General features: G+C 69.2%; 60 protein-coding genes (2 of these 60 running past the window's edge). 34 read left to right on the top strand and 26 right to left on the bottom strand.

From position 1 onward, the window contains the following. The 3 genes from AC3IF1_RS22175 to AC3IF1_RS22165 form a co-directional block, all read right to left on the bottom strand. A protein-coding gene (locus tag AC3IF1_RS22175) for a GGDEF domain-containing protein (protein ID WP_489219373.1) crosses the window boundary here: on the bottom strand, positions 1 to 999 show its 5' portion. 60 nt of this gene lie to the left of the window's left edge; 999 of the gene's 1,059 nt are visible here — the first part of the coding sequence; the start codon lies at positions 997 to 999; its stop codon lies beyond the left edge, outside the window. A 105-nt stretch (positions 1,000 to 1,104) separates the two neighbouring features. Beyond that, positions 1,105 to 2,628, bottom strand: coding sequence for a DEAD/DEAH box helicase (locus AC3IF1_RS22170; RefSeq protein ID WP_489219372.1), 1,524 nt, complete (start codon positions 2,626 to 2,628; stop codon positions 1,105 to 1,107). Positions 2,629 to 2,825: 197 nt separating this feature from the next. After that, on the bottom strand, positions 2,826 to 3,365 hold the full coding sequence (locus tag AC3IF1_RS22165) for a hypothetical protein (protein WP_489219371.1): 540 nt from the start codon (positions 3,363 to 3,365) through the stop codon (positions 2,826 to 2,828). Positions 3,366 to 3,574: 209 nt separating this feature from the next. On the opposite strand from AC3IF1_RS22165, the gene AC3IF1_RS22160 reads away from it, so the two are divergent. Both AC3IF1_RS22160 and AC3IF1_RS22155 read left to right on the top strand, forming a co-directional pair. Next, positions 3,575 to 4,441: an outer membrane protein gene (locus AC3IF1_RS22160; RefSeq protein ID WP_489219369.1), complete on the top strand. Its 867-nt coding sequence runs from the start codon at positions 3,575 to 3,577 to the stop codon at positions 4,439 to 4,441. Between the two features lie 186 nt (positions 4,442 to 4,627). Beyond that, entirely contained in the window at positions 4,628 to 5,119 is a 492-nt protein-coding gene (locus AC3IF1_RS22155) for a PRC-barrel domain-containing protein (RefSeq protein ID WP_243968085.1), read from the top strand. Between the two features lie 149 nt (positions 5,120 to 5,268). Here the strand turns inward: AC3IF1_RS22155 and parE are convergent, their stop codons facing one another. After that, positions 5,269 to 7,335 (bottom strand): DNA topoisomerase IV subunit B, encoded by a 2,067-nt coding sequence (gene parE / locus AC3IF1_RS22150; protein ID WP_243968086.1) that lies wholly within the window; start codon positions 7,333 to 7,335, stop codon positions 5,269 to 5,271. Positions 7,336 to 7,673: 338 nt separating this feature from the next. Here parE and AC3IF1_RS22145 point away from each other — a divergent pair, with 338 nt between their 5' ends. After that, positions 7,674 to 7,883, top strand: a complete 210-nt coding sequence (locus AC3IF1_RS22145) for a hypothetical protein (RefSeq protein WP_489220439.1) — start codon at positions 7,674 to 7,676, stop codon at positions 7,881 to 7,883. A gap of 20 nt (positions 7,884 to 7,903) precedes the next feature. On the opposite strand, the gene topA is transcribed toward AC3IF1_RS22145, so the two are convergent. Further along, a complete protein-coding gene (gene topA, locus AC3IF1_RS22140) occupies positions 7,904 to 10,633 on the bottom strand; it encodes a type I DNA topoisomerase (protein ID WP_489219368.1) in 2,730 nt (909 codons plus the stop codon). 206 nt (positions 10,634 to 10,839) lie between these two features. Between topA and AC3IF1_RS22135 the strand changes: the two genes are divergently transcribed. Further along, positions 10,840 to 11,112, top strand: coding sequence for a BrnT family toxin (locus AC3IF1_RS22135; RefSeq protein ID WP_489219367.1), 273 nt, complete (start codon positions 10,840 to 10,842; stop codon positions 11,110 to 11,112). Between the two features lie 7 nt (positions 11,113 to 11,119). Then, positions 11,120 to 11,413, top strand: coding sequence for a BrnA antitoxin family protein (locus AC3IF1_RS22130; RefSeq protein WP_489219366.1), 294 nt, complete (start codon positions 11,120 to 11,122; stop codon positions 11,411 to 11,413). A 4-nt stretch (positions 11,414 to 11,417) separates the two neighbouring features. Here the strand turns inward: AC3IF1_RS22130 and AC3IF1_RS22125 are convergent, their stop codons facing one another. Both AC3IF1_RS22125 and AC3IF1_RS22120 read right to left on the bottom strand, forming a co-directional pair. Next, positions 11,418 to 12,392, bottom strand: a complete 975-nt coding sequence (locus AC3IF1_RS22125) for a molybdopterin-dependent oxidoreductase (RefSeq protein ID WP_489219365.1) — start codon at positions 12,390 to 12,392, stop codon at positions 11,418 to 11,420. After that, complete coding sequence (locus AC3IF1_RS22120) at positions 12,389 to 13,249, bottom strand: cytochrome b/b6 domain-containing protein (RefSeq protein WP_489219364.1); 861 nt, start codon at positions 13,247 to 13,249, stop codon at positions 12,389 to 12,391. Before AC3IF1_RS22120 ends, AC3IF1_RS22125 begins: the two co-directional genes overlap by 4 nt. Positions 13,250 to 13,767: 518 nt before the next feature. Here AC3IF1_RS22120 and AC3IF1_RS22115 point away from each other — a divergent pair. Then, on the top strand, positions 13,768 to 14,715 hold the full coding sequence (locus AC3IF1_RS22115) for an aspartate carbamoyltransferase catalytic subunit (RefSeq protein WP_489219363.1): 948 nt from the start codon (positions 13,768 to 13,770) through the stop codon (positions 14,713 to 14,715). Positions 14,716 to 14,768: 53 nt separating this feature from the next. Here AC3IF1_RS22115 and AC3IF1_RS22110 read toward each other — a convergent pair whose 3' ends face one another. Next, a complete protein-coding gene (locus AC3IF1_RS22110) occupies positions 14,769 to 15,470 on the bottom strand; it encodes a class I SAM-dependent methyltransferase (protein WP_489219362.1) in 702 nt (233 codons plus the stop codon). A gap of 1,377 nt (positions 15,471 to 16,847) precedes the next feature. Here AC3IF1_RS22110 and AC3IF1_RS22105 point away from each other — a divergent pair. Further along, a complete protein-coding gene (locus AC3IF1_RS22105) occupies positions 16,848 to 17,171 on the top strand; it encodes a phosphoribosyl-ATP diphosphatase (protein ID WP_489219361.1) in 324 nt (107 codons plus the stop codon). Further along, the gene (gene coaA / locus AC3IF1_RS22100; RefSeq protein ID WP_243968097.1) at positions 17,168 to 18,157 is read left to right on the top strand and encodes a type I pantothenate kinase; all 990 of its coding nucleotides are present in this window, start codon (positions 17,168 to 17,170) and stop codon (positions 18,155 to 18,157) included. Before AC3IF1_RS22105 ends, coaA begins: the two co-directional genes overlap by 4 nt. A 92-nt stretch (positions 18,158 to 18,249) precedes the next feature. On the opposite strand, the gene thpR is transcribed toward coaA, so the two are convergent. Together thpR and AC3IF1_RS22090 are read right to left on the bottom strand one after the other, a co-directional pair. Further along, positions 18,250 to 18,789 carry an RNA 2',3'-cyclic phosphodiesterase gene (gene thpR / locus AC3IF1_RS22095; protein ID WP_489219360.1) on the bottom strand — a complete coding sequence of 180 codons (540 nt, stop codon included), beginning with the start codon at positions 18,787 to 18,789 and terminating at the stop codon, positions 18,250 to 18,252. Further along, on the bottom strand, positions 18,789 to 19,388 hold the full coding sequence (locus tag AC3IF1_RS22090; protein WP_489219359.1) for an arylesterase: 600 nt from the start codon (positions 19,386 to 19,388) through the stop codon (positions 18,789 to 18,791). The genes thpR and AC3IF1_RS22090 overlap by 1 nt, the downstream gene beginning before the upstream one ends. Before the next feature lie 189 nt (positions 19,389 to 19,577). On the opposite strand from AC3IF1_RS22090, the gene AC3IF1_RS22085 reads away from it, so the two are divergent. The 4 genes from AC3IF1_RS22085 (at position 19,578) to AC3IF1_RS22070 (ending at position 25,417) form a co-directional block, all read left to right on the top strand. Next, a complete protein-coding gene (locus AC3IF1_RS22085; protein WP_489219358.1) occupies positions 19,578 to 20,279 on the top strand; it encodes an ABC transporter ATP-binding protein in 702 nt (233 codons plus the stop codon). 255 nt (positions 20,280 to 20,534) lie between these two features. Beyond that, complete coding sequence (locus AC3IF1_RS22080) at positions 20,535 to 23,111, top strand: ABC transporter permease (protein ID WP_489219357.1); 2,577 nt, start codon at positions 20,535 to 20,537, stop codon at positions 23,109 to 23,111. A 539-nt stretch (positions 23,112 to 23,650) separates the two neighbouring features. After that, positions 23,651 to 24,424, top strand: coding sequence for a Bax inhibitor-1/YccA family protein (locus AC3IF1_RS22075; protein ID WP_489219356.1), 774 nt, complete (start codon positions 23,651 to 23,653; stop codon positions 24,422 to 24,424). Positions 24,425 to 24,520: 96 nt separating this feature from the next. Further along, positions 24,521 to 25,417, top strand: a complete 897-nt coding sequence (locus tag AC3IF1_RS22070; RefSeq protein WP_489220438.1) for a dihydrodipicolinate synthase family protein — start codon at positions 24,521 to 24,523, stop codon at positions 25,415 to 25,417. 10 nt (positions 25,418 to 25,427) lie between these two features. On the opposite strand, the gene AC3IF1_RS22065 is transcribed toward AC3IF1_RS22070, so the two are convergent. Next, the gene (locus AC3IF1_RS22065; protein ID WP_489219355.1) at positions 25,428 to 25,802 is read right to left on the bottom strand and encodes a DUF2794 domain-containing protein; all 375 of its coding nucleotides are present in this window, start codon (positions 25,800 to 25,802) and stop codon (positions 25,428 to 25,430) included. 350 nt (positions 25,803 to 26,152) lie between these two features. Here AC3IF1_RS22065 and bluB point away from each other — a divergent pair, with 350 nt between their 5' ends. Together bluB and AC3IF1_RS22055 are read left to right on the top strand one after the other, a co-directional pair. Then, the gene (gene bluB / locus AC3IF1_RS22060; RefSeq protein ID WP_489219354.1) at positions 26,153 to 26,791 is read left to right on the top strand and encodes a 5,6-dimethylbenzimidazole synthase; all 639 of its coding nucleotides are present in this window, start codon (positions 26,153 to 26,155) and stop codon (positions 26,789 to 26,791) included. 183 nt (positions 26,792 to 26,974) lie between these two features. Then, positions 26,975 to 27,484: a L,D-transpeptidase gene (locus tag AC3IF1_RS22055; protein ID WP_489219352.1), complete on the top strand. Its 510-nt coding sequence runs from the start codon at positions 26,975 to 26,977 to the stop codon at positions 27,482 to 27,484. 13 nt (positions 27,485 to 27,497) lie between these two features. Here AC3IF1_RS22055 and AC3IF1_RS22050 read toward each other — a convergent pair whose 3' ends face one another. Both AC3IF1_RS22050 and AC3IF1_RS22045 read right to left on the bottom strand, forming a co-directional pair. Continuing rightward, complete coding sequence (locus AC3IF1_RS22050; protein WP_243968109.1) at positions 27,498 to 27,806, bottom strand: cupin domain-containing protein; 309 nt, start codon at positions 27,804 to 27,806, stop codon at positions 27,498 to 27,500. A 166-nt stretch (positions 27,807 to 27,972) separates the two neighbouring features. Beyond that, complete coding sequence (locus AC3IF1_RS22045; RefSeq protein ID WP_489219351.1) at positions 27,973 to 28,209, bottom strand: DUF1674 domain-containing protein; 237 nt, start codon at positions 28,207 to 28,209, stop codon at positions 27,973 to 27,975. Positions 28,210 to 28,292: 83 nt separating this feature from the next. Here AC3IF1_RS22045 and AC3IF1_RS22040 point away from each other — a divergent pair, with 83 nt between their 5' ends. From AC3IF1_RS22040 to AC3IF1_RS22025, 4 genes are all read left to right on the top strand, one after another. Further along, a complete protein-coding gene (locus AC3IF1_RS22040) occupies positions 28,293 to 29,657 on the top strand; it encodes an RsmB/NOP family class I SAM-dependent RNA methyltransferase (RefSeq protein ID WP_489220437.1) in 1,365 nt (454 codons plus the stop codon). Positions 29,658 to 30,696: 1,039 nt separating this feature from the next. Next, on the top strand, positions 30,697 to 32,724 hold the full coding sequence (thrS, locus tag AC3IF1_RS22035) for a threonine--tRNA ligase (RefSeq protein ID WP_243968111.1): 2,028 nt from the start codon (positions 30,697 to 30,699) through the stop codon (positions 32,722 to 32,724). Positions 32,725 to 33,060: 336 nt separating this feature from the next. After that, positions 33,061 to 34,083 carry a diguanylate cyclase gene (locus AC3IF1_RS22030; RefSeq protein WP_489219349.1) on the top strand — a complete coding sequence of 341 codons (1,023 nt, stop codon included), beginning with the start codon at positions 33,061 to 33,063 and terminating at the stop codon, positions 34,081 to 34,083. Positions 34,084 to 34,330: 247 nt separating this feature from the next. Further along, positions 34,331 to 34,624, top strand: coding sequence for a hypothetical protein (locus tag AC3IF1_RS22025; RefSeq protein WP_489219348.1), 294 nt, complete (start codon positions 34,331 to 34,333; stop codon positions 34,622 to 34,624). A 45-nt stretch (positions 34,625 to 34,669) separates the two neighbouring features. Here the strand turns inward: AC3IF1_RS22025 and AC3IF1_RS22020 are convergent, their stop codons facing one another. The 5 genes from AC3IF1_RS22020 to AC3IF1_RS22000 all read right to left on the bottom strand — a co-directional run bounded on the left by AC3IF1_RS22020 (position 34,670) and on the right by AC3IF1_RS22000 (position 36,348). Beyond that, positions 34,670 to 35,056: a hypothetical protein gene (locus AC3IF1_RS22020; protein ID WP_489219347.1), complete on the bottom strand. Its 387-nt coding sequence runs from the start codon at positions 35,054 to 35,056 to the stop codon at positions 34,670 to 34,672. Between the two features lie 182 nt (positions 35,057 to 35,238). Continuing rightward, positions 35,239 to 35,472, bottom strand: coding sequence for a DUF6894 family protein (locus AC3IF1_RS22015; RefSeq protein ID WP_243968117.1), 234 nt, complete (start codon positions 35,470 to 35,472; stop codon positions 35,239 to 35,241). A 127-nt stretch (positions 35,473 to 35,599) separates the two neighbouring features. After that, positions 35,600 to 35,854, bottom strand: a complete 255-nt coding sequence (locus AC3IF1_RS22010; RefSeq protein WP_243968119.1) for a hypothetical protein — start codon at positions 35,852 to 35,854, stop codon at positions 35,600 to 35,602. 52 nt (positions 35,855 to 35,906) lie between these two features. Then, entirely contained in the window at positions 35,907 to 36,092 is a 186-nt protein-coding gene (locus tag AC3IF1_RS22005) for a hypothetical protein (protein WP_243968121.1), read from the bottom strand. 34 nt (positions 36,093 to 36,126) lie between these two features. Beyond that, a complete protein-coding gene (locus AC3IF1_RS22000; RefSeq protein WP_489219346.1) occupies positions 36,127 to 36,348 on the bottom strand; it encodes a hypothetical protein in 222 nt (73 codons plus the stop codon). A gap of 323 nt (positions 36,349 to 36,671) precedes the next feature. On the opposite strand from AC3IF1_RS22000, the gene AC3IF1_RS21995 reads away from it, so the two are divergent. From AC3IF1_RS21995 to AC3IF1_RS21965, 7 genes are all read left to right on the top strand, one after another. After that, positions 36,672 to 37,142: a Ros/MucR family transcriptional regulator gene (locus tag AC3IF1_RS21995; RefSeq protein WP_489219345.1), complete on the top strand. Its 471-nt coding sequence runs from the start codon at positions 36,672 to 36,674 to the stop codon at positions 37,140 to 37,142. 251 nt (positions 37,143 to 37,393) lie between these two features. After that, on the top strand, positions 37,394 to 37,669 hold the full coding sequence (locus AC3IF1_RS21990) for a hypothetical protein (RefSeq protein ID WP_489219344.1): 276 nt from the start codon (positions 37,394 to 37,396) through the stop codon (positions 37,667 to 37,669). A gap of 79 nt (positions 37,670 to 37,748) precedes the next feature. Then, positions 37,749 to 38,123, top strand: a complete 375-nt coding sequence (locus tag AC3IF1_RS21985; protein ID WP_489219343.1) for a hypothetical protein — start codon at positions 37,749 to 37,751, stop codon at positions 38,121 to 38,123. Positions 38,124 to 38,354: 231 nt separating this feature from the next. After that, a complete protein-coding gene (locus AC3IF1_RS21980) occupies positions 38,355 to 38,537 on the top strand; it encodes a hypothetical protein (protein ID WP_243970352.1) in 183 nt (60 codons plus the stop codon). A 198-nt stretch (positions 38,538 to 38,735) separates the two neighbouring features. Next, positions 38,736 to 39,056, top strand: a complete 321-nt coding sequence (locus AC3IF1_RS21975) for a PilZ domain-containing protein (protein ID WP_489219342.1) — start codon at positions 38,736 to 38,738, stop codon at positions 39,054 to 39,056. A 117-nt stretch (positions 39,057 to 39,173) separates the two neighbouring features. Further along, complete coding sequence (locus AC3IF1_RS21970; protein WP_489219341.1) at positions 39,174 to 39,356, top strand: hypothetical protein; 183 nt, start codon at positions 39,174 to 39,176, stop codon at positions 39,354 to 39,356. A 140-nt stretch (positions 39,357 to 39,496) separates the two neighbouring features. Beyond that, positions 39,497 to 39,709 (top strand): hypothetical protein, encoded by a 213-nt coding sequence (locus AC3IF1_RS21965; RefSeq protein WP_489219340.1) that lies wholly within the window; start codon positions 39,497 to 39,499, stop codon positions 39,707 to 39,709. A gap of 22 nt (positions 39,710 to 39,731) precedes the next feature. On the opposite strand, the gene AC3IF1_RS21960 is transcribed toward AC3IF1_RS21965, so the two are convergent. Beyond that, on the bottom strand, positions 39,732 to 39,923 hold the full coding sequence (locus AC3IF1_RS21960) for a hypothetical protein (RefSeq protein ID WP_243970358.1): 192 nt from the start codon (positions 39,921 to 39,923) through the stop codon (positions 39,732 to 39,734). A 121-nt stretch (positions 39,924 to 40,044) separates the two neighbouring features. Between AC3IF1_RS21960 and AC3IF1_RS21955 the strand changes: the two genes are divergently transcribed. Further along, positions 40,045 to 40,239, top strand: coding sequence for a hypothetical protein (locus AC3IF1_RS21955; protein WP_243970360.1), 195 nt, complete (start codon positions 40,045 to 40,047; stop codon positions 40,237 to 40,239). A 335-nt stretch (positions 40,240 to 40,574) separates the two neighbouring features. On the opposite strand, the gene AC3IF1_RS21950 is transcribed toward AC3IF1_RS21955, so the two are convergent. Next, complete coding sequence (locus AC3IF1_RS21950; protein WP_243970362.1) at positions 40,575 to 40,829, bottom strand: hypothetical protein; 255 nt, start codon at positions 40,827 to 40,829, stop codon at positions 40,575 to 40,577. Positions 40,830 to 41,228: 399 nt separating this feature from the next. Here AC3IF1_RS21950 and AC3IF1_RS21945 point away from each other — a divergent pair, with 399 nt between their 5' ends. Beyond that, positions 41,229 to 41,456 carry a hypothetical protein gene (locus AC3IF1_RS21945; protein ID WP_243970364.1) on the top strand — a complete coding sequence of 76 codons (228 nt, stop codon included), beginning with the start codon at positions 41,229 to 41,231 and terminating at the stop codon, positions 41,454 to 41,456. 15 nt (positions 41,457 to 41,471) lie between these two features. On the opposite strand, the gene AC3IF1_RS21940 is transcribed toward AC3IF1_RS21945, so the two are convergent. Then, positions 41,472 to 41,795: a hypothetical protein gene (locus AC3IF1_RS21940; RefSeq protein WP_489219339.1), complete on the bottom strand. Its 324-nt coding sequence runs from the start codon at positions 41,793 to 41,795 to the stop codon at positions 41,472 to 41,474. A 397-nt stretch (positions 41,796 to 42,192) separates the two neighbouring features. Continuing rightward, positions 42,193 to 43,188: a hypothetical protein gene (locus AC3IF1_RS21935; RefSeq protein ID WP_489219338.1), complete on the bottom strand. Its 996-nt coding sequence runs from the start codon at positions 43,186 to 43,188 to the stop codon at positions 42,193 to 42,195. Positions 43,189 to 43,200: 12 nt separating this feature from the next. Between AC3IF1_RS21935 and AC3IF1_RS21930 the strand changes: the two genes are divergently transcribed. From AC3IF1_RS21930 to AC3IF1_RS21910, 5 genes are all read left to right on the top strand, one after another. Then, a complete protein-coding gene (locus AC3IF1_RS21930) occupies positions 43,201 to 45,309 on the top strand; it encodes a hypothetical protein (RefSeq protein ID WP_489219336.1) in 2,109 nt (702 codons plus the stop codon). Positions 45,310 to 45,397: 88 nt separating this feature from the next. Then, complete coding sequence (locus AC3IF1_RS21925; RefSeq protein WP_489219334.1) at positions 45,398 to 45,664, top strand: hypothetical protein; 267 nt, start codon at positions 45,398 to 45,400, stop codon at positions 45,662 to 45,664. A 91-nt stretch (positions 45,665 to 45,755) separates the two neighbouring features. Beyond that, positions 45,756 to 46,466: a YidB family protein gene (locus AC3IF1_RS21920; RefSeq protein ID WP_489219332.1), complete on the top strand. Its 711-nt coding sequence runs from the start codon at positions 45,756 to 45,758 to the stop codon at positions 46,464 to 46,466. Positions 46,467 to 46,622: 156 nt separating this feature from the next. After that, positions 46,623 to 47,294 carry a DUF5343 domain-containing protein gene (locus AC3IF1_RS21915; RefSeq protein WP_489219331.1) on the top strand — a complete coding sequence of 224 codons (672 nt, stop codon included), beginning with the start codon at positions 46,623 to 46,625 and terminating at the stop codon, positions 47,292 to 47,294. Positions 47,295 to 47,299: 5 nt separating this feature from the next. Further along, a complete protein-coding gene (locus AC3IF1_RS21910) occupies positions 47,300 to 47,866 on the top strand; it encodes a TIGR02391 family protein (RefSeq protein ID WP_489219329.1) in 567 nt (188 codons plus the stop codon). Here the strand turns inward: AC3IF1_RS21910 and fabF are convergent. The 4 genes from fabF to fabD form a co-directional block, all read right to left on the bottom strand. Beyond that, positions 47,863 to 49,125, bottom strand: coding sequence for a beta-ketoacyl-ACP synthase II (fabF, locus tag AC3IF1_RS21905; RefSeq protein WP_489220436.1), 1,263 nt, complete (start codon positions 49,123 to 49,125; stop codon positions 47,863 to 47,865). The genes AC3IF1_RS21910 and fabF overlap by 4 nt on opposite strands. Positions 49,126 to 49,306: 181 nt before the next feature. Further along, the gene (locus AC3IF1_RS21900) at positions 49,307 to 49,546 is read right to left on the bottom strand and encodes an acyl carrier protein (protein WP_007559070.1); all 240 of its coding nucleotides are present in this window, start codon (positions 49,544 to 49,546) and stop codon (positions 49,307 to 49,309) included. 318 nt (positions 49,547 to 49,864) lie between these two features. Beyond that, positions 49,865 to 50,602, bottom strand: coding sequence for a 3-oxoacyl-[acyl-carrier-protein] reductase (gene fabG, locus AC3IF1_RS21895; protein ID WP_489219328.1), 738 nt, complete (start codon positions 50,600 to 50,602; stop codon positions 49,865 to 49,867). Between the two features lie 17 nt (positions 50,603 to 50,619). Next, positions 50,620 to 51,564 (bottom strand): ACP S-malonyltransferase, encoded by a 945-nt coding sequence (fabD, locus tag AC3IF1_RS21890; RefSeq protein WP_489219327.1) that lies wholly within the window; start codon positions 51,562 to 51,564, stop codon positions 50,620 to 50,622. A gap of 264 nt (positions 51,565 to 51,828) precedes the next feature. On the opposite strand from fabD, the gene rpoZ reads away from it, so the two are divergent. Beyond that, entirely contained in the window at positions 51,829 to 52,239 is a 411-nt protein-coding gene (rpoZ, locus tag AC3IF1_RS21885) for a DNA-directed RNA polymerase subunit omega (protein ID WP_243970383.1), read from the top strand. Between the two features lie 202 nt (positions 52,240 to 52,441). Further along, positions 52,442 to 53,967 carry the 5' portion of a RelA/SpoT family protein gene (locus AC3IF1_RS21880; protein WP_243970519.1) on the top strand. 733 nt of this gene lie beyond the right edge of the window, so only the first 1,526 of its 2,259 coding nucleotides appear in the window; it begins with the start codon at positions 52,442 to 52,444; the stop codon falls past the right edge of the window.

Raw genomic sequence — 53,967 nt, 5'->3', positions numbered from 1 at the left:
CTTGGCGACGAACATGCACAGGTCGGCCCGCTCCAGCAGCGCGGCCGGCGTGTCGCCCTGGCGCAGAACCGCGACGCCCAGCGAGACCGTGATCTTGCCCAGCGACTCGCCCGTGGAGCGCTTGACCAGCTCGCGCCCCATCACGCTGGCCCGGACCGTCTCGGCCACCTGCCGGGCCAGGACGCGGTCCGCCTCGGGCAGGATGATCCCGAACTCCTCGCCGCCAAACCGGGCGAGCTGCGCCTGCCGGCCGGCATTCTCGCGCATCACGATCGCCACGAGCCGCAGCACCTGATCGCCCGTCAGGTGGCCGTACAGGTCGTTGAAGCGCTTGAAGAAGTCGATGTCGAGGATGATCAGGCTCATCGTGCCGGCGCGCAGCCGGGCGGCCTCGACGGCCGCCTTCAGGCTCTCCTCGAAATGCTTGCGGTTCGAGAGGCCGGTCAGCGTGTCGGTGAGGCTCTCGAGCCGGGTCGCCTCGAGCTTCTCGCGGAGGGTCTCGATCTCGCTGCGGGTCTCGCGCAGACGCGCCTCGAGGACCCGGTTGTTGACCGCGACCTCGCGGGTGGTGGAGACCAGCGTCGCGACGATCTCGCCGAGCCCCGCGCCATTGGGCAAGCCGTCCGCGAGATCCTGGGCGAGTCCGCGCAGGGATTCGCCGTACTGCGTCGTGGAGCCGAGCGACAGGTCGAGGATCTCGGTGACCGCCGCGATCTCGCCCAGGACCACGCGGCTGATGTCGCCGGTGGCGTTCTCCAGGCCGTGCCGGTTCAGGTAGGTCTCGTGGAGGTCATCGATATCGGCCTCGGTGAGCGCCCCCTTTTCGGTGGTGAGGCGCTTCACCGCGTCGCCGAGCAGCGGCAGTTCCGCCGACACATAGGCGTACCAGACGGCATAGGCGCGCGGGGTCGCCGAGGGGCCGTAATCGCGAATCAGGTCGTGGGTCCGCTTCGCCAGCGCGAAGCTGCGATCCCGATCCGAATGGCTCTCATGGCTCATGCCCGTCCCGCCGCCCTCGGCCTACCGACGCTTCGTCGCATAGTGGCCCGAAGACCAGACTACGACTGCCTGGTAGACAGAGAGTTAAAGCCGTATTCGCGGGCCTTATTTATCTTTCTTCGCCGAGACTGGACGAAGCAGGAAGGCCGGAACATGGGCGCCGAGGCCGATGGGCGTCTCGCCGTCCGCCTCGTTCCGGCGCCCGCGCTCGTCGCGCACCCGCTCCGCGCGGCCGGATTCGCGCCGCGGCTCCGGCACGGGACGGGTTTCGGCCCGCGGCGCGGACACGGCGCCACGAGTCTCGGCCCGGGGTGCGGCCGCACCGCCACGGGTCTCGGCACGCTGCGGCGACGCGCCACCGCGGGCGCCACGCGCCTTCGGGCGGTCTGCGGCGGGGACGGAGCTGCCTCCGGCGGCCTTGGCCGAGCGCGCCCCGCGGCGGGTATCGCCCGAGCGACCGCGATGGCGGGTGCCGGTATCGGCGGAGGGATCGGCCACCGACGACAGGTCGCCGTCGAACCACGGGATCGGCTGGCCGATCAGCACCTCGATGGCGCCGAGGGAGCGGGAATCCTCCGGGGAGGCCAGCGTATAGGCGGTGCCGGACCGGCCGGCGCGGCCCGTCCGGCCGATCCGGTGGACGTAGTCTTCGGGGTGATGCGGCACGTCGAAGTTGAAGACGTGACTGACCGCCGGGATGTCGAGCCCGCGGGCCGCCACGTCGCTGGCCACCAGCAGGGCGGTCTCGCCGTTCCGGAACGCGTCGAGGGCGGTGGTCCGCGCCCGCTGGTCCATGTCGCCGTGCAGGGCCGCCGCGTCGAAGCCGTGGCTGACCAGCGACTTCTGGAGCAGGGCGACATCGCGCTTGCGGTTGCAGAAGATGATCCCGTTCTTGAGCTCGGCCTCGCCGCGGATCAGGTCGCGCAGGCGCTCACGCTTGGCATGGCCCTCGGAGCCGGTGGCGACCAAACGCTGCGTGATCGTGGTGGCGGTGGAGGCGGGCCGGGCCACCTCGACCCGCTGGGGATTGTGCAGGAACATGTCCGCCAGCCGCTCGATCTCCGGCGGCATGGTCGCGGAGAAGAACAGGGTCTGCCGGGTGAACGGCACCATCTTCACGATCCGCTCGATATCCGGGATGAACCCCATGTCGAGCATGCGGTCCGCCTCGTCGATGACCAGAAGCTCCACACCGGTCAGCAGCAGCTTGCCGCGCTCGAAATGGTCGAGCAGGCGGCCCGGCGTGGCGATCAGCACGTCGGTGCCGCGCATCAGCTTGGCATCCTGATCGGCGAACGAGACCCCGCCGATGATCAGCGCCACGTTGAGCTTGTGGTTGGTGCCGTAGCGGTCGAAGTTCTCGACCACCTGGGCGGCCAGTTCGCGGGTCGGTTCCAGGATCAGCGTGCGGGGCATCCGGGCGCGGGCGCGACCGTTCTCCAGCAGGGTCAGCATCGGCAGCGTGAAGGCCGCAGTCTTGCCGGTCCCGGTCTGGGCGATACCCAGGACATCGCGGCGGGCGAGAACGTGCGGGATGGCCTCGGCCTGGATCGGCGTCGGCTCGGTGTAGCCCGCCGTCGCGACGGCGTTCAGGACTTTCTCGCTCAGTCCCAGGTCGGAAAAAGGCATCTGCGTTCAGGAACCGTTGCGCGCCCGGCCAGCGCGATGGACACCGTCGCGGCAACGGCTGGGAAGGATCGCGCGGAGCGCTGGTACGCTCCCGGGGCCGCGGGGCGCATGCTGACCGTCAGTTAGGGGCTTGGCGCGGCTTGTCAATCTCGCAATGCGCGGCGACGCGCCGCGACGCACAGGCGAGCAGGGCCCGATCAGGGCCTGAGCCGGTCGGAGACGGGCCGGCGGCGGGGATCGCGCCGCGCGGCCCGTGCGGCCCCCGCGCCATCCGGGATGGCGCCGGTCGTCTCCGGGTCGGGCGGGACCGGGGCCGCCGTGGCGAAGATCCGGCCGGGAGGATCGGCCAGCTTGTTCCACCGGGCCAGCTGAGAGGCGCCGGCGACCGCCAGGAGACCGACGACAGCCGATACGCGCAGCGACCAGCCGAAGAGCGTTCCCCGGCGAACCGGATTCCTCCGGTCCAGGTCGACGGCCGCACCGGCGGGCCGCCGCCTGCCGAAGGCTTTCGAAGCCCGGTCAGGGGCGGATGTGCATGGGCGGCTCGCTCCGCCGAACGCGCGCCAGGCCTTCGGCCGCGCATCGTCGGGCACCATGGTTAACCACAGCTTTACGACGGGCGACGGTGAACGAGCAGACGGGGCGGACCTCATCCGCGCGGCGCGGCGCGAGATCGCCGTCACTTGACCAATATCGAGCGTGAATCCTCTGATTTTATCGCCATAAACAATCTCCATAAAGACTATTCACACCGATTTATAATAAATATAAGCTCCCGATTGGCGGTAACTTGATGACAGCTCACCGGATGTCGGCCACTAGGCTTCATGTTTTGTTGACGCTCTGCGGCTAGTCTGAGAACGCTTGTTGCGGGAAAGCGACAGATCTTGGGACCGGGAACGCCTAGAAGGCTGTCGGCTCCAGCTAACCCAGGACCTTTGGAATCATGAAGAAGCTTCTCCTTGCGTCGACTGTGCTGGTCGGCGTCTCCGCCGCGGCCTCGGCGGCCGATCTGCCGCGCCGCGCAGCGCCGCCGCCGGCTTTCACGCCGGTGCCGGTCTTCACCTGGACGGGGTTCTACTTCGGTGTGAACGCCGGCTACGGCTTCGATGCCAACAGCCGCAAGACCACCAATTACTTCCTGCCCTACGGTTCGGTGGTGAACTCGGCCGACACCAACGCGGTGGTCAGCGTCAACAACCGCAACAACAACGACGGCTTCACCGGCGGCGGGCAGATCGGCTACAACTATCAGTTCACGCCGGGCTCGGGCATCGTGGTCGGCTTCGAGGCTGACGCGCAGTACGTCGACTTCGCCCGCCGCGCCAACGGCACGCTGAACTACACCGGCTTCGGCGATCCGGGCGTCGCCTTCTCGCGGCCGCGCGCCTACGTCGCCACCAGCGGCAACGGCCTCGACTACTTCGGCACCGCCCGCGGCCGTCTCGGCTACGCCTTCGACCGCACCCTGATCTACGGCACCGGCGGCTTCGCCTATGCCTCGGGCCAGGACGATCAGAACTTCGCGGGCAACCGGTTCCGCGACAGCTTCCGCACCGGCTACGCGGTCGGCGGCGGCGTCGAGTACGCCCTGCCCACCGATTCGTTCCTGAACTTCTTCAAGTCCTCGGCCGTGACGCTGAAGGTCGAAGGTCTGTACGTGAGCCTCGATCGTCAGAAGAACGCCGCCTCGGGCATCTTCTACAATTACCTGCTGCCCCCGAACGGCACCGCTTACCTCAACGGTGCCGCGGCCAAGACCGAGTTCGCGGTCGTTCGCGCCGGTGTGAACTACAAGTTCGGCTCGTACTGAGATCGAATGTCGGAGACGGGCATCCCGGCTCCCTGAACGGGGTCCGGCCGAAAGGCCGGGCCCCGTTTCGCGTTCCGAGCCCGATGCCGCTCGGGCGGGTGCGACATGCCGGGCCGGAACCGGGCCGGCATCGGGCGATTGAGCCCCCGGCGCCCCAGCCGGATAGGGCGCGCGGAACGATCGTCGATGCGAAGCCGAATCCTTGTCCTGTCGCTGACAGCCCTCTGCCTTGCGGTGCCGCAGGCCCGCGCTCAGGACGCCTCCGTGATCGGCCGGGGTACGGTGCTACCCGGGACGGGGCCGGGCACTGCGACCGACGGTGCCGGAGCCGGACGCCTGATGGAGGCCGCCAGCGCCGAGGATGCCGCCAAGCGTCAGGGACTCAAGCCAGTCGCCTTCCTGGCCTCCAAGATGATCGGCGTCGAGGTGCGCAACGCCGCCGGCGACAGCGTCGGCAAGATTGACGACCTCCTGATTGCCGACGGCGGTACGCTCAAGGCGGTGGTGATGGATGTCGGCGGCTTCCTCGGGCTGGGGAGCAAGCGCATCGCGGTGGAGCCCAGCGCCCTGGTGCTGCGGCCCGGCGGCAGCCGCTTCTCGGCGGTTCTCAACATGAGCAAGGACACCATCTCGGCGGCCCAACCCTTCGATCCGGCGAAGGCGATCGCCGCGCATTAGCGCTGAGCCCGGGCTCTGCTCGCCCGCAAGACGCACGCTTCGGAAAGTTCGCGATCTTAAGTCGGACCACCGCGACGCGCCGCCTCCGTGTCATCGGCGTGCGGCGCAGCCCGGCATCCTGAAACGCCGCGGCTGCGCGAGACCGTTCCTCAGATGTCGAGATCGGCCCCCTCGGCGAAGGCGGCGCGCTCGCTGATGAAGGCGAAGCGGGCTTCGGGCTTGTTGCCCATCAGGCGCTCGACCGTGTCGCCCGTCGACTCCCGAGCCTCGTCGAGGATCGCGACGCGCAGGAGCGTGCGCTTCTTCGGGTCCATGGTGGTCTCCTTGAGCTGGGCCGGCATCATCTCGCCCAGGCCCTTGAAGCGCCCGATCTCGACCTTGCCGCCCTTGAACACTGTCTTGGTGATCCGCTCCCGGTCGGCATCGTCCCTTGCATAGGCCACCTTCGAGCCCTGCTGGAGCCGGTAGAGCGGCGGGATCGCCAGATACAGGTGGCCGCGGTCAATGAGTTTGGGCATCTGCCGGTAGAAGAAGGTGATCAGAAGCGAGGCGATGTGGGCGCCGTCGACGTCGGCGTCCGTCATGATGATCACCTTGTCGTAGCGCAGGTCGGTCTCGCGGAAGGCCGATCCGGTCCCGCAGCCGAGCGCCAGGGTCAGGTCCGAGATCAGCTGGTTGGCGCCGAGCTTGTCCCGGGAGGCCGAGGCGACGTTCAGGATCTTGCCGCGCAGCGGCAGGATCGCCTGGGTGGCCCGGTCGCGGGCCTGCTTGGCCGAGCCGCCGGCGGAATCGCCCTCGACGATGAAGATCTCGGAACCCGCGGTGCCGGCGGCCGAGCAATCCGCCAGCTTGCCGGGCAGCCGCAGCTTGCGGGTCGCGCTCTTGCGGGCGACCTCCTTCTCCTGGCGGCGGCGCAGACGCTCCTCGGCCCGGTCGATCACCCAGTCGAGGAGCTTGTTGGCCTGGGCCGGGGAGGCGGCCAGCCAATGGTCGAAGGCGTCGCGCACCGCCGTCTCGACGATGCGCTGCGCCTCGACGGTGGCGAGCTTGTCCTTGGTCTGGCCCTGGAACTCGGGCTCGCGGATGAACACCGACAGCATCGACGCGCAGGTCGCCATCACGTCGTCGGTGGTGACCGCCATCATGCGCTTGGCCTGGTTCACGCGCTCGGCGTGCTCGCGTAAGGCCCGCAGCAGAGCGACCCGCAGGCCGGCCTCGTGGGTGCCGCCCTCGGGCGTCGGGATGGTGTTGCAGTAGGAATGCGAGAACCCGTCCTCGGCGACCATCCAGGCCACCGCCCATTCCAGGGAGCCGTGCGAGCCCGGTTTGGTGATCTTGCCGGAGAACATCGCGTCGGTGACGAGGTCCTTGCCGTCGATGTCCCGGGCCAGATAGTCGCGCAACCCGTCGGGGAAGCGGTGCACGGCCTCGGCCGGCACGCCCTCCAGCCCTTCGAGCAGGGCGGGGGCGCAGCGCCAGCGGATCTCGACGCCGCCGAACAAGTAGGCCTTGGAGCGCGCCATTTTGAACAGGCGGCGCGGATCGAACTTCAGCGAGCCGAAGATCTGGGCGTCGGGATGGAATCGGACCCGCGTGCCGCGGCGGTTCTGCACCCGGCCGACCAGCTCCAGCGCGCCCTGCGCGTGGCCGCGCGAGAAGGTCTGGCGGTAGAGGGTCTGATTGCGGGCGACCTCGACCTCCAGGAGATCCGACAGGGCGTTGACCACCGAGATGCCAACGCCGTGCAGACCGCCGGAGGTCTCGTAGACCTTCGAGTCGAATTTTCCGCCCGCGTGCAGCGTGGTCATGATGACCTCGAGCGCCGACTTGCCGGGGAATTTCGGGTGCGGGTCCACCGGGATGCCGCGGCCATTGTCGGTGACCACCAGGATCCCGGATTCCTCCAGCTCCACCTCGATGAAACTGGCATGGCCAGCCACCGCCTCATCCATGGAATTGTCGATCACCTCGGCGAAGAGGTGGTGCAGCGCCCGCTCGTCGGTGCCACCGATATACATGCCGGGCCGGCGCCGGACCGGCTCCAGCCCCTCCAGCACCTCGATGTCGGAGGCGGTGTAGCCGGCCTCGGGCTCGGCCGCCGCGATGGCCGGCACCGAGGCCGAGGCGGCCAGGCGCCGTCGCGGCTCGGGCAACCGGGCGGCGGGGGTGGCCGCCTTCCCACCCGGCCCCAACAGGTCGCGCGCCGGGTCGCTCACGCGCGGCCTCCGCGGGCGCGGCACATCGGCCGGCTCGATCTCACGCGGACTGTTATGCGGTCGTGGAGCATGCGCCTTCATCCCCGCACGATAGCGGAACAAAACAGAAACATCAAAGCCGTCCGCCCCGGGGCGACGCGGCGTCACCATCGCATGCTGCGGCGCCGCGAGCGAGGGGTAGAGGGGCAACGGCGCTTCCGAACAAGCCGCCGGCCGTCATCGCGACGTTGCACAATGATGGGTTAAGGTTTTCCCGTGACGCGCACGATCAATCTCAGCAGATCGCCACCGGAACGGTTCGAAATGGTCGACGTTATTGGCGGAGACAGAACTTGACCGTGGTCAGGGAGCCGCAGTCGATGACCAATGCCGCGATCGAGGCCCGCCGCCTCACCCTGATCCGTTTCGAGCACGCGGCCGGCGCCGCCTTCGGGTGCGAGGACGAGGCGGCCGGGGTACAACCCGCCCGGGCCTTCGTGACCGCCACGACCCTCGCGCTGGCCACTCTGGCGACCGCGGTGGTGGCCACCCTCAGCTACCTCGTCTGACCTGAGCCGAACCCGCCGGCTCAGGCGGTCCCCGACTTCTTCGCGGGCGCCTTCTTGGCCGCCGGGCGCTTCGCGGCTGCACTCTTCGCCGTCCCAGCGGCCGCCGCCGGTTTCTTGGCGGCGGTTTTCTTCGCCGCCGTCTTGTCGCCGCCCGTCGCCCGTGCGGACGTCTTCCGCGCCGATCCGCGCTTGACCGGCTTGCCACCCCCCGCGGCACGCTTGGCATTCACCAAAGCGATCGCCTCGTCCAAGGTCAGGGCCTCGGCCGCCATCGTCTTCGGAAGCGTGGCGTTCACCTCGCCGTCCGTGACGTAGGGGCCGTACTTGCCGGCCTTGACCACGAGGTCGCGCCCGCTGGCCGCGTCCTGGCCGAGGGGACGACCCGGATCGGCAGCCGGGCGGCCACGGCCGCCGCCCTGCTCCTTGGCGACGATCAGGTCGATGGCGCGGTTACCGCCGATCTCCAGCACGTCGTCGTCCTTGCCGAGATTGGCGTAGGTCTTCCCGTGCTGCACGTAGGGCCCGAACCGGCCGAGATTGGCCAGGATCGGCTCACCGGTCTCGGGGTGGCGCGCCACCTCCCGGGGGAGGGCGAGCAGGGCCAGGGCCTTGTCGAGGCCGACCTCGGACGGCGAAAGCCCCTTGGGCAGCGACGAGCGCTTCGGCTTGGCCGCGTCCTTCTCGGTGGAAGCCTCGCCCAGCTGCACGAACGGGCCGAACCGCCCGTCGCGGAGCGTCACCGGCAGGCCGGTCGCGGGATCGCTGCCCAGCACCCGGACGCCCGGCTGGCCACCCTCGGCGGACGAACCGTCGCCGTCGCCATCGACACCCGAGGCCGAGAGCTGGCGGGTGTACTTGCACTCCGGATAGTTCGAGCAGCCGATGAAGGCGCCGAACTTGCCGAGCTTCAGGGAGAGCTGGCCGGCGCCGCAGGTCGGGCAGGTGCGCGGGTTCGAGCCGTCGCCCTTGTCGGGGAAGATATGCGGGCCGAGGAGGCCGTTCAGCGCCTCCAGCACGTCGGTGACGCGCAGCTCCTTGGTCTCGCCGATCGCCGCGGAGAAATCGCGCCAGAAGTCGCGCAGCACCGCCCGCCAGTCGATTTCGGCGTTGGAAACCCGGTCGAGCTGCGCCTCCAGATCGGCGGTGAAGTCGTACTCGACGTAGCGCCGGAAGAAGCTCTCCAGGAAGCCGGTGACGAGCCGCCCCTTGTCCTCCGGCTGGAGCCGTTTCTTCTCGATCTTGACGTACTCGCGGTCCCGGAGCGTCTGCAGCACCGCCGCGTAGGTCGAGGGCCGGCCGATCCCGAGTTCCTCCATGCGCTTCACGAGGCTCGCCTCTGAGTAGCGCGGCGGCGGCTCGGTGAAATGCTGGGTCGAGGCGATGCGCTCGCGGGTCAGCGGGTCGCCGGCCTTCATGGGCGGCAGGCGGCGGCTCTCCTCGTCCTCCTCGTCGTCCTTGCCCTCCTGATAGAGGGCCAGGAAGCCGTCGAACTTCACCACCTGGCCGGTGGCGCGCAGGTCGATCTGACGGGGGCCGACCTTCGCCGTGACGTCCACGGTGGTGCGCTCCAGCTCGGCCGATTCCATCTGGCTCGCCATGGTGCGCGTCCAGATCAGCTCGTAGAGCTTGGCCTGCTCGGACTCGAGGTGGCGCGCGACCATCTTGGGCAGGCGGCCCATATCGGTCGGCCGCACGGCCTCGTGAGCCTCCTGGGCGTTCTTGGCCTTGACGCTGTACTTGCGCGGCACGTCCGGCACGTAGCGGTCGCCGAACTCCTTGGCGACGACCCGGCGGGTGTCCTGGATCGCCTCCGGCGCCATGTCGACGCCGTCGGTCCGCATGTAGGTGATGATGCCGACCGTCTCGCCGCCGACATCCACCCCCTCGTAGAGGCGTTGGGCGACCCGCATGGTCTGGGCCGGCGCCATCCCGAGTTTCCGCGATGCTTCCTGCTGGAGAGTGGAGGTGGTGAAGGGCGGCTGGGGGTGGCGCTTGGCGGGCTTGGCCTCGACGCTGGCCACCTGGAAGGTCGCGAGTTCGAGGTCGCGCTTGAACGCCGCGGCCTCCTCGCCCGTCCCGACATCGAGGCGCTGGATGCGCTTGCCGTCCGCCCCCACGAGGCGGGCCTCGAAGGTCCCGCCCGCCGCGGTCGTCAGGGTGGCGATGAGCGTCCAGTACTCGCGCGGCTTGAACCGCTCGATCTCCATCTCGCGCTCGACCACGAGGCGGAGCGCCACGGACTGCACGCGCCCCGCCGAGCGGGCGCCGGGGAGCTTGCGCCACAGGACCGGCGAGAGGTTGAAGCCGACGAGATAGTCGAGCGCCCGGCGCGCCAGGTAGGCGTCGACCAGCGCCTGGTCGATCTCCCGGGGCTTGCGCATCGCCGCCTCGACCGACGACTTGGTGATGGCGTTGAAGGTGACGCGCTCCACCGGGATGCCCTTGAGCGCCTTGCGGGCGTTCAGGGCCTCGAGGACGTGCCAGGAGATCGCCTCGCCCTCGCGGTCCGGGTCGGTCGCCAGGATCAGCTTGTCGGCGCCCTTGACCGCCTTGACGATCTCGCTGACGCGGCTGGCGCCCCGGTCGGCCAGCTCCCAGACCATGTGGAAATCCTGCTCGGGATCGACCGAGCCGTCCTTGGCCGGCAGGTCGCGGATATGCCCGAAGGAGGCGATGACTTCATAGTCGCGGCCGAGATACTTGTTGATCGTCTTGGCTTTGGCCGGCGACTCGACGACGACGACTTTCATTCAGACCTCTGCCCCTCGACGGAGCCTGGCGCGACGGACGAATTCTGTTCGAAATTCGCGTGGGACGTTTGCCCGCCGTCGGGCCGGGGCCGCGCGCCGGGGACAAGTGGGTTACGGGGGACGGGTTGTCAAATGGCGGATCCGCGCAAGCCTCGCCCGAGGGACTCGTCGTAAGCCCCGCGCACGGCTTATATGAACGGTGCGCGATGGCGATCACCTACGATCCGGCCAAGCGCAGTCGGACCCTGGTGGAACGCGGGCTCGACTTCGAGGATGCGGCACTGGTGTTTGCGGGCCGGACATTCACGTTCGAGGATGTCCGTCAGGATTACGGCGAGGTCCGACTCGTCACGGTCGGCTTCCTAGCCGGCCGCATGACGATCGTGATCTGGACACCGCGAGAGCAGGACCACCACGTTTTCTCGATGAGGAAAGCCAATGTCAGGGAGCAGAAGCGCTACGCACCGCTCATCTGCTGAGGTCCCGGTGCAAAGCGACCTCGCCAAGGTGGACGCGCACGCGATCACGCCGGAGGAGTACGACGAGATCCCCGAACTGACGGACGCGATGCTCGCGCGGGCCGACTTCCATGTCGGCGACCGCTTCGTGCGGCGCGGCCCGCCCGACCTTATCTCTGGACCGGCGGACGAACCGGTCATGGTCCGCCTTCTTCCGGAGGTGGTCGCGCATTTCCGCGCCATGGGGCCCGGATGGCAGGCCCGCGTCAACGCCGTACTGATGGCGGCGGTCGAGCGCGAGCGCGGGGAGACGCCGCGCTGAGCGGTCAGATCCCCGCGTACCACTCGTAGCCGCGATCCTCCCAGTAGCCGCCGCTGCCCTGGCCGATGCCGTCAAGCGACTCCACCATCTCCACCCGCATCACGTACTTGGCCTGCTTGTAGCCGAGCTGGCGCTCGACCCGCAGGCGCAGCGGCGCGCCGTTCGAGACCGGCAGCGGCTTGCCGTTGAGGTCGTAGGCCAGGATCGTCTGCGGGTTGAAGGCGTCGTAGAGGTCAATGCTCTCGTAGTAGCGGATCGGAATCCCCGTCTCCTCGGGCTCCGGGGCCGGGCTGCCCTGGCCCCAATCATCCGTGGGGGCGTCAGTCTTCGGCGCATCGGTGGCGGTCGGCGCGCCGCCCCAATCGTCGGCGGCGGCGAGCTGGACGTACGCGTCGCGGACCGCCCCCGGATGGGTCGGGCGCCACAGGGACGCGCCCTGGCCGCGCCCCTTGCCGCCGCCCTTGGGTCCGGCCTCGACCTCCAGCGTGTCGGCGCAGTGGAACACGGCGTAGCGCGCCTGCGGCTTCAGCCCGGCCTTCTTCAGCACCTCGGCGAGCGGCACGCCGGACCATTGCCCGATGCAGCTCCAGCCCTCGACGCAATCGTGGCGGGTGATCTGGGTGCGGGCGGGCAGGGCGCGCAGATCCGCGAGGCTCAGCGACAGCGGCGTCTGGACGAGCCCGTCGACGGAGAGCTTGAAATCCGAAAACGTCTGCGCCGCCAGGGCGCGGTAGCCGCGGTCCGGCGGGTCGATGGTGCCGTTCGGCTTGAACCAGGGCGAGATCATCGCGGCCGGGAATTCCCGGGCCAGGGTCGCGGGGGACATCAGCAGGCGCTGGACGTACGCGTTCGCGTCCTCGCCGACCTTGAGGGTGCGCTGCCCCTCCTCGGTCCCGGCGAACCTGTCGCAGCCGCCGAGGAGCGCGGTGCCCATCAGGCCGGCGCCCGCGGTGAGGAGCTTGCGGCGGTGGAGGATCATCGGGCGGTCTCCCGGTCGCGGCCGAGGCTGAACCAGCCGGTGATCATGCCGCGCATGTTGTTGACGAGGCCGGAGACGATCACGAGCAGCACGTGGACCACCACGAACAGCACGATCAGCCCGGCCGCGATGAAGTGGATGCTGCGCGCCGATTGCCGGCCGCCGAACAGCTCGGTCAGCCAGGGCCAGGCGGCATCCATCCCCGGCGACATGGCGAGACCGGCGAGCACCATCGCGGGCAGGAGGCCGAGCACCAGGACGAGGTAGGTCAGCTTCTGGATGACGTTGTAGCGCTTGGCCTCCGTGCCCTCGGGGAAGCGCAGGAGCAGGTGCTCCTTCACGGAACCGCCGAAGTCGCGGATCTGGTCGCCCTCCGGGATCAGGCGCCGGCGGAGCTGGCCGCTGAACAGTCCGTAGAGGAGATAGACCGCGCCGTTGATCACCAGGAGCCACGCGAACAGGAAGTGCCAGCGCCGCCCCGTGGCGAGGTCTTGGTCGGCCGGCAGGGTCGCCCAGGACGGGAAGGCGCGCTCGACTTCGGTGCCGCCCTGCTTCGACAGGCCGAGCACGCCGGTGGTGTCGAGGGTGTGGGAGCCGACCGTCACCACGCCGCGATTCGTGCCGTCGCGTCCCTGCTCGCTGGTGATGGCGAGCGCCGGCGTGTCGAAGGTCGAGGTCGCGCCCCAGTAGAGGGCGGGGTGGGCGTTGAAGATCTGCAGGCCGCTCATCAGCAGCACGAGCAGCACCGCGGCGTTGATCCAGTGCGCCAGCCGGATCACCAGCGGGTGGCGGTAGAACCAGCGCCGCCCCGAGCGGTCGACGGTCTCGGGGGCTTCGAGGGTAGGGGAGGCGGCCACGTGTCGGGATCCCGGTTGGCGTCGCGGGGCCGGGACATCTCCGAATCCCGACTGTACCGGCAAATACGTGGCGCAGGCCGCGCCGGTTACCATCCGCGGGAAAAAACGCCGCAGGCGGTTCGCCTCGCCGAGCGACCGGCGTCACACGCGAATGGGTGAGAACCAGCGACCCACCCGCGCCCGCCCCACCCCGCAGGGGCGATCACACATCTCAATCCGGCACCGACGCTGGCGGCAGGGCGCAACAGGCCCCTCTCTCCCGTGCGGGCTACGATATTCACATATCTTCATTGGAGGCGGCCGGACACACGCGCGTCTCCCTCCCCCGCAGCGGGGGGAGGGTGGGCGCGCGGGATGCCGGGACCGCCCCTCCGAGTGACCGGACAAGCCGGCAGAAACCTCCAACCTGTGCAGGTCATAGCCCGCGTGGGAGCAGAACCCGCTTCGGCCTTTACCGACATGTCTGACCATCGCAGCCTTGCCCGCGGAGCGCGCCGCACCTACACCCGGGCCTCATCATGACGACGCCTCCGACCGCGCCCTTCCCGCACCGGCACCTCCTCGGCATCGAGGGCCTGACCCGGCCCGACATCGAGGTTCTGCTCGACGCCGCCGATTCCGCCGTGGACATCTCGCGGCAGGTCGAGAAGAAGCGCGCGACGCTCCGGGGCCGCACGCAGATCAACCTGTTCTTCGAGCCCTCGACGCGGACGCAATCCTCCTTCGAGCTCGCCGGCAAGCGGCTCGGCGCCGACGTGATGAACATGTCGGTGGCCTCGTCCTCGGTGAAGAAGGGCGAGACCCTGATCGACACCGCCGCGACGCTGAACGCCATGCGGCCCGACATCATCGTGGTCCGCCACGAATCGGCCGGTGCCGTGCATCTGCTCGCCCGCAAGGTCGATTGCGCGGTGGTCAATGCCGGCGACGGGGCGCACGAGCACCCGACCCAGGCGCTCCTCGACGCGCTGACCATCCGGCGCAACAAGGGCCGGATCGAGGGCCTTCAGGTGGCGATCTGCGGCGATGTCCTGCACTCGCGGGTGGCGCGCTCGAACATCATCCTGCTCCAGGCGATGGGCGCGCGGGTCCGCCTGATCGCCCCCTCGACGCTGCTGCCGGCCGGGATCGAGCGCTTCGGCGTCGAGACCTTCACCGATATGCGGAAAGGTCTCGTCGGCTGCGACATCGTGATGATGCTGCGGCTGCAGCGCGAGCGCATGAACGGCTCGTTCGTGCCCTCCGTGAAGGAGTATTTCCGGTATTTCGGCCTCGACGGCGAGAAGCTGGCGCTGGCCAAGCCCGACGCCCTGGTGATGCATCCGGGACCGATGAACCGCGGCGTCGAGATCTCCTCCGAGATCGCCGACGGGGCGCAGTCGCTGATCCGCGAGCAGGTCGAGATGGGCGTGGCTGTCCGCATGGCCGTGCTGGAGGCGCTGGCCCGGCACCTGCCGAACGGGTAGTGGGCCGTCGTCGCGCGCCAGATCCGAAATCCGGCGCGAGATCCGACAAGCGTCTACCGCTTACTGAGAACGCATATGAAATACCCGTTGTGCCAATCGCTATATTGAAACTTCGATTGCACTGGATGATTGCCGTCTTGTGTCGATCGTATTTCAACCATATAAGAAAGATTCAGCCCGGATTGATTGAGACCGGCGATCGTTCCAGCGCGAACTTGCTCAAAATTCCAATCGTCAACGATGAAGATTATTTCGTCATCGAAGGACGGCATGGCGAGAAGCAGCCCGTCGCGCTGATCCTCGGCGCGATGAGGTCCATCGAAAAAATAGATATTGAATTTCCCTATAGCTGAATAGTCTATTTTCCTGAAGTCGGCCTCGATAAATCGAAAATCTATATTGTCATTCTTGTACAAGTTGACATTCTGCATGAATAGGTCGCGAGGTCCCCCGAACAGCGACCAGTTGTCGACGCAGGTAACTTTCGCCTTGTTGCCATACATCGCCGCGCAAACCGTGGACCCGGCCCAGGTGCCGATTTCAAGATAACGGGCATCAGGCAGCGAAGACATCAGATTGTTTATAAAGATCCTGTATTTTTTCCCAGACATACCCTCCATACGCAGGACAGGATCGGACAATTTATGCTGTAGGGCAAATGATTTTCTTAAAGCAAAGTCTATCAACAATGCACTTAGTGACGATTTGCTGTCGCCGTGTGTCGACAAAGAAAATTCTTCATGCACACCAGTCATCGGTTATAAACCTTATATTTTTCTGTTGATTAAAATCATCGATTTCGCTATGTCGAGAGGGGCTTTTTATTTGACAGCACTGACCATTCGCTCGACTCGGGAATTGTGCGTTTCAGCGCCAGACTTAAAAGTCGACATCCGAGGATAACGACGCGCGTTCTCTTCTGCAGAATGACCGAGACGCCACGAGGGATCGCTGTTGCGACCGCGCTCGTTGGAGCATCCTTGCGCGATGATCGATGCCGAGACATCTGTCGGCCCAGCGATTGATCATCCTTCAGTTGCATAACACGGGTTTGGAAGCCCGATCATCTGATGTGGCCATGGAAACGTCTTCTGCTTCGGCTCGGCATGCGACCTGCCCCGAACTTGGCCTTCACTCGTCGTTCAAGACCGGACAACCAGGCATCGGTCTTCTGACACAGAACTTTCGGCACGGCCAGTGTTTCAAAGACGTGGCGGCCAGCGGCCCAGAACAAAATTACATCAAGTCACGGAAGACACCTTTGCGAATTTCTATTTTGGAATAATGTCTCATTATTATAAATCTCAAAATTGAAATTTAATTTATGACGGGCACGATGATGGACGATTTGTATTCAGCCGACCCATGTCAGGGCCGAGATTTTTTGAACGTTCATTTTTAGTTTACATGCGGTGAAATCTTATACATCGTCAATTTACTTGATACAAAGAATAATCATTCTATGTCCAAGTTGTGTTGGAGAAATTTGCTGAGAATTACTGCGCCGCATTTCAATCTAAGGCTCAAAATCTGCTCGTTTGTCGTGGTGTATGAATTCCGTTCGCCATACAGATTCCCGACTGACGCGCGACCGCCATGCGTATCGCCCCATGAACGCTGGATGACGCCTTCGACCCAGCTCTTTCACAATGTTCGGCACAGCGATCCCGGCACGACGGGGCGCGCGCTCCTCCCCCTTGCGGATAGGGGAAAGCGACGATTTCTCGAGGCTTCGGCATGAAGCGTAGACATAGGATCCGCTCGGTGAACCGTTCCGATCGCGACCCGATCCCACCACCTCGAAGGGTGGCGCCTTCGACCGTCACCCCTTCGCCGCCGACGCGTCCTGCATGATCCGGCGTCGAACCGCTCGACTGTCCGAGCTTCCGGTCGCTGTCGATCCCGCATCGGATGACGGGAAGGATGATTCTAATGGGAGTCGCAACCGCCCCCAACCGTGCGCCGAGGCTGGGTGCCGCAAAGCTCCCGGGGATCCGTCACATCAAGAGCCGGACAAAGCGCAGCCGTATTCACCCGCACCGCTTGCCCCCGACGCGGTCGTGGCGCAATTTCCTGCCGAATTCCGGTCCCAATCCCTATAGAACGGACCGAGCCAACCTGCAGATCGCTTCATGACCGCCTACACGCTCGCCGACCTCGCTGCCCTCGTGGCGAGCCGCGCCGGAACCGATCCGGCCACCTCCTACACGGCCAAGCTCCTGTCCGAAGGGCCCGCCAAGGCGGCCAAGAAACTCGGCGAGGAGGCGGTGGAGGCGGCTATCGCCGCCGTGCAGGGCGACAAGACCGGCCTGATGAACGAGGCCGCGGATGTCCTCTACCACTTGATGGTGCTGCTCCGGGCCGGCGGGGTCGAACTCGAGGCGGTGATGGCCGAGCTGGAGCGCCGCACGGCGCAGAGCGGAATCGCCGAGAAGGCCGCGAGGCGCCACGCGTGAACGCGGCCGCGCTGCCGGGCTCGGTCGAGGCGATCCTCGAAGCGTCGGACCGGCTCTCGCCCTATCGCCGCTTCAGCCGGGAGGAATGGGCGCAGCTGCGCGCCGACACGCCGCTGACCCTCAAGGCCGAGGATATCGAGCGGCTGCAATCGATCAACGACCCGATCTCGGTGGAGGAGGTGGAGGCGATCTACCTGCCGCTGTCGCGCCTCCTCGCCCTCTACGTCGCGGCGACGCAGGGCCTGTTCAAGGCGACGCAGCGCTTCCTGCTGGCCGAGCGCGAGACCAAGGCCCCCTACATCATCGGGCTCGCCGGCTCGGTGGCGGTGGGGAAGTCCACCACGGCCCGCATCCTGGCCGCCCTCCTGGCGCGCTGGCCGAACACGCCGAAGGTCGATCTCGTCACCACCGACGGCTTCCTGCTGCCCAATGCCGCGCTCGCCGCCAACGGCCTGATGGAGCGCAAGGGTTTTCCCGAGAGCTACGACACCGCCGCCCTGCTGCGCTTCCTCCACGACGTGAAGGCCGGCCACAAGCGCGTGACCGCGCCGCTCTACTCGCACCTCGTCTACGACCGGGTGCCCGGGGAGGAGCGGGTGGTGGAGAGCCCCGACATCCTGATCGTCGAGGGGCTGAACGTGCTCCAGCCCGCGCGCCTGCCCCGGGACGGCACTGCGATTCCGTTCGTGTCCGACTTCTTCGATTTCTCGATCTATCTCGACGGCCACGAGGACGACCTGCACCGCTGGTACGTCACCCGATTCATGAAGCTGCGCCAGACCGCGTTCCGCGATCCGCGCTCCTACTTCCGCAAGTACGCCGGAATCCCGGAGGCCGAGGCGCTGGACATCGCCGACCGGCTCTGGACGACGATCAATCTGCTGAACCTGCGCGAGAATATTCTACCCACGCGCCAGCGGGCGAGCCTGATCCTCACCAAGGGTGCCAGCCACCGGATCGAGAGCGTGGCCCTGCGGCGGTTGTAGGTCGATCCGAGAACAGGCCGCTCCGGCCCCGTTTCTCTCCCTCCCCCGCAGAGGGGGGAGGGAGGGCACGTGGCAGATACGGACCTTGCCACCTACGCGAACGGAAATTCCGCCTCCGCCAGATACGGCCCGCCCCCGGTCGAGTCCCGCGCCGAGAACAGTATCACCCGGTCCACCGCGAACGTCAGCGGTGCGAAGACCGGCGCCTGCGAGAGGTACATCGCGGCGGCCTCCGGGGTCGCGTCGCGCCGGAGCCGCGCCAGGGTCACGTGCGGGGTGAACTTGCGCCGTTCCGGTTCGACGCCAGCCCGGCGGACCAGACGCTCCTGCTCGGCCTGGAGATCGGTCAGCGCCGCATCCGGGCTCACCGCGGCGTAGAGCGCCCGCGGCTTGTCGCCGCCGAACAGGCCGAGGCCGGCGAGCGTCACCGTGAGGGGAGGGCGCGCCCGCATCTCGGAGAGCGCCTCCAGGACCTCCTCGGCCACCGTCGATTCGACATCGCCAATGAAGCGCAGGGTCACGTGGAAGTCGCCCGGCGCGATCCAGCGGGCGCCGGGCAGGCCGCCCTGATGGATCTTCAGCGCCTCGGCGACCGCTGGCGGCACGGCGAGGCCGGTGAACAGGCGCGGCACTACCGCGACGCCCCCTGCCGGAGGCCCCCCAAAAACTTCTCCACCGTGGGCAGGATGTGCGCCGCGATCGTCTCGACCCCCTGGCGGTTCGGGTGGAGCCCGTCGTCAAGGTGCTGCGCCGGGTCGCCGATGATCCCATCCAGGAAGAACGGGTAGAGGGTCAGGTCGTAGCGCTTGGCAAGCATCGGGTAGATCGCGTCGAACCGCGCCTTGTAGTCCGGCCCGAGATTGGGCGCGGCCTGCATCCCGGCGAGCAGCACCGGGATCCCCCGCGCCTTCAGCCGCTCGATGATCGCCGCCAGGGCCGCCTCGGTCACCTTCGGATCGGTGCCGCGCAGCATGTCGTTGGCGCCGAGTTCGAGGATCACCCCGGCGGTCCCATCCGGCACCGACCAGTCGACGCGGTCGAGGCCGCCGGTGGCGGTGTCGCCGGAGACGCCGGCATTGGCCACGGTCACGTCCGCGCCCCCGGCCTTGAGCAGGCGCTCCAGCACGGTGGGGAACGCGGCGTCGGCCGGCAGCCTGTAGCCGGCGGTGAGGCTGTCGCCGAGGGCGACGAGCCTGACCGGTCCGCCCGGGGCCGCCCGGGCGGCTGTCATGAAAGGGACCATGACGAGGGCTAGCGCTGCGGCAAACAGGGGTGTGCGGCGGAACACAGCGGCGCCGTCATGGCGTGGCCCCAATGCGGAACCCATATCGCGGTGCATCCGCGGCCCGTGCAGCCAAGATCGAAGCCAACCGAGGACCTCGCGCGCCATGCTCGTCATCGCCCACAGATCGGCTCGCCCGTGAGCCAAGGCAAGGTGCTCCGCGAGCCGGCGATCGCGCTGTCCGACATCGATCTCAGCCTGGGCCGGGGCGCTGCCCGGGTCCATGTCCTGCGCGGCATCTCGCTGACCGTCGGCCGCGGCGAGGCGGTGGGTCTCGTCGGCCCGTCCGGCTCGGGCAAATCGACGCTGCTGATGGTGATGGCCGGCCTCGAGCGGCCGGATTCCGGCGGCGTGATCATCGAGGAGACCGACCTCGTCCGCCTCGACGAGGACGGGCTCGCCCGCTTCCGGGGCCGGCGCATCGGCATCGTGTTCCAGGCCTTCCACCTCGTGCCGACCATGACGGCCCTGGAGAACGTGGCGCTGCCGCTCGAACTCGCCGACCGGCCCGGCGCCCTGGACCGGGCCCGCGCCGAGCTGGAGGCTGTCGGCCTCGGGCACCGGCTGCACCATTACCCGGCGCAGCTCTCTGGCGGCGAGCAGCAGCGCGTGGCCATCGCCCGGGCGATCGCCCCCGATCCGGCGATCCTGGTGGCCGACGAACCCACGGGCAACCTCGACGAATCCACCGGCCGCCAGATCGTCGATCTCCTGTTCCGGCTGAAGCGTGACCGCGGCGCGACGCTGGTTCTGGTCACCCACGACAATGGCCTCGCCCGCCTGTGCGACCGCACCGTGCGCCTGCGCTCGGGGCGGATCGAGGAGGCGGTGACGGCGTGATGACGGCATTCGAGCGCGACGGTCTGTGCGCATTCCCTCCCCCCTCTGCGGGGGAGGATGGCCCGCGAAGCGGGTCGGGAGGGGGGAGCGACGGTGCAGGACGGGGCAGTCGCCGTCATGAAGGCTGCGGCCCGTCCGGATGCCGGGTTCCCCTCTTGTGGGACTACGTCCCGACCCGACCCCGGCTGACGCAGGGGCCACCCGCCCCCGCAGAAGGAGGAGGGGGTGCGCGGCATCCCGGCTCGGTATAGCGCCATGCACGGTACCATTTCCCGTCCCCAGCCCAACAATCCCCGCCGCATCCCGCTCACCCTGCGCCTGGCCTTGCGCGAATCGCGCGGCGGCCTCAGCGGGTTTGGGGTGTTCCTCGCCTGCATCGCCCTCGGCGTCGCGGCGATCGCCGGGGTCGCCTCGATCTCGCGCTCGCTCTCGGACGGTCTCGGCCGGGAGGGCCGCCGGATCCTCGGGGGCGATCTCGCCTACAACCTCATCAACCGCGAGGCGACCGACCCGGAGCGGCAGGCCCTGGCCCGGGAGGGCCGCCTCGACGTGGTCGCCTCCCTGCGCGCGATGGCGGCGGCGAACGGCGACGCGGCCCTCGTCGAACTGAAGGCCGTCGACCCCGCCACCTATCCGGCCGCGGGCGAGCTCGTCACCGATCCACCGGGCCGGCTGACGGACCTGCTGGCCGAGCGGGACGGCGTGCCGGGGGCGCTTGCCGATTCGGCCCTGCTCACGCGCCTCGCCGTCAAGGTCGGCGATCGGATCGCGCTGGCCGGTCATCCGGTCGCGATCCGCGGCACCATCGTGTCCGAGCCGGACAAGATCGCCGGCGGTATCGGCTTCGGGCCGCGGCTGATGATTGCCGAGCCGACGCTGCGTGCCACCGGCCTCGTGCAGCCCGGCAGCCTCAACCGCTGGAGCTACCGGATCCTCCTGCCCCCCGGCGCGTCGGATGCTGACCTTGACACCGCGCAGGGCCGGATCCGTGCGGCGACGCCGGAGGCGGGATGGGAGATCCGGTCCCGCACCAATGCCGACCCGCGCTTTTCCAAGAGCATCGAACGGTTCACCCAGTTCCTGACCCTGGTGGGGCTCACCGCGCTGATCGTCGGCGGCGTCGGCGTCGGCAACGCCGTGCACGCCTTCGTGGAGCGCAAGCGCCCCTCGATCGCGACCCTCAAGAGCGTCGGCGCCCCGGGCTCGCAGGTGGTCGCCCTCTACCTGACCCAGGTGATGCTGATCGCCGGCCTCGGCACGCTGATCGGTCTCGTCATCGGCGCGAGCCTGCCCTTCCTCCTCGACGCGCTGTTCTCGGCCGACCTGCCGCTGCCGCTCAACCCGACCCTCGCCCCGGGGGAGCTGGCCCTCGCCGCCGCCTATGGGCTGATCACCGCCTTCGCCTTCGCGATCACGCCTCTGGGCCGCGCCCACGACGTGCCGGTCTCGGGCCTGTTCCGCGATACGGTCGACCCGGCCCGGGTGCGCACGCGCTGGCGCTACCGGATTTGGCTGGGCCTAAGCCTCGCGGCCCTGGTCGGCCTGTCGGTGGCGACCGCCTTCGACCGGCGCGTGGCGCTGATCTTCATCGCGGCCGCCGCCATCGCCTTCGGCCTGCTGCACGTCGTGGCCCTCGGCCTGATGGCGGCGGCCCGCCGCCTGCCGCATCCGCGCTGGCCCGCGCCCCGGATGGCGCTCGCCAACCTCCACCGCCCCGGGGCGCTGACGCCCGCCATCGTCCTGTCGCTCGGGCTCGGGGTGACGCTGCTCGTCACCCTCAGCCTGATCGACGCCAATGTCCGCCGCACGATCAGCGCGACCCTGCCGGCCCGGGCGCCGAACCTGTTCTTCCTCGACATCCCGTCCCGCGACGCCGGCGCGTTCCGGGAGTTCCTGGCCCGCGCGGCCCCCAACGGGAAGATCGAGGACGTGCCGATGATGCGCGGCCGGATCGTCGCCCTGAACGGCGTGCCGGCGAGCAAGATCCGCCCGCCGGAGGACGCCGCCTGGGTGCTCGACGGCGACCGGGGCATCACCTACGCCGATACGGTGCCGGAGGGTTCGAGCCTCACCGACGGCGCGTGGTGGAGCGCCGAGCAGGGCACCAAGCCGCTCGTCTCCTTCGAGACCGACCTCGCCCGCCAGCTCGGCCTCAAGCTCGGCGACACTGTCACGGTGAACGTGCTCGGCCGCGACCTCACCGCGACGATCTTCAACCTGCGCCGGGTGGAGTGGCGCAACCTCGGCATCAACTTCGTGATGGTGTTCTCGCCCGGCACCTTCCGCGGGGCGCCGCACTCGGACCTCGCCACGCTCACGCTGCCCGGGGGCGTCGATGCGGGGGCCGAGAACCACATCCTGCGCGATGTCGCCAAAACCTTCCCGTCGGTGAGCGCCGTGCGGGTGAAGGACGCCCTCGACGCGATCGGCGACCTCGTCGGCCGGCTGGTCCTGGCGATCCGCGGGGCGAGCGCCGTCGCGGTCCTGGCGAGCCTGTTCGTGCTGGCCGGCGCCATCGCGGCCGGGCACCGGGCGCGGCTCTACGACGCCGTCGTGCTCAAGGTGCTGGGGGCGAGCCGGTCCCGCCTGCTCTCGGCCTACGCGATCGAGTACGCGGCCCTGGGATTCGCCACGGCCCTGTTCGGCCTCGCCGCCGGCACGCTCGCCGGCTGGGTGATCGTCGCCAAGGTGATGCACCTCGACTTCCGGCTGGACCTCTCCGGGGCGCTGGTGGCGGCGCTCGCCGCGGTGGCGCTCGCGATCCTGCTCGGGCTCCTCGGCACGTGGCGGATCCTGGGGCAGAAGCCGGCACCGTATCTGCGGCAGATCTGAGTGCCCGATCGACGGACGTGCGCGGTCGTGCGCATCGCGTCATGGTTTCGAAAGGTCGAGACCTTTCGCGGGTCCAGGGCAGAGCCCTGGAGAACGCCTCAGGGCGCGGCCCAGAGAACCAGCCAAAGGGCTGAAGCCCTTTGGAAACCCAGGATTCCGGGCCGAACAGGCCGCGTGCCGCGCTTGCGCACGGTGATCGTGCCGCGCGAGAATCACCGCGCGCAACCAGAGATGGCCGTGTTCGCGCGTGGCATAAGGAAGCCGTTAAGACTTTGCGCGAAGCCTTCCTCATCACGGGGGCGCGGCAACCCGCAGTCGAACGCGCGGCCGCGGGGCCGGAAAGCATTTTAATCCCGGGCCAGATGGACAAAAATACATGGTTCGGACACGGAAAACCGGTCCGGCAACCGTGGCCGGGCACTTGTGCCGGCGACGCGGCCGCAACATATTCCTGTCCGAGGCGCCAGTCCGGCGCCAGAGGTCCTGCGTGGGCCTCGCCCGAAACACCACGCTGAGAGAGCCTCCGCAAGGAAACTCCCATGGCATTTGAGAATAGCCCCTTCCGGTACGGCGCCCAGCAGCGGCCGGCCGGCTATGCCGGCACCCAGGTCGAGGTCGATCAGGGCCTGCGTGCCTTCATGCTCGGCGTCTACAACAACATGGTCGTGGGCCTCGGGATCTCCGGTCTCGTCGCCCTCGGCCTGAACATGGCCTCGGTCGCCGCCTATCAGGGCACGCGCCCGATCCTGACCCCGTTCGGCCAGACCCTCTACCAGAGCCCGCTCAAGTGGGTCCTGATGCTCGCCCCCCTGGCCTTCATCTTCGTCTTCTCGATGAAGATGGACCGGATGTCGGCCTCCTCGGCCCGGTCGATGTTCTGGGGCTTCGCGGCGGTGATGGGCGCCTCGATGTCCTCGCTGCTCCTGGTCTTCACCGGGGGGAGCGTCGTCCAGGTGTTCTTCATCACGGCGGCGGCCTTCGGCTCGCTCAGCCTTTGGGGCTACACCACCAAGCGCAGCCTCTCGGGGATGGGCTCGTTCCTGATGATGGGCCTGATCGGCATCATCCTGGCGTCGCTGGTGAACATCTTCTTCGCGTCCTCGGCCCTCCAGTTTGCCGTCTCGGTGCTGGGCGTGCTGATTTTCGCGGGGCTGACCGCCTACGACACGCAGAAGCTCAAGGAGATGTATCTCTACGGCGGCTTCGACGGTGAGATGGCGGCCAAGATGTCGGTCAACGGCGCCCTGACCCTCTATCTCGATTTCATCAACATGTTCCAGTTCCTGCTGAGCCTGATTGGCGACCGCCGCTAAGCCTCACCAGAACCGCGGACGGAGGAAACCCCGGCGGTAAACCGCCGGGGTTTCTTTTTGCGCGCCCGGATCGCGGGATCCCGCTATCTCTCCGTGATGCGCGAAAAACTCTCCGGCCTCTCGGCCTTCCCGATCACCCCGAGCGACGCTGCCGGCCACGTCGACGCCGTGGGCCTGCGCCGGCTGCTGGAGCCCCTGGCGGCGGCTGGCGTCGGTTCGATCGGACTGCTGGGCAGCACCGGGACCTACGCCTATCTGACCCGCGCGGAGCGTCGCCGGGCGGTGACCATCGCCGCCGAGGCCGTGGGTGATCGCGTGCCGCTCCTGGTCGGGATCAGCGCGCTGCGCACCGACGAGGCGATCGAACTGGCGCAGGATGCGCGCGCGGCCGGCGCGGCGGCGGGCCTGCTCGCCCCCGTCTCCTACACGCCCCTGACGGACGACGAGGTTTTCGCGCATTTCGCGGCCGTGGCGGGGGAGGGCGGCCTGCCCCTCGTCATCTACGACAATCCGGCCACCACGCATTTCTGTTTCTCACCGGACCTGATCGGCCGGATCGCGCGCCTGTCCGGAGTGGTGGCTGCCAAGTGCCCGGCACCCGAGCCGGCCGCCGCTGCGACCGGCGTCGCGGCCCTGCGCAGCGCGGTCCCGGAGGGTTTTCCGATCGGGTTCAGCGGCGACTGGAACGTGACCGAGTCGCTGATCGCCGGCGGCACCGCGTGGTTCAGCGTGGCGGGCGGCCTGTTCCCCCGGACCTGCCTGGCGATCGTCCAGGCCGTCGAGGCGGGCGACGCGGCGCGGGCCCGCGCCCTGAACGCGGAGCTCGAACCGCTCTGGGCGCTGTTCCGGGCGCATTCCAGCCTGCGCGTCGTCTACGTCCTGGCCGATCTCCTCGGCCTCTGCCGCGCCGAGCCGCCGCGCCCGATCCGGCCGCTGCCGCCGGAGGTCCGGGCCGAGATCGCCGCGACCCTTCGCCGGATGAGCCTGGCCTGACGCAATTTGGTCAGACCGCCCGGGGCGCCGGCTCCAGAACGGCGATCACCCGGGCGAGTTCGGTCCCGCGCTTCAGGATCTGGCCGCTCGCCGCGATCACCGCGTAGGCGCCCTGACGGCGGGCGAGCCGTGGGTCCTTCTCGATCCGGTAGAGCGGCATCTCGGAAGCGCGGCGGTAGATCGAGAACACCGCCTTGTCGGGGCGGAAGTCGAGGGCATAGTCGCGCCACTCGCCGGCCGCGACCTGCCTGCCGTACAGGTTGAAGATCACGCGCAGCTCATCCCGATTGAAGGCGATCTGCAGAGGAGCCGCGCGGGCTGGAAAGGGGATGACGTGTCCCGCCGCCTCGTCGGGCCTCGGCCCGGCGCCCGTCCTCTCGGTCATCATCGCTCCCGCGTCGTCGGTCCTTTGCCGGATGATGGGCCTCGCGGCAGCGGCCCGCAAGGGTGGTCCGGCAGACCCCGTGTCACCGAAGACACACCCAAGCGACAAAAAACATGGTTCTGCCCAATTCGCGCCTTTCGCGGGCCGCGTTGCACGGGCACAACATCGACTGAACCTCGCCGAGCCCCGCCCCTCCGGCGCCCGCGACCCAGCTCCCCAGCCATCGGTCGCCGATCGGGATCCCAGGACCCGGCACTCCGAGGTTTCGAGACCCAAGACTTCAGGCCGCCCACCCGGGCGGCCTTTTTTCGTTTCGGTTCGTTCCGGGATGCGGGTATGCCACGCCCATCATGGGGCCGCCCGCCTTCGACGACGCCTTCGTGCACGACCTCGACGCGCTGTTCGCGTGGCGCCGGGACGTGCGCCGTTTTCGCGCGGATCCGGTCGGCGCGGACCAGCTGCAGGCCTGTCTGGCGGCGGCGCACAGGGCCCCCTCCGTCGGCAACAGCCGGCCCTGGCGGTTCGTGCGGGTCTCGGATCCCGGGCGTCGCGCGGCCGTCACCGAGAGCTTCACCCGCTGCAATGCGGCGGCGGCGGCGGCCTACGATGCCGTGCGCGCGGCGGAGTACCGGGCCCTGAAGCTCGCCGGCCTGCGGGAGGCGCCGGTGCATCTCGCCGCCTTCTGCGATCTGGCGACCGAGACCGGCCTCGGCCTCGGCCGGGCCAGCATGCCGGAGACCCTGGCCTATTCGGTGGTCGGGGCGGTGCAGTGCTTCTGGCTGGCCGCCCGGGCGCGGGGGCTCGGCGTCGGCTGGGTCTCGATCCTGGAACCCGCTTCCGTGACGGCGATCCTGGCGGTGCCGGACACGTGGCGGCTCGTCGCCTATCTGTGCGTCGGCCATCCGGTGGAGGAGCATCGCGACCCGGAACTGGAGCGCCACGGCTGGCAAGCCGAGGACGCCCGGGGCCGCATCCTGTTCGAGCGCTGAGCCGACGCACCGGCCAGACGGTAAGTCTTGCCCGTCCCGTCACCGGACGATTTACGTTGCTGCTTTACCGTGACCGCGGGTTTCGGGGCGCAGTCCCGCATCAACCATAGCTTTTCCTGGAACGGCAAGCTCGGCCGTGACTTACTCGGCCGCAGGGATATTGGCTTGTCGAGGATCACGAAGATGCCAGGTCGGGTCGCGGCTCTATTCGGTTTGGCCGGCGTGATGCTGGCCGGTTGCTTCGGTGCGGCGCAGGCCCGCGAGGTCGTACCCTTTCAGAACGGGGTCGCCCCGGGCTCGATCGTGATCAGCGTCTCGCAGCGCAAGCTCTATCTGGTGACCGGCGACGGGACGGCGATCCGCTACCCCGTGGCGGTGGGCAAGCCCGGCAAGCAATGGTTCGGGACCGCATCCATAGACGGCAAATACGTCGCCCCGGCCTGGTCGCCCCCGGCCGAGGTGAAGCGCGACAACCCGCGCCTGCCGAGCCTGATCGCCGGCGGCTCGCCGCACAACCCGATGGGTGCCGCCGCGATGACGCTGGCCGGCGGCGAATATGCCATCCACGGCACCAACCGCCCGAGTTCGGTGGGCACCTACGCGTCCTACGGCTGCATCCGGATGTTCAATCAGGACGTGGTCGACCTATACGGACGCGTCGATGTGGGCGCGCAGGTCTATATGACCCGATGAGGGTCGATCGCCCTCAGCCGGCGGGCGGTGCCGTCGCCTCCACGGCCGTGAAGGTCTCCAGGATCCGATAGGTGTGCTCGGCGCCCGCCGGCACGCAATACGAGTCGCCGGCGGCGAGCGCCACGGTCTCGCCCCCGACCACCAGCTCCGCCCGGCCGCTGACGACGTACCCCACGGTCTCGTGGGGGGAGGTGGTCATCGGCTTGTCGGCGTTGGGCTCCTCGGCCCGCCACATGCGCATGCCCAGCCGCTCGCCCCGGGCCAGGGTGATCTCGCCGTGCGGCCCCGCGGCCGCGCTCCGGGCCGATACCTTCGTCGCCATCGTGTCGTCTCCTGCCGGTGAGGCAGGGGAACGGGCACCGGGCAGCCCCGTTCCGAGCGTCCGCGGAACCGCATGCGCGGCCCGACGCCTCATGGCATCCCGGACCGCCGCCCCGTGTCCCGGGATCGGCGATCGGGAGCGGCCGGGAATGACCGACTGCGGAGCCTCAAAAATCGACCGCGAGCCCCTTCACCTCCCAATCGTCATAGCGCACCGGCTCCAGGCCGCCGCGGCCCTTGCGCTCGGGCGTGGCGCTGATCGCCGCGGCGCGGGCATCGATGGCCGCCCGGCGCGCCGCCGCCTCGGCCAGGGCGCGCTCCGCCGCCGGGCTGAGCCGGCGGGGCTCGGCCGCGCCGGCGTTCGTATCCTGTGCGTTCACGTCGTGTCCCTTCGCGTCTTGCATCGAGTCTTGCATCGCGCTCGCTCGGGTGTGAGGGCATGGGTCCGAGAGATTTCGGATCTGGAGCAGAAGTGGCATCGCGGGACATGGGCCGCAACACGCGGGACGGCGCTTCGACGGGCACGACCGGTCCGGACACGGCGGGTTTAGGCGCGCGACGCGCGGCGATGCAGGCGGTCGCGGCCCTGATCGGGCAGGAGCGGGCGCCCGCGCTGGATGATGCCCTGGCCCAGGCGATCCGCGCGGAAGCGCTGGCGCCGGCCGATGCCGGGCTGGCACGGGCCATCGCGGTGGCGACCTTCCGGCGCTACGGGCTGATCCGCACCGCCCTCGCGGCGCGGCTGGAGCAGGGGCTGCCCACGGCCAAACCGCAGCTCACGGCTTTGCTGGCCACCGCGAGCGCCCAGATCCTTGATCTCGCCGTGCCCGACCACGCGGCCGTCGACCTCGCCGTGCGGCTCGCCAAGGGGGACACCCGCACCGCCCACCTCGCCGGCCTCGTGAACGCCGTTCTGCGCCGGATCGCCCGGGAGCGCGACGCGATCCTGGCCGCGGGCGCGGACGCGCTGGCGGTCAACACGCCGGACTGGCTCGCCCGGCGCTGGGTCGCGGCCTACGGGCCGGAGCGTGCCGCGGCGATCGCGCGCGCCCATCTCGCGGGGGCCGCCATCGATCTGACGCCACGGGGCGAGCCCGCCGAGTGGGCCGGGCGGCTCGGCGCCGTGACGCTGCCGACCGGCTCCCTGCGCCTGGCCGAGAACGGCCCGGCGATCCCCGACCTCCCCGGATTCCAGGAGGGCGCATGGTGGGTCCAGGACGCCGCCGCCGCGCTCCCGGCGCGGCTGCTGGCACCGCGTCCCGGCATCCGGGTGCTCGACCTCTGCGCGGCGCCCGGCGGCAAAACCCTGCAGCTCGCCGCCGCGGGGGCGCACGTCACCGCCGTCGACCGCTCCGCGCCCCGGCTGGAGCGGCTGCGCGAGAACGTCGCGCGCCTCGGCCTCGACGTCGAGATCGCGGTCGCCGATGCCCTCGCCCTGGAGCCGCAGGACCACGATGCGGTGCTGCTCGACGCACCCTGCTCGGCCACCGGCACGATCCGGCGGCACCCGGACGTGGCCTGGACCAAGGCGGAGTCCGATATCGGCCGCCTCGCCGCGCTCCAGGCCCGGCTCCTCGACCACGCGGCCGGACTGGTGCGGCCGGGCGGGTCTCTCGTCTACTGCACCTGCTCGCTGGAGCCGGAGGAGGGTGAGGCGCAGGTCGCGGCCTTCCTGGCCCGCGAACCCCGGTTCACGCGTGTTCCGGTGCGACCCGAGGAGGTCGGCGGCGCCACCGGGCTGATCGACGCGAACGGCGATCTGCGGACCCTGCCGTGCCATTTCGCCGAGGTGCCGGGCGCCCGCGGCGGTCTCGACGGGTTCTTCGCGAGCCGGCTCCAGCGCGCGGGGTGAGGGGGGCTCTGCTGCACCTGTTCGACGGGACGCACGTACTCCCGCGCGCTCTCGCACGCGCGGTCTACGATGATCACGCGTCCTCAATGGATAAAGAGCCAACTCCGCCGGATCTCCCTCCCCCCTCTGCGGGGGAGGGTGGCCCCCGAAGGGGGTCGGGAGAGGGGAGCGACGGTGCAGAACGAGGCTACGCCCGCCGTGAAGGCCGTGCCCTGTCCTGAACCCGGGCTCCCCTCACCCGACCCCTGCTGACGCCGGGGCCACCCTCCCCCGCAGAGGGGGGAGGGAATGCGCGCAGCACGCCCGCCCTTGACAATGTTCCTATTCTGTGCTCATTAGCCGACACCTGTCCGCGGCGGTCCGGGAGCGATCCCGGTCCGTCCTTCGGGGCCCGCCCGGTGGCTGACCGGGCGGGTCCGGGGACGGGGCGGTGCCCGCGTCGGTGGCTCTCAGCCGCCATCGCCCCGGGCGGCGTGACCGATACGGGGCGTGTCTCGGATCCGGGCGGAGAAACACCGGGCCAACCCGGCGGGGCTGAGGAAATGCCCCCGCGCCGACCCTCCTCTGGGCCGACCCCAAGGGACCTGCGGACCCGTCCATTACGAGACGGGCAAACGGCTGGAAGGCCACAGACTCACTGCGGGTTCCGGAGGTGCGTGCACCTCGTCCGAGACCGTCTGCAGAGACGTCGCAGGATCGGGCGCGCTGAAAAGCACCGCGACGAGAAAGACGGCACCGGCCGGGGCCCACGCCCGGTCGATGCCGCGGGCGCCGCGGGGATCGGATCCCGCGCGTTCTCTCACCACCTGGGTTCCCGCGGCGTCCCGCGTCCCGCGTGTTGCTTCTTGGGCCAAGCCCCCGGCGCCGCAGGCGCGCGGGGACGATGATGCGCATCTGGAGGACAGGCTCGGGCAGGCACCGGCGCGCAGGGATGTGCCGCACCGTTGTTCCCACGCCCAAAAAATCGGTCTACACGGCCGCTCCCCTGAAACCGCTTACCTGCCGCGTATGCAGGACTGAGCCCGGAGACGTTTGATCCATGCCGATTCTCACCTTCCCAGATGGCAACACCCGGGAGATCGCCGCCGGCACCACCGGTCGCGCCGTGGTCGAGGGCATCGCCAAGTCGCTGGCCAAGCGCACCGTCGCCATGGCGCTCGACGGCACGGTCGCCGACCTCGACGATCCGATCGCCCACGATGCCCGCATCGAGTTCCTCGACCGCACCGACCCGCGCAGCCTGGAGTTGATCCGCCACGATTGCGCCCACGTCCTCGCCGAGGCCGTCCAGAGCCTCTGGCCGGACACGCAGGTGACGATCGGCCCGGTGATCGAGAACGGCTTCTACTACGATTTCTATCGCGAGACCCCGTTCACGCCCGACGATTTCCCGGCCATCGAGGCGAAGATGCGCGAGATCATTGCGCGCGATGCACCCTTCACGAAAGAAATCTGGACGCGCGCGGACGTGCGCGCGCTGTTCGAGGGCAAGCAGGAAAAGTTCAAGGTCGAGCTGGTCGACGCCATTCCCCCCGGCGAGGATCTGAAGATCTACCGGCAGGGCGAGTGGTTCGACCTCTGCCGCGGTCCGCACATGACCTCGACGGCCAAGGTCGGCACCGCCTTCAAGCTGATGAAGGTCGCGGGCGCCTATTGGCGGGGTGATTCGAACAACCCGATGCTGACTCGCATCTACGGCACCGCCTGGGCCGCCCAGGCCGATCTCGACGGCTACCTGCACCGTCTGGAGGAGGCCGAACGCCGGGACCACCGCCGCCTCGGGCGCGAGATGGACCTGTTCCACTTCCAGGAGGAGGGGCCGGGCGTCGTCTTCTGGCACGCCAAGGGCTGGACGATCTTCCAGGCGCTGATCGCCTACATGCGCCGGCGCCTGCGCGGCGACTACGCCGAGGTCAACGCCCCGCAGATCCTCGACAAGTCCCTGTGGGAGACCTCCGGCCACTGGGGCTGGTACCGGGAGAACATGTTCGCCGCGCAGTCGGCCGGCGAGGAGGCCGAGGACAAGCGCTGGTTCGCCCTCAAGCCGATGAACTGCCCGGGCCACGTGCAGATCTTCAAGCATGGGTTGAAGTCCTACCGCGACCTGCCGTTGCGCATGGCCGAGTTCGGCGTGGTCCACCGCTACGAGCCCTCGGGCGCCATGCACGGGCTGATGCGGGTGCGCGGCTTCACGCAGGACGATGCCCACGTGTTCTGCACCGAGGACCAGCTCGCCGACGAGTGCCTCAAGATCAACGACCTGATCCTCTCGACCTACGCCGATTTCGGCTTCGACCAGATCGTCGTGAAGCTCTCGACCCGGCCCGAGAAGCGCGTCGGCTCGGACGCCCTCTGGGACCACGCCGAGGACGTGATGACCCGGGTGCTGGCGCAGATCGAAGAACAATCGGCGGGCCGGATCCGCACGGAGGTCAATCCGGGGGAGGGCGCGTTCTACGGGCCCAAATTCGAGTACGTCCTGCGCGACGCCATCGGCCGCGACTGGCAATGCGGCACCACCCAGGTGGACTTCAACCTGCCCGAGCGGTTCGGCGCCTTCTACATCGACGCCGACGGCGCGCGGAAGCCGCCCGTGATGGTGCACCGGGCGATCTGCGGCTCGATGGAGCGGTTCACCGGCATCCTGATCGAGCATTTCGCCGGGCATTTCCCCCTCTGGCTGGCGCCGGTGCAGGTGGTGGTGGCCACGATCACCGGGGAGGCCGATGCCTACGCCCATGAGGTGATCCGCGCCCTGGATCGCGCCGGCCTGCGGGTCGAGGCGGATCTGCGCAACGAGAAGATCAACTACAAGGTGCGGGAGCACTCGCTGGCCAAGGTGCCGGTGCTCCTGGCGCTGGGCAAGCGCGAGGCCGAGGAGCGGACGGTCTCGATCCGCCGGCTCGGCAGCCAGCAGACCCGCACGCTGCCGCTCTCGGAGGCGGTGGCGGCCTTCCGGGAGGAGGCGACCGCCCCGGACATCCGCCGGGCTCAGGCGGTGGCCGAGGCCGTCCCGACCAGCGACACGGTTCTGGACGGGCATCACGGCGTGCAGGACGCCCCCTGATCCGCCCTCGGCGGCTGCCAAGCCCCCGGGCTTCGACTGTCGAGGCAGTCGTGATATGCTGTTTTCGCGGAGATATTATCGCGAAAACATTCTAAAAACGGCGTTTTATTGAATCTTTTGACGTCTAAACGGTGTATTGATACCAAGTCCGGCGTATTGAACACCTGCACGGGATTGTCGCGTGATCCGCGAAATCAACCTCTATCGTTGAAGGTCGCACCGCATCGTCAAGGTTGGCGAAAGGAATCCCATTCTAGATACCTCGGGGATCAGTTTCCATCCGGATTTCAGTCGGCCGCCGCAGGGCGGGCGACGGCGGGACACGAGGGGACCGGGATGACGGCGCGATCGGAGGACGATGCGGCGCGGCTGATCGGGCGTGGCGGACGGCCGGTCGGCAGCTGCCGACGCCGGAGGCCCGGTCGCAGCCCCTGCCTCGGGCCCGGCCTTATCGGCGCCCTCGACAGCCTGCCGCACGGCCTGTGCCTGTTCGACGCCGCCGATCGCCTGCTGTTCGTCAGCGCCGGCTACAGGCGCCTCTTCGGCGGCCCATCCCGGCGCGTCAGGCCCGGCCTGCAGGCCCGGGACGTGAGCGCGCTGAGCCTTGTCGGGGATCGGCGCGCGGGTCAGGATCCTGCCGATCTCTGGGCCGCGCGTCGGCGCTCCGTCGTGCAGGGCGGGTCCGGCTCCGCGCTTCAGACCCTGCCGGACGGGCGCCAGATCGCGATCACGGTCCAGCCGCAATCCGGGGGTGGCTGGGCGGCCCTGTGCGAGGACGTGACCGAGCGCCGCCGCACGGAGACACGCCTGCGCTACATGGCCCAGCACGATCCGCTCACCGGGTTGCCGAACCGCTCCCTGTTCGCGGCCCGGCTCGACCGGGCCCTGGGGAGCTCCAGCGGTGAGAGCTGCGCCCTGCTCTGCCTCGATCTCGACGGCTTCAAGCCGGTGAATGACGATTACGGCCATGCGGTGGGGGACGCGCTGCTGCAGCGACTGGCCGAGCGGCTGCAGGGGGAGCTCCGCGACTCCGACATGGCGGCCCGCCTCGGAGGCGACGAGTTCAGCGTGCTCCTGGCCGGGACCGATCCGGCGCCGGCCCTGACCTTCGCCCTGCGTCTCCAGGACAGGCTGGCGCAGCCCTACGACCTCGGGGCGGGGCGGCGGGTCCGCATCACGGCCGCCATCGGTATCGCCTGCGCCCCCCTCCATGCCACCCGGGCGCCATGCCTGACGGAGCGGGCCGACGCGGCGATGTACGAGGCCAAGCGGACCGGCCGCCCCTGCATCTGGGACACCCGTCTCCTGCCCGGATCCATGTCGGCGCCCGGGGACCATCGGCCGAACCCCGAACGATGACGTCCGGCGCATCCCCCGAACCGAAGCCCCGGATTGGGGCCTTGCCGCACGGCGTCCGGGACCGGGCGGAGGTCCTTCGGGGTAAGGCCCCGCCCGGCGCGTCCGGTGGTCGCATCGTCGGCTTGGGCCGATCGGGTGGATAAGGGTCCCCGTCCGACCGGAGCAAACCGGGTCTCGTCCGGAAAAATCCGACATTTACGCGCGATATCCGGCCTCGGTGCGGAGCCTTCAACGCCCGGAAGGACCCATGACCCGTCTCGCCTGCGTTCTTCTCCTGGCCGTCCTCGCCACCGGTGCCGCGGCGCAGGAACGGATCGATACGCGCTCCCTGACCTGCGCCGCGCTTCAGCAGCGCGTCGCCCGGGGCCGCACCGTGATCCTCGCCCGGAGCGCGACAGCCTACGAGACCGTCCATCTGGATTCGGGATCGTGCAGCCTGGACGAAACCGGCGCCCCGGCCTTCGAGCCATCCGCCGACGTACCGTCCTGCCTGGCCGGATGGCTCTGCAAGCAGCGCAACAGCGACAGCGGCCAACGCTGAGGGCGCCTGGATCGTCCGGACGGGTTCGTATCGCAGCCGGACGCCTCAGTGCGCCTTCTCGTGCTCCGCGAGCCCGACGGACTTGTAATCGTAGGTGGGATAGAACTCGGTGCGGTACGCCCCCCAGGCGGTGTCCTCCAGGACGCGATTGACCTCGCGGAGCCGCGCGGCGGGCAGACGCAGGGTGATGATCTGCCCGATCCCCATCACGACGTTCCAGGAAACGACCTCGATCCCGGGCGGCGGGAAGGCCTTGTAGAAGCCCTGTTTGGCGAGTTGCGCGTTCAGGTCGGCCAGCGGGCGCGACTGGTCGTGGCGCAGAAAAACCGTCAGCAGGATGGCATTGTCCGGCGTCGCCGCGGCGGAGCCGACCTGAGGTGGCGGCGCTGTCTGCGCAACCGCTGGGGCGATGGTGACGGGCAATGCCAGCATCGCGGCAAGAAATCCGACCGCACCTGTCGTCCGTCCCATCGGGTTTCCTCGGCCGAGCGCCCATGCCGGTCGGGCGTCAACGCAGACGGGGGCCGCGCTATCCCGGACCGCGCCGATCAAATCGCGCTTACACCCGACGCACTCGCTGATGCCGAACCGGCGTCCACGTCGACGGCGAGCGCTCAGCCATGCTCGATGTCGTAGGACAGGCGCAGGCGCAGGCGGATCGCACCCTGCGCGTCGCGCACCGCGATGACATAGTCCTGCCGCTCCCGCGGATCGGACAGACCCTGGGCCAGCCGGGTCATCATCCGGACAGCCTGCGCCCGCGCCGCGGCGAGGTCGGCGAAGTCGAAACCCTCATGGTCGCGAACGAGATTGGCACCGTCATGGAGATCGATGAAATAGCGTGGCACGGGTTCCGGGTCAGCGAGCGCATTCGCCCGCAGGATCAATCTCCGTTGTTTCTACGTAGTTTCGATGCCGTCGAAAACGGCCGTCGCGCATGTCGCATGGAGAGAACCGGGCGCCTGTCAGGGGACATCAGCCGCCGAGCAGGCTCTCGGCGAAATCCTCCGGGACGGCTCCGAACTGGCCGAGGATCGTCACGCCCTCCAGTTCGCCGGTCTCGTCATCGGCGACCACCTTCAGAGCGGCCGCGCCGGGCAGGCGTGCGGCGAGCGCCTCCGCCTTCTTGAGCGCCCCGAACTCGCTCTGCGCGGGTTCCTGCCGCGCAGGCCGCAGGCGATTCCGGTGCAGTTCGAAGGGCTGCACAACGAACGTGGTCTTCAGGGTCATGCCGGTCTCCTCGGTGCGGGCAGCTGTCGAAACCGAGGCGGCGGCCCGCGCCTCACAGGCCGCGCGTCGTGACCCCGAGCGCCAGAAGGGCATAGGCGCCGACGAAGAACCACTGCCGGTGCGCCACGACCGTGCGCCCGACCATGGGGATCCGCGTATATAGGCTGGCGATCGCGAGGCCGATCAGAACGGCTGACACGAAAAAGGTCAGGAGGCGCGGGGCGGAGAGCGTGGGCATGGCTCATGCTGACCGCGCCAGGATTACCGGATCGTTACCGATCGACGCCCGGAACGAGGGGCCGCTCGGCGGTCAGCGGCCCCGTGGAGCCGGGGAGCAGCCCGGCCTGGGCCATCCAGAGGACCATGATCGCCCCCGCGATCAGGGTCGCGAGCGAAGCCAGCCGGCCGGTCCACCGCGGCAGGACGATCATCATCACCAGGACGGCCAGCAGGGCCGCGATCAGAGCCAGCAAGAGCATGTCGCCCCATGGCATGCCGCGGCCCCTGCGTCATCACGCAAGCGTCGCCCGGTCCCGTCTGCCGGGCAGCTCGGAACGCGACGGGCTGCGACCGCCGAAGCTGCAAACCCTCGGTTCGTTGCTGGAGCGTTTCATGCGGCGAATGCACACCCGCAGTCGACGGCGCCGCGGAGATCAACACGCAAGGTCTCCGCGCCGATTGCCGAAACTACCCGCCCGCCTCCCGCAGCAGGCATGCCAATCATGCATGGGATGGTGGCTCCAGAACCGTTTTATAACTTGCATTCAGCGTTTAAAAGTAGCAGATCTCCTGTGAGGGGCAGACCAGGAATCTTGAAGTGACAGAAGAAACCACCGCGCCCACTACCAACTTCATCGAGCTGGCGGGCGACATCGTCGCCGCCTACGTGTCGAACAATCCCGTCCCCGCCGCGGAGCTGCCGGCCCTGATCGCCCGGGTGTATGGGGCCATCGCCGGCCTCGCCGCGGGTACCCTGCGGCCGGAGACGGGGGCGGCCGCCCAGCAGGCCGATCCGGACCGGCCGAGCGCGGCTCAGATCCGCAAGTCGGTCCGGCCCGACGGGATCGTCAGCTTCATCGACGGCAAGACCTACAAGACGCTCAAGCGCCACCTGACCAGCCACGGGCTCGACCCGCGCGGCTACCGCGACCGCTACGGCCTGCCGGCCGATTACCCGATGGTCGCACCGAGCTACGCCGAGCAGCGCTCCGCCCTGGCCAAGGCGATCGGCCTCGGACAGCCCGGCGCCATGGCCGAGCGCGAGCGCAAGGGTCGCCGCGCCGCCTGAGCGCGGAGCACCCTGGGAACCCCGTCGACGACCATCTCCACGGTGCCGCGACGGGGCCCATCCGCCCGGCCGACGCGGCGTGACGGCTGCGGCCGGAGCTGTCCCGCATCGGAGGGCCGGCTGCCGGGGTCAGCGTTGCTGCGATGCAACACTCCTCGACGACATGGCTCGTCACGGACAAGCTGCCACACTCTGCACAAAGCGTCTGCGCACCCCGGATCCCGAGAACGAGAACCGAGGGATACGGTGCGATGAAGCGAGAGCAGACGATAACGAGTTCGGTGGTGCCCTTCCCGGCGCATATCGCACCCACCGTGGCCGACGAGGACACCGCGTCGATCATCGCCGTCCTGCAGGACCAGCTGGCGCTCGCCCGCGAAGGCCGGCTGCGCTCGGTGGCGGTCGTCTCCGTCTCGGCAGATGGCGAGGCGATCGGGACGCAGTGGTCGTGCAAGGGCGGGGATATCAGCAGCCTGATCGGCAAGTTGACCGTGCTCGCCCACGACCTGATGGCCGCCAGAAAGTGATCAGCCGCCCCTGAGCGCTTCGGCGCCGTGACGTTCCGGATGGACGGTTCGGTCCAGGACCGAGAAGGAATGCCCGAGGATGAGACGCGCGCTGCTCGCCGCCCTGCTCGCCGCAGCGCCACTGCCCGCTGCGTCCGCCGAGGACGCCCCGGACGCGACGGCGTCCAAGCGCGCCGCGACGCTGGACGGCCTGGTACGGATCGTCGGCGCGCAGGCCGGGATCGTGCTGTATTGCCGGACACTCTATTCTGTGGATGACGCCGTATCGGACGGCCTGTCCCGGACGGCGCGGCGAGCCCTCGAAACGGCGATGGGACACCATCGGGCCGAGACGGCCATCGCGGCCGAGGGCCGGCGCGTCGCGGACGAGATCGCCTCGGTCGGCGCCGACCAATGGTGTGCCGATCAGCGCGACATCCTCAATACGGACGGCGTTCGCGTCTTCGTCGACTGAGAGCGCATCCGAGGCGTCCGAGAGGACGCGCGCCGCCTGCGACCCGTCGGAAGATCAGATCTCAGCCCGGGCTGGCGCGCCGTTCTGCAATGCAGAACAGATTATCTTCTTGTTCACCGCCTCCTCGTCTGTCATGTTTTGACGACGGATGAGTCTACACTGATCACGCTGGTCTCCATCGTCCGGACAAGAGCCCTGAAGGGCCGCGGGACCGGCGAAGGAGGAAGCGCCATGACCCGACCCGTCTATATTGCCATCGCCCTCGTCGTGTGCGGCGCCGCCCTGACGCTCTTCGCCTTCATGCGCGCGCCCCGATCGAAAGAGTTCGCCGGGTGGGACGTGGCGTTCATGAGCGGAATCGGCGCCGTCGCCCTCGGCTTCCTGACCACCCTCGTCGAGGTGATCACGGGGTAGGGATACGCCCGTACCGGGCCGAATCTGGATCGCGGAGGCCGCCCGCCGGACGATAGCGCTCGACTCTATAGTGGTATGTCCGGTCCGCGGACGCCTTAGAGCCTTGGGAAAATTCCGCTCTACACAGCCGAGCGTCGAAACGGACAATTCGACGCTTTTCGAAGAGCCTTCCTGAACGCGCTTCGCCGATCTTGGCCCATGAGTTTTCATGAGGCCGCGATGTTCGAACGACGCAGCGCTCCGCGTACGCTCCTGAATGAAATCGGCAGTATCTCGGTGGACGAGCACCGCAGCCTGCCCTGCATCGTTTACGACCGGTCTGCCGGGGGTATTCGCATCGCCCTCCCGGAAGCGGAGATCGTCCCTGACCGCTTCGTGCTCAGCCTCGATGCGCGCAACGAGATCCTCATCTGCCGGGCGGTCTGGCGCAAGCGAGAGGAGATCGGGGCCGCCACCGAGATGACCGATCCGGTGCGTCCGGAGAAGCTGGACCTGCGGCGCGAACTGGAAACGGTCTGACGGCGCCCAGGCTGCGCCCCCGTCGCCCCTGCCGCATCCCGGCACCAACGGGCCGATCGGCCGTTCCTGTCCTGCGACCGCCGTGGAGATGGCGGCTTGAAAGGCTGAGGAGGGACCATGCCGGATCCGAGATCGCCTGACGGCGACGCGCTGCCCGATCCCGATCTGCCACAGGGCCTGCCGATGCCGCCGAATACCGGGGAGATGCCGCCCCCGCGGCTTCCGCCCGCCCCGGAGGACGATCCGGCACCGCCAAGCGGGGAATCGGTCCCCGATATCGACGACGTTCCGGGCCTGTGAGAGGCCTGCCGCACCGACCGACCGGGGCGCATACGGACGCCCCATGCGGGTCAGAAACCTCCCGTGCCCCCGCCCGGCGGAATCCGATGCGTCATGTTCCCCTCCGCGGGGGTCTGCACCTCGCTGCCTGTCTGGGCTGGATGTCGACGGGTACGGCCGCCGAGCAGCCGCTCAGCATCGAGCGGCTGAACGCGGAGGGGTGGGAAATCGCAGGCTATACTGGGACCTTCGACAACCGCTCGTCCCTGATCCTGTTTCGCAAGCGGGACAGGACGTATCTCGTCCAGTGCTCGATTCTCTACGACGTGACGCGCACGCCGCGCGTCATCACCAACTGCTACGAGCTGCACTGACGGCCACGCCGGGGAAAGATCCTCATTCCCAGTCGATGTTCAGGGACCGTTCGAAGGCGGCGGCGGACATCTCCTTGCCCTTCGGATCTGAGACCATGATCTCGCGGAACCCCCGCCGGGCCAGTTCCCAGGTCTTCTCCATGGCCTGCTCGTCCGTCCCGCAGGCGAAGGTCATCACGCGCCCGGACGGGTCGATCCCCTTGACGGTAAACACAACGCTCTCCCCACTCTCCTGACCTCTATATAGGGCTGCGGTCCCGATCCTGTCTTGAATGCCTGTGGGTACGGGACCCGGGCGGGCGTCGCCGCGTTGTCGTGAGGCGGGGAGGCCTCGGATGACGGACGCTCACGAGATCATGCCGCGGGAGAGCGGCCCCGGATCACCCGACCCGGCACCGGCCGATCCCGAGGAGCGCGAGCGGGAAACCTCGAACAGGCCGCTGCCGATGACGGATGAGGATCCGGATGTCGGCCTGTCGCAGAAGGGCACCGGCGAGGAGGCCGTCATCCGTCGCGAGACCGCGATCTGACGGCCGCGGCGCGACGGGCTGTGGTCACGGAGGATCGTGGAGAGATAGGCCGCTCGGCGGATGATGCTCTGCGGCTGGGTCTCCGGCAGGCCGAACGGGCCGTGCTCCTGGCGACGGCTGTCCCATACGCTCGGCTGGGTCCATATCGCGACGGGTGCGAGATGGCGGCGACGGCTCCGGGCACCGAACCGGATCAGCAGGCGTGGACGCCTCGACGGATCGGGCCTGGCCCCCGCTGCGGCAGCCCATGAACGGCGCGCCGTTTGTGCACTGTCAGGCAGTCACGCACGGACGGTTGCGGAGGCAACCCCGCGGCGCGTCCCCGCTCCCGGGCCTCAGCGCAGAGGCGCGGCGGAGGCCTGGACCATGGACCGCTCCACCGTCGAAACAGTCCGCATGCGGTTCGCCGTCACCCGCACGGGCTGCGGCGTTGTCGTCAGGTCGGTGATCGGGCGAGCCTGCTGGGCGCCCCGGGCCTGATCCCGGTAGAGCGGCGGCGTCAGGTGCAACGGCTCTTCGGCCGAGGCGGGGCCGGCGAAGACGGCGGCCGAGGCGAGAGCGGCCGACGCCAGGATGAAGATCGTGCGCATGGTGCGTCTCCGTGTCGATCGCGTGGGGCGACCGACGACCTAAGAGACCATACTTTTGTGCACTGCGGTATGACGATGGCGCATTGCAACATAACGCAGGATCGGCATTGTCCTGCAAGAATATCTGTCTCGTCAGAGGCGGTCCCGACAATCGAATGCCCACCCCGCCATGCATTCAGCGCAAATGAATTAAACTTCCTCCGCGCATTGCTCAAATAAAAATTGAGATCGGCCGAGATAAGATTTGAGCCGAGCCCCGTTGCGAGCGGCTGGTCGGGTGAAATCTGCAGGTTGCGTCGCCGTGGTGGCGACGACACGAATCGGCAACACGTTCGCCAGATCCGCGTCACACGGGTGCGCTAAGGAGGGTTTCAACCGCGCAGCATCCGGAGCGACAGCATGACGCCCGCTGATCTCGACAAACGTGCCGAACTGACGGTCTGGCCGAAGCGTGCGCCCGGTCGATCGGCACAGGGACGGCCATTCGCGACCCTGCGCGAGGCCCTCGCCGTCGCCGCACGGGCGATCGAGGCCGAGGATGCGCAGCCCTGGATCATCACCGAAGCCGGTGACATCCTCTCGCCGCGCTGGATCCGGGCCAATACCCTGTCCCGGGTCGTGCAGTAGGACGGCCGTCGGCGTTCAACAGCCGATGCAGATGTCATGAACCACGTGCTGGTGCCGTGACCCGGTGCGCTGGTTCGGAAGCTGTCCCTTGGGGGGCGGAAACCCGCCGCCCGGTCCCCCGAGGCGCCGGCCATTGCCGGGATCGAGCTGAGGCGAGAGCGGCGACGCGGCCGGATCGGACGGCCCCGCAGGAACGCTGTTCGCCATGCCGGGATCCGCACGCGTGAGGGCCATGCCCGGGGCCGGCGGCACCTGAGCGAACTCGCCGGCTTGGGCCGGCAGGCGCGCGAGGGAAGCGAGCGGCAGGATCGCGAGGACGAGCCGGCTCCGCACAGCCATCACGCACCCTCCTGGTCCCGATCCCGGTGAGAATCGACGCGCATCTGCGCCGGCCGACGATGCGCCGCCCTCAGTAGGCGCGGCCGTAATAAGGCTGCGAGATCGGACGATAGCGGTCGCTCACCGGCCAGGTATAGGGCTGGTCTCTGCCGGTCCGCAGGTTGGCGCCGAATCTCTGCTCGTTGAAGCCGATCCCGTGCAGGCCCGACGCGGTCCCGGCCCCGTGCGGACGGGAGCCCGCTTGACGCGCAAGGGTCGCGCTCGACAGACTCAGAACGAGAGCGGCCGCGAGCGAGACGCGGCTCAGAATGACGGTTATCCCTGTCTCCTGTCCCAGCCCGGGTGCCGGTCCGGAATGAACGGCCGCGCCGGAGCGGCGGTTCCCGGGGCGGGCCGGTCAGAAGGCGTTGGCCCCGCCGAGGCAAGCCTCCGCGAGGGGACCGCTGCAGAGGTCGCCGACCCGGCCGGGCGCGGCACCCGCGCCGCTGATGCCAGCACCGCCGGACGCTCCCCCGCCGGCCTGAGCCGTGCGTGCCGATTGGACCAGGTCGAGATCCCGGCCCGCCGCGGCGCCCGAAGCGGCGGCGATCCCGGCTCCGCCCGAGGCCGTACCGGACGCGCCGGATGCCGTCACGCCGGCGTTGACGTTCGCGGCGGCGTTGACGCTCGCGGCGGCGCCGGTCGCGCTGGTGGTTCCGAAAGTCCCGAGGCCGGAGGCCGCATTTCCGAGGGCGGCGGCCTCGGCGGCGTTCGTGGTCCCGCTTCCGGTCGTCCCCGCGCTCGATGACGCCGTGGTAGCGTTGGTGCCCAGGCCCGTGGCGAAGCCCGCGCCGCTGCCGAAGGTGGACGATCCGAATGTGGAGACCCGCGACGTGGTCAGGCCGGTACCGGTGTTCAGGCCTGTGGCGAAGGTCGAGCCGCTCCCCAGGCTGGCCGTCCCGAAGCTCGACGACAGGCTGCTCCCCGAGATCGAGCCGAGGGTCGAATTCGACCCGAGGCCGAAGCCGCTCTGGGTCCCGGACGCGCCGGTCGTGGTCGTGCCCCCGGTCGACCCCGTGACCCCGGCGCCGCCGGTGATCCCCGTGCCCGAGGCGAGGCCGAGCTGGCCAGCGCCGGGGCTTGCGCTGGACGGGGCAGCGATGGTGCCGCCGCCGCCACCGGCGCCGCTGAGGCTGAGCTGACCGGCATTCAGGAGCCCGCCGGACTGGGCCGAGAGGGTCGGGAACGGTCCGGTGGTGGAGGTGCCGCCGAGGCTGAGCTGCCCGGGATTGGCGATCGCCGTGATCGGCTCCAGGGAGGCCGAAGCGGGCGCCGTGGCGGTGGCCGACAGGGTCTGGGCCGAGGCCGGGGCGGCGAGCGCGGCGAGGAGGATGACGGCGACGATGGCCCGCATGACGGTCTCCGGATGACGGGTACCTCGGCCAACCGGACCGATCCGGGGGGGTTCCGGCGGCGCGGCGTCGCGGGCCGGGCCGGGGCGGCCTTCATGCTGCCGGAAAGGCGGTGTCGTCTCGCCACCGGATCCGACCCGCTCACGACCGTGCCCTTGCCCGAACCCATCACCCGAGGCTTGCGCCGCATCGGCTGGCTCGCCGGCCTGCCGGCGCTCGCGCTGGTCTGGGCGAGCGCCAGCCTCTACGCCGCCCCGCAGATCGCCGAGCGGCTCGAGGCCACTTCTGCGCCGGTGGCGGCCGGCACCGCCACTGCCACCGGCGAGCCCTGGCTGCGGCTGGAGGCGCGGGGCCGCGACCTCGCGGCGGCCGGCGAGGCGCCCGATGCAGCGGCCCGCGCGACAATCCTGTCCCGCCTCGCCGCCCTGGACGGGCCCCGCCGGATCGTCTCCGGGCTCGGCCTGGTCGAGACCGCCGCGCCGTTCCAGTGGGCGGCGATTCGCCTGGGGCCGAACCGGGTCGCCCTGGAGGGCAGCCGGCCGGCCGAGATCGGCCGCCGAGCCCTGGAGGCGCGGATCACCGGGGCGCTGGGCCTCGGCACCAGTCTCGACGACACCGCCCGGGCCGCCCGGGGGGCGCCACCGGACTTCCCCGGCGCGGCGGCCTTCCTGGCGGCGCGGCTCTCCGGGCTGGCCGCCGGCGGGCGCGCCGCGCTCAGCGACACCGTGCTCAGCCTGTCCGGCGAGGCCCTGGATGTGCCGGCCTACGAGGCGCTGCGGGCGGCCCTGTCGGATCCGCCGGAGGGGTTCAGCATCGGTCGCATTGAGATCCTGCCGCCGCGGGTGGCGCAGTACCGCTTCGCCGTGGAGAAGACCGCGCGCGGGATCGTCCTCGAGGGTTTCGTGCCCTCCGCGGCGGACCGCGCGGCCGCCGAGCGCGCCGCAGAGGAGGCCGCGCAGGAGATCGCCGCCGGAGCCCCCGGCGGGACCGTGGACGACCGGCTCGTGACCGCCCGGGGCCTGGACCCGGCGATCGATCCGAGGAACCTGATCGCCTTCGCGTTTCGCCTCGCCGCGCTGATCCAGACCGGCCGGGTCGCCTTCGCGGACGGCGCGGTCTCGGTCAGCGGCGACGCCATCGACGGGCAGGCGATCCCCGACGCCGCCGCGCTGATGCGCGACGCCCGGCCCGCCGGCGTGATGGCCGGGCCGGTCTCGCTGATGGCCCGGCCGCTCTCGCCCTATCGGGTGGCGATCCGCCGGACGCCGGAGGCGGTCACGCTCACCGGGCATGTCCCGGATGCCGCCACCCGGGAGCGGGTGCTCGACGCCCTGCGGCCGCGCCTGTTCCGCGAGCCGATCCTCGACCGCACGCGCCTCGCCGACGGGGCGCCGCCGGATCTCGGCGCGGCGCTGGCGGCCGCGGCCCCCCTGGTGGCGAGCCTCGCCGCCGGGGAGGTGAGCGTCTCCGACCGGACCCTGCGCCTGACCGGGGAGAGCCTCTACCGCGAGGCCGCCGCCCGGGCGCCCGACCGGCTCGCGGAGGCGCTGCCCCCCGGCTGGACCGGGCAGGCCGCGGTCTCGGCCCGGCAGCCGGCGGAACGGCGCGACCCGGCAACCTGCCGGGCGGAGTTCGCCACCCTGGTCGCGGGGGCGGATCTGCGCTTCCCGGTCGGCAGCCCCGTGCCGGCTCCGTCCTTCTATCCCACCCTCGACGCCCTGGCGGCCCTGGCCAAGGCCTGTCCGGCCCTGCGCATCGCCGTCTCGGGCCCCGCCGACCCGGCGAAACCCGCGCCGGGCGCCGCCGCGGCTCCGGACGCCGCGGAGCCGACCCGAATCGCCAGCGCGGCCAAGCCGGAGGCGCCCGCCAAGCCCGACCCCAAGCCCGGCGCCGCGAACGCCGCCAAAGGACCTGGCAAGGGGTCCGGCACCGAGGCCGCCAAACGCGACAAGCCGGCCCCGAAGAAACCCGCGGAGGCCGCCGAGGAGCCGCCGCAGGACCTGCCGCGGCTGCGCGCCCAGGCCGTGGTGGAGTATCTGCTCCAGGCCGGCGCCCGCCCGGATCAGGTTGGCGCCGGGCCGGACGGCCCCGCCGGTCCGGTCACCCTCGTGCTGCTGCCGTGAGGCCCGTTCGCTCCGCCCCGCCCCCGGGCGCCGGGGGGCGCCCCGATGCGCTTGGGCGCCGCGCCCGCAGGGAGGCCGGACGGCCGTGATGCTGCTGCTCGTGGGATTCTGGCCCGGACTCGCCGGGGCGGCGGCGCTCGGCCTCGTGGTCGGGGCGCTGTCGGGCTGGCCGGACCGGTACGCCGTGCCGCTCGGCCTGTTCGTGGCCGCCGGGCTCGTGGCGGCGGCGGCCCTCGCCGCCTTCGTGCCCGGCCTGCCGGGTCTCTGGCTAGAGGGCGCCGCCCTGATCCTGCCGGCCTACCTCGCCGGCTGCGCCCTCGGGGCGCTGGGCCGGCACCTCGCCGTCCGGCGCTGAGGGCCGCCTCCGGGAACCGGCCCCGCGCAACCCGCGGCCACCCTTGGGGGTTGTTCGCCCGGGCCCGGGCTGGGCCCCGGGGGAGGGGCCTATGGGTTTGCTCGAATCGGCGATCGGCGGCGTGCTCGGTCAGGTGTTCGGCGGGCAGAAGCTGGGATCCGCGGGGATGTCGCCCCTGGTGAAGGCCCTGCTGATGCTGCTGCTGACCAAGGGCGCGAGCGGCGGCTTCGGCGACATCTTCGGCCACGGCCGCCAGGGCGAGCCGGGCCCCGGGGTCGACCGCTCCGGCAGTGCCGGGCCCTATGGAGGCGATCCCGGCCGGCCCCCCGCTGCTGGCGGGCGGGGCGCCCCGGACCCGTCCGGCGATATCGGCGGCTTCGACCAGGGCGGCCAGCGCCGCGAATCCGGCCCGGGCGCGACCTTCGACCCGTCCCTGCCGCCCGGCGATTTTTCCGATCTCTCCGGCATGCTCGACGGCCCGGGCGCCGCCCCGGCCCCGAGCCGCGCCGCCCCGGCGGGGCAGGGGGATCTCGGCGGCCTTGACGGGCTGGTCGACCGCTTCCGCCAGGGCGGCCTCGGCGACGTGATCGAGTCCTGGATCGGATCCGGCGCCAACCACCCGGTGGCCCCGGACCAGCTCGCCCGGGCGCTCGGCCCCGACACGGTGGACACCCTCCAGAGCCAGACCGGGCTGGACCGTAATGCGCTGCTTTCGCAGCTGGCCCAGGCGCTGCCGGAGGTGGTGCATGCGCTCACGCCGCAGGGGCGGGTGCCGGGGGAGGCGGAGCGAAGGGGGTGGTGATCCAGGCCTAAACTACCGACATCATTATTTGTTTTAGCTATTGCCTTTGATGTCTAGGGTGTTCCGAAGCTGGTTGTGGATATCTAAAATTTTAAGTTGCAATATCACCTAAATCTACAAAAAAAATGTCAGGTAGTGTCGAAAGGTAACTATACCGTGGCAGACCTGAATTTACCCGAATTCCCGGTAAGTATGTGGTGGAAACTTCGTTCGGCATTCAAGAAATCAATTCCAAAAAAGGTCACAGATACTTACTTATCGACAATGATCGGCGTTAATGAGAAGTCGGCCAGCAAGTATTTGGGAAATTTTATCAAGGTTGGCCTCCTAAATGCCGATGCAACGCCGACAGATATTGTGTATGATTGGCGCGATGATAATAAATACAAAGAAGTTTGTCTGCATCTACTAAAAAATTCCTATCCTGAAGAGCTGATAGAGATTGGCCAGCCTCCCGATCCAGAAGAAGACAAGATAATTAATTGGATTAGCAGGCACGAGAAATTGGGCGCTGGCGCGGCAAAACGAAAAGCCGCTGTGTATATGATATTAGCAGCCGGAGAAATTCCAAGCGAAGATACGAGTCAAGCACCTCGTCGCTCAGGCACAATTGCATCAAAATCCGCTCCCACTAAAAAAGTTGCAGCCGCACGTACACCTGACAGTGCGGCATCAGAAGTGCCAAGACCTAACCAAAGCAGCGGAGCAAATCGAGCTGAATTCGAAACATCGATCAATCTCAATATACAGATACATATTTCCGCAGATGCAACCAACACCCAAATTGAGACGATCTTCGCAAGTATGGCGAAACACCTTAGAAATTAGTGGATATGCTGCCAGTTATCGCCTTTGCTCGTGAGATCTCAGCCATCGTAAAGCGAGTTGGCTTAGGAGGTCAGCCGCTTCTACCACCGCCGCAGCGGACAATAACGCTGACGGAACGCTATTTAGCCAGCGTTAAAGACGAAGAACTAAGAAGACATACAGAGTCGCGCTTCAAAGCAGGACATTATCAAGATGCCGTTTTGGAAGCATTCAAATATGTCAATAACTATATTAAGCGCAGGGTACGAATTCCTGGACAAGATGGCGTGAAGCTAATGGAGTTAGCGTTCTCACCAAACAGCCCAATATTATGCCTGAACGATTTTTATTCTGCCTCGCAGAAAGATGAGCAGGCGGGATATATGAGGATATTCTCCGGCGCCATGCAAGGAGTCAGAAACCCGAGAGCACATGAAAACGAGTTCGACGACGATCCAGAGAGAGCCCTGGAACTGTTGTCGCTAGCCAATCATCTCTTAGAGAAAGCTAAAACCGCGAAAAAGAAGAGAAAAAAAGTAGCCGCGGATCCTAAGGAAATTACTTACAAATCCGCCGCATCAACAAAGTCTTAGCTGACCCGCCGCATCACCAGCGACGCATTCGTCCCCCCAAACCCAAACGAGTTCGACAGCACCACATCCACCTGCTTCCGCTTCGCCTCAAATGGCACCAGATCGATCTTGGTCTGGACCGAGGGATTGTCGAGGTTGAGCGTCGGCGGGATCACGCCGTCGCGCAGGACGAGGATCGAAAAAATCGCCTCGACCGAGCCGGCGGCGCCGAGCAGATGGCCGACCGAGCTCTTGGTGGACGACATCGTCGCCCCCGCGGCGGCATCGCCCAGGAGGCGCTCCACGGCCTTCAGCTCCAGCTCATCGCCCATGGGCGTCGAGGTGCCGTGGGCGTTGATGTAGCCAATCTCGGCGGGCGAGATCCCGGCCCGCTTCACCGCCGCGCTCATGCAGCGGAAGGCGCCGTCGCCGTCCGGGGAGGGGGAGGTGATGTGGTAGGCGTCGCCCGAGAGGCCGTAGCCCACCACCTCGGCGTAGATCTTCGCGCCGCGGGCCTTGGCGTGCTCGTATTCCTCCAGCACCACGATGCCGGCGCCCTCGCCCATGAGGAAGCCGTCGCGGTCGCGGTCGTAGGGGCGGGAGGCCTTTTCCGGCGTGTCGTTGAAGCCCGTGGTCAGCGCCCGGCAGGCGGAGAAGCCCGCGATGGAGAGGCGGTTGACCGGCGATTCGGCGCCGCCCGCCACCATCACGTCGGCGTCGCCCAGCGCGATCAGGCGGCTCGCGTCGCCGATCGCGTGGGCGCCGGTGGAGCAGGCCGTCACCACGGCGTTATTCGGGCCCTTCAGCCCGTGGGCGATCGAGACCTGGCCGGAGGCGAGGTTGATGATCCGGCCCGGGATGAAGAACGGCGAGATCCGGCGCGGGCCCTTCTCGTGCAGGGTCACGGAGGCGTCGTAGATGCCGCCGATGCCGCCGATGCCGGAGCCGATCAGCACGCCGGTGGCACATTGGTCCTCGTGGCTCTTCGGTGCCCAGCCGGCATCCTTCAGGGCCTCGTCGGCCGCCGCCATGGCGTAGACGATGAACGGATCGACCTTGCGCTGCTCCTTGGGCTCCATCACCGCGTCGGGGTTGAAGGTGCCGTCGGTGCCGTCGCCGAACACGACCTGCGCGGCGATCCGGCAGGGCAGGTCGGCGGATTCGAAGCCGCGGATCGGGCCGGCGCCGCTGTCGCCCGCGATCAGGCGGCTCCAGGTGTGCTCGACCCCGCTGCCGAGCGGCGTGACCATCCCCAGACCCGTGACCACCACCCGCCGCATCGCACTCGTCCCGTCCTGAAGCGCCGCCCCGCCGTCGCCGCCGCGGTCGCGCATCGTCCAACACCTCCGGAGGCGGGATCGGTCCCGGCGGACCCTTCACGACTCCGAGCCTTGAAATGCGTAACGGCGCGGGGGCTGTTTCGCCTCACCCGCGCCGCGCGAAATCCGGTCCCCGGCGCCGTCAGGCGGCGGAGTTCTTCTCCAGGAACTTCACGGCGTCACCGACCGTCTGGATCGTCTCGGCCGCGTCGTCCGGGATCTCGACGTTGAACTCTTCCTCGAAGGCCATCACCAGCTCGACCGTGTCGAGGCTGTCGGCACCGAGGTCGTCGATGAAGTTGGCGCTCTCGACCACCTTCTCGGGCTCGACGCCCAGGTGCTCGACGACGATCTTCTTCACGCGCTCAGCGATATCGCTCATCGGTCTTCCGTCCTCGTCCTTTTGGTCTGTCAGTCGTCTCGGGGTGGTGCCGTGGCCACGTCGCGCCCCTGCGGGCTTGTTGACGGGCCGGTGTCCGATCGCGCGTGCTTCGAGGTGAACCGGCGCGTTGAGCCGGGATGGCCCCGCCGGGGGGCCTTGGACTGAAAACTCGCTGAACCGTCAACCCCCTGTACGGCCGCGGGGCGTGGTAGCACAGGGTTCCGGCCAAGGCGAGGGCCGTTCAGAAACCCTTCATCGGTGTGGCACTTGCGTGTCGGCCGGGGCGATTCGGCAGCGATCGCGACCCGTATCCATCGTCTAGTACATCGCCATTCCGCCGTTCACGTGCAGCGTGTGGCCGGTGACGTAGCCCGCCTCCGCGGAGGCGAGGTAGAGGCAGGCCGCCGCCACCTCCGCCCCCTCGCCGAGGCGCCCGGCCGGCACCCGGGTGAGGATGCCCTCGCGCTGCTTCTCGGTGAGGGCGTCGGTCATGGGCGAGGCGATGAAGCCCGGGGCGACGCAGTTGACCGTGATCCCGCGGGTGGCGACCTCGGCGGCCAGCGCCTTGGTCAGGCCGACAAGGCCGGCCTTGGCGGCGGCGTAATTGCCCTGCCCGGGATTGCCGGTCGAGCCGACCACCGAGCCGATATTGACGATCCGCCCGGAGCGGCGGCGCATCATGCCCTTCACGGCGGCCCGCGACAGGCGGAAGGCGGCGGTGAGGTTCACGGCGAGCACCTGCTCCCACTCCTCGTCCTTCATCCGCAGGAACAGGTTGTCCCGCGTGATGCCGGCATTGTTGATCAGGATGTCCAGCGGGCCGATCGCCGCCTCGGCGGCCGGGACCAGCCCCTCCACCGAATCCCGGTCGGCGAGGTCGGCCGCCACGGGGCTCGCCCGCGCGCCGAGTTCGGCCGCCAGCGCCTCCAGGGCCGGCAGGCGCGTGCCGGAGAGCGCCACCGTGGCGCCCTGGGCGTGCAGCGTCCGAGCGATCGCCTGGCCGAGGCCGCCGGTGGCGCCGGTGACGAGGGCTTTTCGGCCGGTGAGATCGAACATGCGGGGCTCCTGTGGGATCAGAGCGCGAAGGCGGCGACGTCCGCGGGCGTGCCGATCGCCGTGGCCGAGGCCTGGGGGGCGATGCGCTTGACGAGGCCGGTGAGCACCTTGCCGGCGCCGAGTTCGTGGAACCGGTCGACGCCGGCCTCCGCCATGGCGGCGACGCTCTCCCGCCAGCGCACGGTGCCGGTGACCTGCGCGACCAGGGCCGCGCGGATCGCCTCCGGCTCCGAGACCGGGGCTGCCCGGACATTGGCGTAGAGGGTGACGCGCGGGGCCGCCAGGGTCACGGCGGCGAGGGCCCGGGCCATGGCCTCGGCGGCGGGGGCCATCAGGCGGCAATGGAACGGCGCCGAGACATTGAGCATGACCGCGCGCTTGATCCCGCGGCCCGTGGCGAGGCCGATGGCGCGCTCCACGGCCGGCCGGTCGCCCGACAGGACCACCTGGCCGCCGCCATTGTCGTTGGCGACATCGCAGACCGCGCCGCCGCCTGCCTCCCGGGCGGCCTCCTCGGCCAGGGCGCGGGCGGCCTCCAGATCGGTGCCGATCAGCGCCGCCATGGCGCCCGCGCCCGGCGCCACTGCCTCCTGCATGGCCGCGCCGCGCAGGCGCAGCAGCCGCGCCGCGTCCGCGATAGACAGGCTGCCGGCGGCCGCGAGCGCCGCGTATTCGCCGAGCGAATGGCCGGCCACGCAGGCGACGTCGCGTTCGAGATCGAGGCCGCGCTCGGCCTCCAGCACGCGCAACACCGCGAGGCTCGCCGCCATCAGGGCCGGCTGGGCGTTGGCGGTGAGGGTCAGTTCCTCCGCCGGCCCCTCGAACATCAGCCGCGACAGGTTCTGGCCCAGCGCGGCATCGACCGCGTCGAGCACGGCCTTCGCCTGGGGGAAGGCCTGCGCGAGGTCCCGCGCCATGCCGACCGCCTGGCTGCCCTGCCCGGGAAAGATGAGTGCGCGCATGGCTCGTCTTGATCGCTGGCGCCGGGCGGCGCCGAACGCCGCCCGTGTCGGCCGAAACTCTGGAATGGGGCGCGCACTCGCACCCGCGGCGCCGGGTGTCAACAATGCGCCGCACCATGGGGCCACGGCGGCCGGGACCGGCCCGCCCGGGGCGGGCGGGCGACGCGCGTCCTGCGCAAGCCGCTGTGCTTGTTGCACAACGGCATCCGGTGTAGGGTGGGCCCATACCCGACATCACCGTCGCTCAAGAAGGAGCCGCCCCGCATGGCGCGCGTCACCGTCGAAGATTGCATCGAGAAGGTCGAGAACCGGTTCGAGCTCGTGCTGCTGGCGAGCCACCGGGCGCGCCTGCTGGCCGCCGGCGCTCCCCTGACCATCGACCGCGACCGCGACAAGAACCCGGTCGTGGCCCTGCGCGAGATCGGCGACGAGACGATCACCGCCGACGACCTCAAGGAGCAGTTGATCCACTCGCTGCAGAAATACGTCGAGGTCGACGAGCCGGAGGCCGAGACCGTGCCGCTGCTGTCGAGCTCGCCGGCCGCCGCCGCGGTGGCACCGCAATCCTCCAGCGACGATGCGGCGGTCCAGTTCGACCGGATGAGCGAGGAGGATCTCCTGCGCGGCCTCGAGAATCTCGCCCCGCCGGTCGAGACCGACGACGAGGGCGAGTGAGCCCCGGCCCGTGGGCCTCGACACGCACGACCTGACCGAGACCGGACCCGGCGGAGACGCCGGGTTCTCTCGTTCCGAGGATGCCGCGGTCGCACCGGGCGCTTTTCCCGCTCGGGGGGCTGGCGCCGGCCCCGCGGTTGCGGAACAATCGCGCGTGATCCCGACCCCGCGTGCCCCCCAGGAGCCGATCCCGTCCCGGCGGATGATGCGGCAGTACGAACTCGTCGAGCGGGTCAAGCGCTACAACCCCGCCGCCGACGAGGCGCTGCTCAACCGTGCCTACGTGTACGCCATGCAGGCGCACGGCACGCAGAAGCGCGCCTCGGGCGACCCGTTCTTCGCCCATCCCCTCGAAGTCGCGGCGATCCTCACGGACCTCCACCTCGACGACGCCACCATCGTGGCCGCGGTCCTGCACGACACCGTCGAGGATACCGAGGCGACGCTCGAGGAGATCCGCCGGCTGTTCGGGCCCGAGATCGGCGCGCTGGTCGATGGCCTGACCAAGCTCAAGCGCCTCGACCTCGTCTCCAAGCAGGCCGCCCAGGGCGAGAACTTCCGCAAGCTGCTGCTCGCGGTGGCGGCCGACGTGCGCGTCCTGCTGGTCAAGCTCGCCGACCGCCTGCACAACATGCGGACCCTGCAGCACATGCGGGAGGACAAGCGTCACCGCATCGCCCAGGAGACCCTCGACATCTACGCGCCCCTCTCCGGCCGCATGGGCATGCAGGAGCTGCGCGAGGAGCTGGAGGACCTGGCCTTCCGCAACATCGAGCCGGAGGTCTACGCCACCATCACCCAGCGGCTGGCGCGGCTCACCGCCAAATCCGAGAGCGTGGTCGAGACCATCGCGCAGGTGCTGACCGACAAGCTCGCCGCCCAGGGCATCACCGCGGAGGTGAGCGGCCGGCAGAAGCGCCCGTTCTCGATCTGGTCGAAGATGGAGCGCAAGTCGGTGGCGTTCGAGCAGCTCTCCGACATCTTCGGCTTCCGGGTCGTCGTCGACACCGTGCAGTCCTGCTACGCGGCGCTCGGCATCGTCCATACCAGCTGGCCGATGGTCCCGGGGCGCTACAAGGACTACATCTCGACGCCGAAGCAGAACGATTACCGCTCGATCCACACCACGGTGATCGGGCCGAAGAGCCAGCGCGTCGAGCTGCAGATCCGCACCCGCGCCATGGACGAGATCGCCGAGTACGGCATCGCCGCCCATGCCCAGTACAAGGATCTCGGCCAGGATCCGGCCAAGGACTTCGGACGCACCGAGGGCAGTGTCCACCCGAAGCTGGCCGCCGAGAGCGGTGCCTACCAGTGGCTGCGCCGGACCATCGAGCTGCTCGCCGAAGGCGACAGCCCGGAGGAGTTCCTGGAGCACACCAAGCTGGAGCTGTTCCAGGATCAGGTGTTCTGCTTCACCCCGAAGGGCCGGCTGATCGCCCTGCCGCGGGGCGCGACGCCCATCGATTTCGCCTACGCGGTCCACACCGATGTCGGCAACACCGCGGTCGGCGCCAAGATCAACGGCCGGATGGCACCGCTGCTGCACGGACTCGCCAACGGCGACGAGGTGGAGATCATGCGCTCTGACGGCGCCTCGCCCCCGGCCGCCTGGGAATCCCTGGTGGTGACCGGCAAGGCCCGGGCGGCGATCCGGCGCGCGACCCGGACCGCCGTGCGCCGGCAATATGCCGGGCTCGGCCGCCAGATCCTGGACCGGGCCTTCGA

This window comes from Methylobacterium sp. E-012, from assembly GCF_057836545.1.
This window is presented reverse-complemented; position numbering and strand designations above follow the sequence as displayed.

Excerpts from the sequence above, each read along its gene's own strand:
- AC3IF1_RS22005 (WP_243968121.1), bottom strand. The coding sequence starts at position 36,092 with ATGCCCACGCTCTCCGCCCCGCGCCTCCTGACCTTTTTCGTGTCAGCC.
- AC3IF1_RS21985 (WP_489219343.1), top strand. The coding sequence starts at position 37,749 with ATGAGACGCGCGCTGCTCGCCGCCCTGCTCGCCGCAGCGCCACTGCCC.
- AC3IF1_RS22125 (WP_489219365.1), bottom strand. The coding sequence starts at position 12,392 with ATGATCCTCCACCGCCGCAAGCTCCTCACCGCGGGCGCCGGCCTGATG.
- AC3IF1_RS22090 (WP_489219359.1), bottom strand. The coding sequence starts at position 19,388 with ATGACAGCCGCCCGGGCGGCCCCGGGCGGACCGGTCAGGCTCGTCGCC.
- AC3IF1_RS22050 (WP_243968109.1), bottom strand. The coding sequence starts at position 27,806 with ATGGCGACGAAGGTATCGGCCCGGAGCGCGGCCGCGGGGCCGCACGGC.
- bluB (WP_489219354.1), top strand. The coding sequence starts at position 26,153 with ATGGGGCCGCCCGCCTTCGACGACGCCTTCGTGCACGACCTCGACGCG.
- AC3IF1_RS22070 (WP_489220438.1), top strand. The coding sequence starts at position 24,521 with ATGCGCGAAAAACTCTCCGGCCTCTCGGCCTTCCCGATCACCCCGAGC.
- AC3IF1_RS22040 (WP_489220437.1), top strand. The coding sequence starts at position 28,293 with ATGGGCCGCAACACGCGGGACGGCGCTTCGACGGGCACGACCGGTCCG.
- topA (WP_489219368.1), bottom strand. The coding sequence starts at position 10,633 with ATGAAAGTCGTCGTCGTCGAGTCGCCGGCCAAAGCCAAGACGATCAAC.
- fabF (WP_489220436.1), bottom strand. The coding sequence starts at position 49,125 with ATGCGGCGGGTGGTGGTCACGGGTCTGGGGATGGTCACGCCGCTCGGC.
- AC3IF1_RS22000 (WP_489219346.1), bottom strand. The coding sequence starts at position 36,348 with ATGCCATGGGGCGACATGCTCTTGCTGGCTCTGATCGCGGCCCTGCTG.
- AC3IF1_RS22065 (WP_489219355.1), bottom strand. The coding sequence starts at position 25,802 with ATGACCGAGAGGACGGGCGCCGGGCCGAGGCCCGACGAGGCGGCGGGA.
- AC3IF1_RS21975 (WP_489219342.1), top strand. The coding sequence starts at position 38,736 with ATGAGTTTTCATGAGGCCGCGATGTTCGAACGACGCAGCGCTCCGCGT.
- fabG (WP_489219328.1), bottom strand. The coding sequence starts at position 50,602 with ATGTTCGATCTCACCGGCCGAAAAGCCCTCGTCACCGGCGCCACCGGC.
- rpoZ (WP_243970383.1), top strand. The coding sequence starts at position 51,829 with ATGGCGCGCGTCACCGTCGAAGATTGCATCGAGAAGGTCGAGAACCGG.
- thrS (WP_243968111.1), top strand. The coding sequence starts at position 30,697 with ATGCCGATTCTCACCTTCCCAGATGGCAACACCCGGGAGATCGCCGCC.
- AC3IF1_RS21990 (WP_489219344.1), top strand. The coding sequence starts at position 37,394 with ATGAAGCGAGAGCAGACGATAACGAGTTCGGTGGTGCCCTTCCCGGCG.
- AC3IF1_RS21925 (WP_489219334.1), top strand. The coding sequence starts at position 45,398 with ATGCTGCTGCTCGTGGGATTCTGGCCCGGACTCGCCGGGGCGGCGGCG.
- AC3IF1_RS22160 (WP_489219369.1), top strand. The coding sequence starts at position 3,575 with ATGAAGAAGCTTCTCCTTGCGTCGACTGTGCTGGTCGGCGTCTCCGCC.
- AC3IF1_RS21950 (WP_243970362.1), bottom strand. The coding sequence starts at position 40,829 with ATGCGCACGATCTTCATCCTGGCGTCGGCCGCTCTCGCCTCGGCCGCC.
- AC3IF1_RS22055 (WP_489219352.1), top strand. The coding sequence starts at position 26,975 with ATGCCAGGTCGGGTCGCGGCTCTATTCGGTTTGGCCGGCGTGATGCTG.
- AC3IF1_RS22030 (WP_489219349.1), top strand. The coding sequence starts at position 33,061 with ATGACGGCGCGATCGGAGGACGATGCGGCGCGGCTGATCGGGCGTGGC.
- AC3IF1_RS21935 (WP_489219338.1), bottom strand. The coding sequence starts at position 43,188 with ATGCGGGCCATCGTCGCCGTCATCCTCCTCGCCGCGCTCGCCGCCCCG.
- AC3IF1_RS21930 (WP_489219336.1), top strand. The coding sequence starts at position 43,201 with ATGACGGGTACCTCGGCCAACCGGACCGATCCGGGGGGGTTCCGGCGG.
- AC3IF1_RS21980 (WP_243970352.1), top strand. The coding sequence starts at position 38,355 with ATGACCCGACCCGTCTATATTGCCATCGCCCTCGTCGTGTGCGGCGCC.
- AC3IF1_RS21940 (WP_489219339.1), bottom strand. The coding sequence starts at position 41,795 with ATGGCTGTGCGGAGCCGGCTCGTCCTCGCGATCCTGCCGCTCGCTTCC.
- AC3IF1_RS22025 (WP_489219348.1), top strand. The coding sequence starts at position 34,331 with ATGACCCGTCTCGCCTGCGTTCTTCTCCTGGCCGTCCTCGCCACCGGT.
- AC3IF1_RS22170 (WP_489219372.1), bottom strand. The coding sequence starts at position 2,628 with ATGCCTTTTTCCGACCTGGGACTGAGCGAGAAAGTCCTGAACGCCGTC.
- fabD (WP_489219327.1), bottom strand. The coding sequence starts at position 51,564 with ATGCGCGCACTCATCTTTCCCGGGCAGGGCAGCCAGGCGGTCGGCATG.
- AC3IF1_RS22020 (WP_489219347.1), bottom strand. The coding sequence starts at position 35,056 with ATGCTGGCATTGCCCGTCACCATCGCCCCAGCGGTTGCGCAGACAGCG.
- AC3IF1_RS22110 (WP_489219362.1), bottom strand. The coding sequence starts at position 15,470 with ATGACTGGTGTGCATGAAGAATTTTCTTTGTCGACACACGGCGACAGC.
- AC3IF1_RS21955 (WP_243970360.1), top strand. The coding sequence starts at position 40,045 with ATGACGGACGCTCACGAGATCATGCCGCGGGAGAGCGGCCCCGGATCA.
- AC3IF1_RS22080 (WP_489219357.1), top strand. The coding sequence starts at position 20,535 with ATGCACGGTACCATTTCCCGTCCCCAGCCCAACAATCCCCGCCGCATC.
- AC3IF1_RS21945 (WP_243970364.1), top strand. The coding sequence starts at position 41,229 with ATGACGCCCGCTGATCTCGACAAACGTGCCGAACTGACGGTCTGGCCG.
- AC3IF1_RS22115 (WP_489219363.1), top strand. The coding sequence starts at position 13,768 with ATGACGACGCCTCCGACCGCGCCCTTCCCGCACCGGCACCTCCTCGGC.
- AC3IF1_RS21965 (WP_489219340.1), top strand. The coding sequence starts at position 39,497 with ATGTCGACGGGTACGGCCGCCGAGCAGCCGCTCAGCATCGAGCGGCTG.
- AC3IF1_RS21970 (WP_489219341.1), top strand. The coding sequence starts at position 39,174 with ATGCCGGATCCGAGATCGCCTGACGGCGACGCGCTGCCCGATCCCGAT.
- AC3IF1_RS21920 (WP_489219332.1), top strand. The coding sequence starts at position 45,756 with ATGGGTTTGCTCGAATCGGCGATCGGCGGCGTGCTCGGTCAGGTGTTC.
- AC3IF1_RS21910 (WP_489219329.1), top strand. The coding sequence starts at position 47,300 with ATGCTGCCAGTTATCGCCTTTGCTCGTGAGATCTCAGCCATCGTAAAG.
- AC3IF1_RS22135 (WP_489219367.1), top strand. The coding sequence starts at position 10,840 with ATGGCGATCACCTACGATCCGGCCAAGCGCAGTCGGACCCTGGTGGAA.
- AC3IF1_RS21900 (WP_007559070.1), bottom strand. The coding sequence starts at position 49,546 with ATGAGCGATATCGCTGAGCGCGTGAAGAAGATCGTCGTCGAGCACCTG.
- AC3IF1_RS22075 (WP_489219356.1), top strand. The coding sequence starts at position 23,651 with ATGGCATTTGAGAATAGCCCCTTCCGGTACGGCGCCCAGCAGCGGCCG.
- AC3IF1_RS22105 (WP_489219361.1), top strand. The coding sequence starts at position 16,848 with ATGACCGCCTACACGCTCGCCGACCTCGCTGCCCTCGTGGCGAGCCGC.
- AC3IF1_RS22155 (WP_243968085.1), top strand. The coding sequence starts at position 4,628 with ATGCGAAGCCGAATCCTTGTCCTGTCGCTGACAGCCCTCTGCCTTGCG.
- AC3IF1_RS22010 (WP_243968119.1), bottom strand. The coding sequence starts at position 35,854 with ATGACCCTGAAGACCACGTTCGTTGTGCAGCCCTTCGAACTGCACCGG.
- AC3IF1_RS22045 (WP_489219351.1), bottom strand. The coding sequence starts at position 28,209 with ATGCAAGACGCGAAGGGACACGACGTGAACGCACAGGATACGAACGCC.
- AC3IF1_RS22165 (WP_489219371.1), bottom strand. The coding sequence starts at position 3,365 with ATGGAGATTGTTTATGGCGATAAAATCAGAGGATTCACGCTCGATATT.